The following is a 47,958-nucleotide window of genomic DNA, read 5'->3' as shown; positions in this document are numbered from 1 at the left end:
GCCCTCCGCGTGCCGCCATCTGCCGCCCCCCTCCACGCGCGTAAAACCTCCTTGCAACGTCATGATCCGCCTGCTAGAGTCCACAACTGATCAGTGCATAGTTAAAGAAAAATCGATCGAGCCGCCTGGCAGGCGAGACGACCAACGACAGGAGACACGATGGTTCCGGCACTATGGTTTGACGGGCGAGCGTACTCGGCCAACTGGATGAAAGGGGAGATCCAGCGCATTCTCGCTGGCCTGCACGATCTGCAATGCAAGGAGGGCGACACCATCGCCGCCATGCTGCGCAACAGCCCGGAGTACGTAGCGCTTGTGCTGGCCTGCCGCCAGGCGGGGCTGTACCTGGCATCGATCAACTGGCACTTCAAGGCGCTGGAAGCCAACCATATCCTGACCGACAGCGGCGCCCGCGCGCTGGTTGTCGATGCGGACCTGCTCGACCAGGTGCGTGAAGGCATCCCCACGGGCGTCGGCGTCATCCTGGTCTCGCGCGGCGCGGCGCCGCCATCCAGCCCGCAGGCGCATCACTGGGCGGATTTCGGGGCGGGCCTGCCAGCCATGCCCGCGCGCACCGGCACCTCGCACGGGGCCATCGCCTATACCTCCGGCACCACCGGCAAGCCCAAAGGCGTGCGCCGCATTCCCGGCGCGCCCGAAGAGCGCGCCGCCATGGAACAGCGGCTGCAGCGGGTCACCGACATCGTCTACGGCACAGGGGCGGACGTGACGGCCTACCTAAGCGCGCCGATCTACCACAGTGCGGCCATGGCCTATCTCTCGCACTTCTGCAACCTGGGCGCCACGCTGGTGCTGGAGCCGCGCTTCGATGCGCAGCGCGCGCTTGCGCTGCTGGCGCGCCACAAGGTCACGCATGCCTACCTGGTGCCGACCATGTACCAGCGCCTGCTGGCCTTGCCGCCTGAAGCGCGCACGGGGCATGATCTGTCCGCGCTGCGCCAGGTGGCCTCGACCGGCTCGCCCTGCCCCGTTCCCCTCAAGCAGGCCATGATCGCGTGGTTCGGGCCCATCATCACCGAGGCCTACGGATCGAGCGAGGCAGGCTACACCACGTTCGCCGACTCGGCGAACTGGCTGCGCCATCCGGGCTCGGCAGGCAGCGCGCTTCCCGATGCCGAAATCCGCATCCTGGACGAGGACGGCAACGCGTTGCCGGCGCGGGAAATCGGCCTGATTTATGTGCGCCAGCGCGCGCTGCCCGACTTCACCTACATCAACCGGCCCGAAGCCCGCGCGGCCATGGAGCGCGACGGGCTGATCACGCTGGGCGACATGGGCTACCTGGATGAAGACGGGTTCCTGCACATCTGCGACCGCAAGGCCGATATGGTCATCTCGGGCGGTGTGAATATCTATCCGGCGGAGATCGAGTCGGTGCTGCAGACCATGCCGGGCGTGGCGGACTGCGCGGTCTTCGGCATTCCCGATGCGGAGTTCGGCGAAGGCCTGGCCGCCGCGGTCCAGCCAAGCCCCGGGCACAGCCTCGATGGCGCGCAGGTGCGAGCCTTCCTGCGCGAGCGCATTGCCAACTACAAGGTGCCGCGCATCGTCGAGATCCACGCGACGCTGCCACGGGAAGACACCGGCAAGATCTTCAAGCGCCGGCTGCGCGAGCCGCACTGGCAGGACCAGGCGCGCGCCATCTGAATCCAGCGGTGCCCAGCGCATCAAACCCATCAAAAGCAGGTGGATAAAACAGATCGGAGACAGCACCCATGGCCATCGCCTTCCCCACCAACGAGCCCTATTTGTCCGGCTACTTCGCGCCGCTGCACGCCGAGTGCGACGCGCCCAACCTGCCGGTCACGGGCGAGGTGCCCGCCGGGCTGCGCGGCACCTGTTACCGCAACGGGCCGAATCCGCAGTTCGCGCCGCGCGGCAAATACCATTGGTTCTCGGGCGATGGCATGCTGCACGCGTTTCATTTCGAGAAGGGCCGCGTGTCCTACCGCAACCGCTGGATCCGCACGCCGAAATGGGTCATGGAAAACGAGAACGGCGAAGGCTTGTCAGGCTCGCTGGCAAGCCGGCACCTGACGGACCCCAGGCTGCTTGAGCTGAACTCCACCGTGGCCAATACCAACGTGGTCTGGCATGGCGGGCGCCTGCTGGCGCTGGAAGAAGCGCATATGCCGTTCGAAGTGGACCCGGTATCGCTGGCGCCGCGCGGCTATCAGACCTTCGATGAGAAATTCTCCGGGCCCATGACCGCGCACCCCAAGATCGACCCGGTCAACGGTGAAATGGTCTTCTTCGGCTACGGCGCCCGCGGCCCGTTCACGCCGGACCTGATGCTGCATGTGGCAGACAGCCAGGGCAAGCTGCTGCGCTCCGTGCATATCGTCGCGCCGTTCCCGAGCATGGTCCATGACTTCGTGGTGACGCGCACCCACATCCTGTTTCCCATCTTCCCGCTGACGGGGTCGATGGCGCGCGCCACCAACGGCCAGCCGGCCTATGCGTGGGAACCGGACAAAGGCACGCACATCGGCATCCTGCCGCGCGACGGCACCGCCGCGGACGTGCGCTGGTTCACCGGCGATCCGTGCTACGTCTTCCATCCGATGAACGCCTTCGACACGCCGCACGGCAGCATCGTCTGCGACATGATGAAGTACGACGTGCCGCCGCTGTTCCCCGGCCCGGACGGACGCCCGCTCTCCAACGGCGCACCCGTGGCCAGCCTGGTGCGCTGGACCTTCGACCTGGCGGGGAAATCCGGCGCGTATCGCGAGCAGCCGCTATGCGATACGCCGGGCGAGTTTCCGCGCCTGGACGAGCGCTTTGCCATGCTGCCCTACCGGCACGGCTACTACTGCAGTGGGGATATTTCCGCCTCCACCAAGGGCGACAGCCTGCGCAGCGGCCTGGCGCATATCGACCTGGCCACCGGGCAGGTCGCGCAGTACCAGCCACCGGCCGGCGACAAATGCGGCGAACCCGTGTTTGTCCCGCGCCATGCGGATGCCGATGAGGGCGACGGCTGGCTGCTGTCCGTGATCTGGCGCGCCGCGGAGAACCGCAGCGATATGGCTATCTTCAACGCGCAGGCGCTGGCGGCAGGGCCGGTGGCGCTGGTACACCTGTCGCATCGCGTGCCCGCCGGCTTCCATGGCAACTGGCGTCCCGCCGACTGAGGCGGATGCATGCCGGCGCATTGACTGGCCCACTGATCAAACTAGCGCGGCGTTGCCGATCCCCGCAACGCCGCCAGGCAGAACTGCACGACAACATCGGCCATCTGCTCAGCCGTGGGCTTGTGCGTGGAGGCCACAGGCAGGCGGCGGCGGTCGATGGTCAGCGTGGCCAGGCCGTGCGTGGCGGCCCACACGGAGAACGCCAGTTGCTCCTCGCTGAGCCCGCCGACGCCTGGCGCCTGCAGTACGGGCCCGATGGCGCTGCGCAGCACCTGGAACGAGGCAGCACCCGCCTCCACCAGCTCCGGATACTGCTCCCGGTCCGCAATCTCGGGCCCGAACATCAGGTGAAACCGCGCGGGATGCGCCTGGGCGAACGCCACGTAGGCGAGCATGATCGCCCGCAGCCGCCCTTGCGCATCGGCAGGGTCGATGTTCTCGACGCTCTGGCGGCGATACGCCACCAGGTCGCGAAACGCCTGGGCCGCAATGGCGGCCAGCAGCCCGTTCCGGTCCTTGAAATGATAGGCCGGCGCGCCCGGCGAGACCCCGGCCAGCTTGGCTGCCGTGCGCATGCTCATGCCCGCGATCCCCTCGGTATCGAGCAGATGGGTGCCCCACGCAATCAGCGAAGCGCGCAGGTCGCCATGGTGCCACTGCCCTTCCGGCTTGGTGGTTCCACCTTGGGACTGGCCCTGCTTTACCGGGGCGTCACCGCGTGCTGTTGCTGGTTTTTTCATGGGAGCGGAGTTTACCAAATGCCCGGGCCGCGGCATGAATGCCCTCGGCATTCTCAATAATTAGACGATTGTGCTGCCATGGCTACTGCAAACTAGCGAGAAGCGTATGCGGGCCACCGTTCCAGGATGTCATCGGCCTCTAAAAAACCCTTGCAAACGCGATTTCCCACGCGTAATCTAAAAAACAAGACAGATACCGAATAGCAAGCGATCAAAGGATATTTGCAGAGTAGTGCCTGCAGCCAGATCCATCCGGTTATTTTTTTCCCTCTACAGTCTACAAATTGAGACGCATTTCGGCTTACCTGCGGTGCCCCGCAACCCGGCGTCATGCAAAAGATCATCGACGGGCTGCAGGACTATTGCCAGGAAACCGGCACCGAGGCGCTGCGCGACCTGGTGGGCCAGGTCCGGATCGACCCGCACTTGAGCGACCGCTGGCTGCGCTTCGCGCAGCAATCCGGCTGAGCGCCATGCGCAAAAGACCGCTCGCGCCGGCGCATGCCGCTGGCGCGTCACTGCAACGATCAATAAACGTGTCATGGAAATTCTGGAACTCAAGCCGGTCGCCGAACAGCTCTTCAAGGACATGCGCGAGCTGTCGTTCGATGGTGTTGGCGTGACCCGCGACAGCTACGGCGCGGGCGAAACCGCGGCGGCCAGCTACCTGCGGGACTTCGCGCTGCGCCACGGCCTGCAAGCGCAGGCCGACCGCGCCGCCAATCTCGTCCTGCGCCTGCCGCAAGCCGACACGGGCGCGCCAGCGACGTGGGTTGGCTCCCACCTGGACTCCGTCCCGCAAGGCGGCAACTTCGACGGGCTGGCGGGGATCGTCGCTGGCCTGCTATGCCAGCTCCGGCAAAAGCGGTCCGGCCGGCACTCGCGCGTGCCGCTGCAGGTGGTGGGCTTCCGGGGCGAGGAAAGTGCCTGGTTCGGCAAGGCGTACATGGGTTCGGGCGCGCTGCTGGGCAAGCTCGGTGCCGACGACCTGGCGCTGGCGCACCGGCATACCGGCGCGTCGCTGGCGGCCTGCATGACAGCCGCCGGCGCCGATGTCGAGGCGATCCGCGCGCAGGCGCCGCTGCTCGACAAAGCCAAGGTCCATGCCTACCTGGAACTGCATATCGAGCAAGGCCCGGTGATGGTCGCGCGCGGCTTGCCGGTGGCGGTGGTGCCCGGCATCCGCGGCAATGTGCGGCACAACCGGATCCAGTGCATCGGCGAGGCCGGGCACTCCGGCGCGGTGCCACGGTGGCTGCGCAAGGACGCCATGTTTGCCGTGGCCGACCTGATCACGCGGCTGGACGAGCACTGGCGCGTGCTGCTGGAGCGCGGTATCGACCTGGCCGTCACCACGGGCGTGGTCAGCACCAGCCCGGCGGAGCATTCGATCTCCCGCATCCCCGGCATGGTGAGCTTCAGCTTCGAGGCGCGCAGCAAGAGCGTGGAAACGCTGGAAGGCTTCCATCAACTGCTGCGCACGGAATGCAAGGCCATCTCGCGCGATCGCGGCGTGCGGTTCGCGTTCGACCGCCGCATCAAATCGGCCCCGGCCACCATGGACGGCAGGCTCTGTGCGCTGCTCACGCAGGCATGCCGGCAACGTGGCCTACCGGTTGAGCAGGTGCCAAGCGGCGCCGGGCACGATGCCTCGCTGTTCGCCAACGCTGGCATCCCCACCGGCATGCTCTTCGTGCGCAACGAGAACGGCTCGCACAACCCGCACGAGGCCATGGACATCAATGATTTCCTGCTCGGCGTGCAGGTGCTGGACGACACCATCGCGAGCCTCTGAGCCACGGCCGAGCCGTTCCGGCCGGGCCAGCCCGGTCTATATCGACTGCCGCCGGCTGATCTCGTTTCCGGCGCTGCGCAAGGCACGAATCGCGTCTGACGCGGCTCCCGTGCTGCACTGCAATGTGAGCGCCGGTTCGGGATGTGCTAAAAAGACGCGCACGCCGACCGGTGCCGCGTGATCGTGGCACACAACGTAGCCGTGTCGAACTATCGAACGCCGACGCGCCTTGCAATTGGCGTGACGCATGTTGAGGAAGCTGGCATGACGCAATCATATGCGCTGCAACACGCACGACGCGTTTCATCCGTGGTCGACAATGCTTCACTCCATGAAGCGGCAGCGCAGGCTCGCCTGTTTCGCTCCTGGACCCGCTCGCTCAATACCTTTCAGCTGGATCCGGGAAATACGTCCGGCCCGCGCGTCATCAGTGCGGCGGAGCTGAAAGACAGACGCAATCATGCCGAGGCCCTGCTGCGCTTCTCGAGCCCGGTGGTGGAGCGCTTGCACGGCATCGTTGGCAAGGCGGGCTATTGCGTGCTGGTGGCCGACGCCGATGGCGCCCTGATCGATTTTCGTGGGCAGGAAGACCGGCGCAAGGAATATCGGCAGCACGGCCTGTATCACGGCCGCTATTTCACGGAGGACGCCGAGGGGACCAGCGGCGTGGCCTGCGTGCTGGCAGACAAGGAACCCATCACCGTCCACACCGAGGATCACTTCAGGGCAGCGTTCACCTGCCTGACCTGTACCGCCGCGCCCATCATCTCGCCAGCCGGCGAACTCACCGGCGTGCTGGACGTATCGGCCGTGCGAAACAGTGAAAACCGGGACTCGCAGGAACTGATCTACGCCTGGGTGTGCCAGGCGGCGGAGATGATCGAGAACGCCTACCTGCTCCACGATACCGGCCACTTGTGGACCCTGTACCTGCACCGCAGCCAGGACTACCTGAGCCTGCACCCCGAACTGCTGATTGCATTCGACGATGCCGGAAACATCGCATCGATGAACCGGCAGACGAGAAGCATGCTGAGCAGGCTATACACCGCGATTCCGTCGAACGTCCAGCATCTGTTCGATCTCAATGCCGGACAGGTCATCGACCTGAACAGCGGCCTGGAGATGTTCCCGTTGCGCCTGACCCGTGGCGGGGACCGCTTTTTCGCGAGACTTCGCCCGCCGCGCCAGGCCTTGCGCACGATATCGCTGCCGCCGGGACACCCGGCCGCCGGCCACGCCGAGCCGGCGGCCCGTGCCATCGCCAGCGATCGCCTGGTCACCGGCGACCCACAGGTCTCGTCGCATCTCGCCCGCGCGCTCCAGATCATCGACCGGCGCATTCCCGTGCTGCTGCAGGGCGAGACGGGAACAGGCAAGGAGGCATTCGCACTCGCCGTGCATCGCGGTTCGCTGCGCGCGCCGCAGCCGTTTGTCGCCGTAAACTGTGCGGCCATCCCGGATACGCTGATCGAAAGCGAGCTGTTCGGCTACGCGGAAGGCGCATTCACCGGCGCAAAGCGCAAGGGTCTCAAGGGAAAGATACTCCAGGCGCACGGCGGCACTTTGTTCCTGGACGAGATCGGCGACATGGCTTTGCCGCTGCAGACCAGGCTGCTGCGCGTGCTGGCTGAGAACGAGCTGGTGCCGCTGGGCTCCGAGCAATCGGTGCGGGTCGATATCAACCTGATCTGCGCCACCCACAGGGACCTTGCGCGCATGGTCTCCGAAGGCACTTTCCGGGAAGACCTCTACTATCGCCTGACTGGCGCCGTGTTCCGGCTGCCTCCCCTGCGCGATCGCACTGACCTCGGCGAGCTCGTCGACTTCTTCCTGGCGGATGAAGCCCAGGCGCACGGCACCCGGTCCGCGCTGTCCGAGGAGGCAATGGCATGCATCCGCCGCTATCGCTGGCCCGGCAACGTACGGCAACTGCGCATGGCATTACGGTACGCATGCGCGCTGGCCGCAGCCCAAGGCGTCATTGTCGCCGAAGATCTTCCCGACTACCTGCGCTGCCCGGCCGATGCCGCGCCAGCAGCGCCGCAGCCCGCGAACCCGCCAGTCACCGCGCAGGCATTCGACAGTGCCGGCCTGCGCCCCGGCGAGCTTCTCGAACGAGAGCACATCGCGCAGATGCTCGCCTGCCACCACTGGCGCGTCAAGGAAACCGCCAAGGCACTGGGCATGAGCCGCGCAACCATCTACCGCAAGATGGCCAGATACGGCATCGTCTACCCGGGTTCGGCATCCTTGCCTGGAGCGCCGCCCTTGTCTCAGACAGACGCTCAGACAGACGCTCAGGCGGACGAGGCGGTCTGAGGCACGGTGTCTCACCGGATCGAGCCGGGCCGTCTCACGCGGGCCGCGCCGTAGCTTGCCAGTCCATCGCCGGCGTCATGCTGTATCGCAGCACTAATCCCGCGCTGCCCACGCTTTACCCTGCCTGCGCCTGAGCCCTCCCCGCGCTGCGCCGCAGCGCACGCTGCGCCTTCGTCATCCGCCTTCGTCTGCTGTCCTCTCTGGCATGGATCATGCGATTTCCTTCCTGCACGAAGGCCACGCCACACGCTGACCCGCGCCACCCGCATGGCCCTTCGTCGATTCCCCACAACTACGATGGAGACACAACCGTGAGCAACGAAGGTTCGGTACATCAGTCCAGCATGAAGGCCGCCGTATGGCGGGGTCGCCACGATGTCCGCGTCGAGGAGGTACGCGTCCCGGACAAGCCCGCCGAAGGATGGGTGAAGATCCGCGTGCATTGGTGCGGCATCTGCGGGTCGGACCTGCATGAATATGTCGCGGGCCCGGTCTTTATCCCGGTCGACCACCCCCACCCGCTCACCGGTCTGAAGGGGCAATGCATCTTGGGCCACGAGTTCAGTGGCGAGATCGCGGAACTGGGCGCGGGCGTGACCGGTTTCAAGGTCGGCGAACGCGTCACCGCGGATGCCTGCCAGCATTGCGGAAAATGCTATTACTGCACCCATGGCCTGTACAACATCTGCGAGAGTCTCGCGTTCACCGGCCTGATGAACAACGGCGCATTCGCGGAATACGTCAACGTACCGGCGGAGCTGCTCTACAAGCTGCCGGAGAACTTCCCCACCGAGGCGGGGGCACTGATCGAACCGCTGGCGGTAGGGCTTCATGCCGTGAAGAAAGCCGGCAACATCGTCGGCCAGACGGTTGTGGTGGTTGGCGCCGGCACCATCGGCCTGTGCACGATCATGTGCGCGAAGGCGGCCGGCGCAGGCCGCATCATCGCGCTCGAAATGTCATCGGCGCGCAAGAAGAAGGCGCTGGAGGTTGGCGCCAACGTCGTCATCGATCCCAAGGAATGCGACGCGATCGCGCAGGTCAAGGCACTGACCGGCGGCTATGGCGCGGATGTGTCCTTCGAGTGCATCGGCAACAAGGCCACGGCGAAGCTTGCCATCGACGTGATCCGCAAGGCCGGGAAATGCGTGATGGTGGGCATCTTCGAAGAGCCCAGCGCATTCAATTTCTTCGAGATCGTATCGACGGAGAAGGAAATCATCGGATCGCTCGCCTATAACGGCGAATTCGCCGACGTGATCCGCTTTATCGCCGATGGCCGCATCGATGTGCAGCCGCTCATCACCGGACGGATCTCCCTCGCCGACATTGTGTCGCAAGGCTTCGAAGAGCTCGTCAACAACAAGGATGGCAACGTCAAGATCATCGTCCAGCCGGTTGCCAGCCTGGCGGCCTGACCGCTGGACAACTTGACGGCTTGACGGCCGCTCATTCCAACGCGCCGCGTTGACCAACGCGGCCACCCTCCCATCCCACCGGCATGCGGGCCTCGCGCGATGCAGCGTCGCGCAGCGGCCAGCGCGCGCTTCGCGTGCCGGGCCTTCATCGTACTGGACATGCCGGTCATGGAACCCCTCAGCCCCAATATCGAAGCTCAAGACACACCAGCGCTCGCGCCTGCCGGACTAGCGCTGCGGCCATTGGCATTCTCCGTGGCCGTCTTCCTGATCGTGCACGGCATCAGCCTTGGCGTATGGCGCCTGTTCGCCGACCCCGCCCAGGCCGTCTGGAAATACGCCCCCCAGCCATTTGGCATGTACCTCTTCTGGGGCATCCTGGTGCTGGTCTTCGTCGGCTTCAACTTCGGCATGGCGGGATTCTCAGCGCTGAAGCAGCCCGTGCGCGGCTGCGCCGCCACGGTCGTGACGCTGGCGCTCTCCTTCGCCGTGCCCGCCGCACTGGTCCATGGCTACGGCGCACTGGATCCGGCATTCAGCGCCATCAACGGCGCCGGCTACGGCGCGGCCGGCCTGATCGTGCTGATCGGCTTCTACGGCTTCGGCATACTGGCAACAGGCATGGCCGGATGGCCGTGGTCCGACAGCGGCCTGCGCCCCGCGGCTAGCGGCCTTGCTCAAATCGCCGCCGGCTGTTGCCTCACGGGCCTGGGATACTTCCTGCTGATCTATCCCAGCGTGTCGGCCACCACCGCGCCGCATGCGATCCTGCTGCCGTTGCCGGTGGCGATCGGCTGGTTCTATTCCGTCATCGTAGCGTGGCTGACGACATTCCTGATCTTCGACAACTGGCCGTGGAACAGGCTGGCCCGGAAAAGCCATATGGCGCTCGCCGCGCTGGCCGGCAACTTCTTGCTGGGCACTGCGCTCTATGCCGTGCATCTGGCGTTGCTCAGATGGGTCCTCATCCCTCCCGGCGCCGTTGAAAAAATCGGCGCGATGCTTCCAAGCTGGCCCGCGCAGCTAGGCGTATGCATTGCCTTCTGGCTGATCTTCTGGGCCAACGTTGCCGGCAACTGGCCGACACGGTTCGGTGCCGGCACGAACCGGGCCATACGCGCGGCATCGTGCTGGGGCCTTGGAGTGATCTCCTTTTTTGCCTATACGCGATGGTTTGCCGGCACCGTGCTGCATGAAGCGCAGATCATCCCCGGCTTTGGCGGCGATCCGCTCACCTGGGTCGACCTGCTCAACTACGTCATGCTGATCTACGCCGTCTATTTCGAGTTCTACGGTCTTTCGAAGAGGAACGGCTGATCTACCTGCCGCAAGGCTTGGCCGGCACTCCGCCCCCTCGCGCGCTTTGCGCTGGCCATGAGCGACAACGGATGGATCGAAATGGAGCGCTACGGCATTGTCGCACCCGACCAGCACTAAGGCTTCGGCCGTGGAAGAACCGTAAACACCTGAGTCCCGGCACGTACGGCGCGGGTGAGCGGCATCGTTCCTGTTCACCCGCGCGGCAGCAAGGCAGCGGATCGACCATAATGTCGGTCGACCCCAAAACACCCAGCCCTTGCTGCGCAACGTGCCAGACGCCGACAGTCCCCTCTCATCCGCTTCACCCGCCAACGGCAGCGCTTGCAGCGCACCGCCGGCCCTGCCCGCTTCGCACTGGCACCGCCGCGTGCTGGCGCTGGCGTGCCCGATCATCCTGGCCAACCTGACCCAGCCGATCCTGGGTGCGGTCGATACCGCCGTTGCCGGCCACCTGCCGGACCCGGCCTACCTGGGCGGCGTAGCCGCCGGCGGCCTGTTCTTCAGCTTCGTGTTCTGGGGCTTCGGGTTCCTGCGCATGGGTACCACCGGCCTCGTCGCGCAAGCGTATGGCGCCCGGGACGGCGCGGCATTGCGCGCCACGCTGGCACGCGCTCTGATGCTGGCCACCGTCATCGGGCTCGGCGTGCTGGCCGTACAGATGCCCTTGATCCACGGCGCGCTGGGCCTGATCGGCGGCAGCGACACACTCCAGCACCACGCGCGGGCCTACAGCCATGCGCGGATCTGGGCGGCGCCTTTTGCCTTGTGCAATTACGTGGTGCTCGGCTACCTGCTGGGCTGCCAGCGCGTGCGGCTGGGCCTGCTCATCCAACTCTTCATCAACGCGGTGAACATTGCCGCGGTACTGCTCTACGTTTATGTATTCGACTGGAGCATCGCGGGGATCGGCGCTGCCACCGCCACCGCCGATGCGTGCGGCTTCATGCTGGGCGCCGCCCTGCTCTGGCGGCTGCGCCCGCACGGCCTGGCGCCCCTGCGCTGGGCGGTGGTCGCCGATGCGCACGAACTGAAGCGGCTGGTCGCCCTCAACCGCGACATCTTCATCCGCACGCTGTGCCTGGTGGCCAGCTTCGGCTGGTTCGCCCATGCGGGCGCCCGGCAAGGCGACGTGATCCTGGCGGCCAACGCCCTGCTGCTCAATTTCCAGACCTTCATGGCGTATGCGCTCGATGGCTTCGCGCATGCGGCCGAGGCGCTGGTGGGCGCCGCCATCGGCACCCGGGACCGGCACGCCTTCCGCCGCGCGGTCCGCGTCACGATGATCTGGGGCGCGGTGGGCGCGCTGTGCTTCTCCCTGGTGTATGCCAGCGCCGGAGAATGGATCATCGCCTGCCTGACCGACCAGCGCACGGTCCACGACGCGGCGGTGCGCTACCTGCCGTGGGCGGTTGCCCTGCCGCTGGTTTCCGTGTGGGGCTTCCTGCTCGATGGCGTGTTCATCGGCGCCACCAGCACGCGCGACCTGATGCACTCGATGGCATTGTCGTTCGCGGCGTTCATGGTGGCGGCGCTTGCGCTGGCTGGCCCGTTCGGCAACGATGGCTTATGGGCGGCGCTGCTGCTGTTCATGGCCGCGCGCGGCGTCACGCTGGCGCGGGTGTTCCCGCGCATCGAGGCCAGCCGCCTGGCGTGATGTCGGACATCGCCGGACTTCGGTGCCTGGCATCCTGGTCGGGCTGGGGCCGGGACGAGAGGAATGGCGTCACGCTACCGGCCACGCCCGCCGGGACTGCCGGCACTCCCGCTATGCGTCGCGCAACAAGCCCAGCAACTGCGCCCGGCGCACGATCTGCTTGCGGGTGCCGGCATCCAGCTTGGCGGACAGGTTCTTCAGGTGCCACTTGACCGTCTCCTGACCGATGCCCATGGCAAGCGCGATTTCCTTGTTGGCAAGATGCCGGGCCAGCAACTCCAGGACATTGCGCTCTTTCGGCGTCAGCACCATGCTGGGCGCCGCACGCGGCCCGTCTGCGCCGGCCTCGGCAGCAAGGTGTACCGCCGCACGCGCCGGCCTGGCAGGATCAGGACGCTGCGTACCGATCGATTCCGTCTCGATATTGCGAGCCCAGTCTGCCAGCGCAGGATGGACGTCGCGCACGCCTCGCGTCACCCCGTACGCCTCCAGCAGGTTCATGGCTTCACGCAGCAAGGTAAGGCTCTTCTCCCCGCAGCGGTCAATGGCCAGCGCCCGCAGCGCCATGATTTCGATGCGCACGACCTCGCGCTTCATCGCCTCGGCCCCAGCCTCCGCTCGCATCAGTTGCTGCTGCGCCGCGCGCCAGTCTTGCTCGGCAATGCACGTGTAGGCGTGCGCCAGATCCTGGAGCAGGACCAGGTTGCGCCGCTGGATCGCAGACTCGGGCGCGGCATTGTCCGCGACGATCTCATCGACGCGCCGCAGCAGGGCCCGGCACGTCTCGGAGCGAAAACGCCCGCTATGCAGCCGCAACTGCTCTGTCAGGCTGGCCACGCACAGCCTGGGCAGGTTGCGGGCAATGCCCACCGCATACAGGGTCTCGAGCAGGTCGAGAGCGCGATGCTCAACGCCCCTGGCGGCAGCGATGCGGGCCGCCGTGCGGTAAGCGAGCAGCACCGTGTCTGGCGTGCCGCCACGCTCCAGGACATCCAGGCGATTGGCCAGGAGCGCTGCCGCTTCGTCTATCTGGTCCCGCGCATAAGTGGCGGCGGCCAGCAAGCCGGCGATCATGCAGGAAAACGGGTGGCGCCGGCCCAACTCTTCGTCGGCGCGTGCCAGCGCCGGGCGCAGCGTGCGCTCCGCCAATAACACCTGTCCCTCGAACAGGTACCCAAGCCCGATGATGTAATCGCGCCAGCGGATCACGTAGCGGTAGGCAAGACTGGCGTCGCCGCGCGGTGCGTTCTGTTCGTAACGCCGCGCCTTGGCATACTCCCCCGCCATCAGCGCACGCACGGCCAGGCGGTTGGCGTGCGCCTGCCGCAGCCATGCATCGTTGACGGGCGGTGCCTCCCCCCAGCGATCGAAGAACGCCGCAATGCGGTCCGGCTCGTCCGCGTAGTAGGCCGCGGCGCTCAGGATCAGGTCGATCTCGTAGCGCATGGCATCGTCCGGCGTCGCATGGTGCAGGATTTTCCGCACTTGCACCTCGGCCTGCTGGTGGCGCTCGCTCAGCGCCAGCGCCCATGCCGCGGCCAGGCGCAGGCGTGGATGCCGGTCGAGCTCGGACTCGGGCAGCCATTCGAGCCATTCGAGCACGGCGGGCAACTGGCCGCGCGTGGCGGCTTCATACAGGCAGCGCTGCGCCAGGTTGTAGGCAGTCTCGCGCTGGCCGCTGGCGAGCGCGTGGCGCGCGGCAGCCTCGGTCATGCCGTGATCGGCAAGCCAGTGCATCGCGCGATCGTGCATCCCGGCGAGTTCCTGTGCCGTAAGGTCCGCCAGCCGGGCGCGCAGCGCATCACGTGCCATCGCATGCAGGCGGAACCACTCGCCATGCTGGTCCGAGACGACGAACAGCGGCGTGTCACGCATCAGACGCTGCAATCGTTCCTGCGCATCCGGCAGCCCCGTCATGGCGTGGCAAAGATCCGCATGCAGCAACTCCACGATCGAGATGCGCGTCAGGAATCCAGCATCCGCATCGGAGAGCCGGGCGAGCAGCGCGGTAACGAAGTGTTCTCGCATGCCTGCGGTACTGCTGGCGAAGGCATCAATGGCGGCAACGGGATCGGGGGCATGGGTGGCTGCCGCCAGCGCAAGTTGCAAGCCAAGCGGCCAACCCTCGGTCACGTCGTGCAGCCTGGCGCAGGCGTCGGCCTCCACGCTGGCCTCAAAGTGCGCGCCGATCAGCGTGATCGTCTCGTCCAAGCGGAAACGCAGCAAAGCGGTATCAACCTTCACGCACTGGCCATACGGTCCCAGCCGCTCAACCACCGTGTCGAACCCGTCACGGGCCGCCACCACGATGCGCAGGTTGGATGGCAAATTGTTAAGCAGGTAGATCAGCGCATCGCGGCTACCGTCCGGCAGCCGCTCGGCCTCATCCAGGATGAGCACGACATCCAGTGCAAGGTGGGCAACCTCGGCCAGCCATGCCGTGAAGCCCTCCAGCGGCGCGTCGGTCACCCTTCCTCCTGCCAGCAGCCGTGCGCCGAACGCAGCGCGCCCGCAGCCGGAGCGAATCGCGCTCGTCAGGCTCATCAGCAACCGGGGGGGATCGTTGCTCTCATCCAGCGACACCCAGGCAACGGCGCTTCCGCGCATGATGTATTCGCGGTGCCACTGGATCAGCAGCGATGTCTTGCCGAAGCCGGCAGGCGCTTGCACGATCGTTACGGGCCGGTCACGAAACCGCTCGCTATCCGAGCGCAGGCGCGAGCGCGCCAGCAAGTGGCGCGGCGCACGGGGCGGACTGGTCTTGAGGAGCAGTTCCGATGCTGTGATGCCAGTGCCACTGTAGGGATTTGTCATCAAGGAATCCCGGCAGGCGATGCCGATCAAGAGGGTTGAGCGTATCCGGCTGGTCAACCGACGCGCACGGCAAATGCCGCGGATTATAGCCATGCCAGGTGCGTTTCTGGCCGCACTCAGGGATATCCCTGTGCCCAATCCCCCCCGCTGCTGGGGGGCGCCTCCAACCAGAGCGCTTCTACCATTCAATCCACATCAGGACGATCAAGCAAGGGACGCAATGCCTGTCACCGACGACCCAATCGCTACACCGGCCGGCGACGTCGTCCTAACCCGAACTAACCCGAACCGGCCCCAAACCATGCTCCGCCATCTGTTCGTCCCTGTCGACCCTCGCGACCATGACGCCAAGGCAGCGCTGCAAGCGATCGCGCTGGCCCGCAGCCACGGAGCACGCATCAGTTTCCGGCATGCGCAGGACAACGGCACGCGCGGGCAGTCGCAGGCCCGCGAGGCGCTGGTCCGGGCAGATGCGGCGGCACGTGCACAGGGGGTAGCGAGCACGTTCGCCAGTCTGATTGCAGAACATCCGGCGCGGGCCTTGCTGGCCGCGGCGGACCAGGCCGGTTGCGATGCGATTGTCCTCGCCCACGGCGCGGGGGATCTCGCCGGGCCAGCGTCACCTGCCAAGGACATACTGATGCATGCCCGCATGCCGGTGCTGTCGATCGGGGCTGCTTGCGCACCCGCGCCGATTGCGGCGATCGCTTTGCTGCACAACGCATACAGCCGCCTGGCCACATTGCTGCATGCCTGGCTGCACCTCGTCGAAACGACGCAGGCGGGGGGCGCGCCGATTGTCGCGGCTCCCATGCTCGCGGCCATCGACTATGTGCGCCAAACGCTTCATCCCCTGCAGCGGCGCAAGGAGGCCACGTTGTTTCGCCGCCTGAGCCAGCGCAGCGAGGCATTGCGCGCGGAACTGGACGAGCTGTCCCGCCAGCATTTGCGCCAGGAGAACCTGCTCGAAGACCTTGCCGTGCAGGTGGGGCAAGCTGCCGCCAGCGCGTGCGCGCTTACGGCACTGGCCCAGGTGGTCGAACTGTATGCCCACCTGGCATGGGAGTACCAGGGCCGCGAAGAAGGCGTGATATTGCCGGCGGCGCGCCACTACCTCACTCAGGCCGATTGGGATGCGCTGCATGTCGCACTGACCCAGAGCTTCGGTCATCACGCCGGGACGTCCCCCGATGCCGCCTTTGCGCAGCGACTGGCCGGGCTTGCCCCTGGCGCACCGCAGGGTGCCTGAACGCAAGCCGGCGGATCACCGCCAAACTGAATCAACCACATACTGAATATAACCAGGAGTCAACTTGCCACACGCCATTCGAATCCATGAAACCGGTGGCCCGGAAGTCTTGCAATGGGAAGAGGTCGCGGTAGGCGATCCGGCTCCTGGGCAGGCACGCTTGCGCCATGAGGCCGTCGGCCTGAATTTTGCGGACACTTACTTCCGCTCGGGCCTGTACCCGATGCCTCTGCCGGCCGGCATGGGCGTTGAAGCCGCCGGCGTCGTCGAGGCTGTCGGGGCCGGCGTCAGCCAGGTCGCGGTTGGCGATCGCGTCACCTATACGGGCTTTCTGAACACGCTCGGCGCGTACAGCACCGCACGCCTGATCCCGGCCGCGGCGCTGATCAAGCTGCCCGCCGGTATCGCCTGCGAGACAGCTGCCGCCATGACCATGCGTGGCCTGACTTCTGCCTACCTGATGCGCCGCATCTACGCGTTCAAGCCCAACGACACCATCTTGCTGCACGCCGCCGCCGGCGGGGTCGGCCTGATCGTCTCGCAATGGGCGAAGCTGCTCGGCCTCACCGTGATCGGCACGGTGTCGAGCGAGGCCAAGGCGGCAGTCGCCCGCGCCCACGGCTGTGACCACATCATCGACTACAGCCGTGAGGATGTGGCCAAGCGCGTGCGCGAACTGACCGACGGGGCCGGCGTCAACGTGGTGTTCGACAGCGTTGGCAAGGACACCTTCGAGGCTTCGCTGGATTCGCTCAAGCGCCGCGGCCTGATGGTCTGCGTGGGCACCGCCTCGGGCCCGATCCCGCCGTTCAACCCGCAATTGCTGGCAATGAAGGGGTCGCTCTACCTGACCCGCCCGGCCCTGGCCGACTACATCGCTGATCCCGCCGAAAAGAAGGAACTGGCGGACGAGCTGTTCGCCCATGTCGCGGCCGGCCGCATCCGGATCGAGATCAACCAGCGCTACGCTCTGCAGGACGCGGCACAAGCCCATCGGGACCTGGAGTCGCGCAAAACCACCGGTTCCTCGGTCTTCACGGTCTAGGAGGGCAGCATGCGTGTCGAACAACTTACCTGTGCCATCGGCGCCGAACTGGTTGGCGTAAAACTGGCGGACGCCATTCACGATGCCGGCCTGTTTGCGGAAATCCGCGCCGCGCTGCTCAAGCATCGCGTGCTGTTCCTGCGCGGCCAGGACATCACGCGCGCCGAACACGTGGCCTTTGCCCGCCTGTTTGGCGAACTCGAAGATCATCCGGTAGCCGGCAGCGACCCCGACCACCCTGGCCTGGTGCGGATCTACAAGAATCCGGAACAGCCGAACGACCGCTACGAGAACGCCTGGCACGCCGATGCCACCTGGCGCGTAGCCCCGCCCTTCGGCTGCGTCCTGCGCTGCGTGGAATGTCCGCCCGTCGGCGGCGACACCATGTGGGCCAACATGGTCCTGGCCTATGAGAACCTGCCGGACCACATCAAGAGCCAGATCGCCGGGCTGCGTGCGCGTCACAGCATCGAAGCCAGCTTCGGCGCCGCCATGCCGATCGACAAGCGTCTCGCGCTGAAGGCCCAGTTCCCGGACGCCGAGCATCCAGTCGTACGCACCCACCCGGAGACCGGCGAGAAGGTGCTGTTCGTGAATGCCTTCACCACGCACTTCACCAACTTCCACACGCCGCAGCGTGTTCGCTTCGGCCAGGACGCCAATCCGGGCGCCGGCCTGCTGCTCAGCTACCTGATCAGCCAGGCCAGCATTCCCGAGTACCAGGTGCGCTGGCGCTGGCAGCCCGATAGCGTGGCGATCTGGGACAACCGCTCGACCCAACACTACGCCGTCATGGATTACCCGCCCTGCCATCGCAAGATGGAGCGCGCCGGAATTATTGGCGACACCACGTTTTAGGCGTTCAGCTGCCTTAGCGCAGTTGAACCCACCCCAATCCGACAAGGAGTAACAAATGCAATTTCTCGACGATTCCCTGCATCCCGAAAACCAGGACAAAGTGGTCATCACCGTGGCGCCTTATGGCCCCGAGTGGATGCCGGCGGATTTCCCCGAGGACATTCCGGTGACGATGGAACAACAGGTGCAAAAGGCCGTTGACTGCTACAACGCCGGGGCCACGGTGCTGCACCTGCACGTGCGCGAACTCGATGGCAAGGGCTCCAAGCGCCTGTCCAAGTTCAACGAGCTGATCGCCGGCGTGCGCGCCGCGGTGCCGGACATGATCATCCAGGTGGGCGGCTCGATCTCGTTTGCGCCGGAAGACGACGGTCAGGCCGCCAAGTGGCTCTCGGACGATACCCGCCACATGCTGGCCGACCTGGACCCCAAGCCGGATCAGGTGACGGTAGCCATCAATACAACGCAGATGAACATCATGGAGTTGCTCTATCCAGAGTACCTGGAGGGCACCTCGCTGGCCAACCCGGCGTTCCAGGCCGCCTACAGCGAAATGACCGTGCCCGCCGGCCCCGCCTGGGTCGAGGAGCACCTGAGGCGCCTGCAAGCGTCCGGCATCCAGCCGCACTTCCAGCTCACCGGCATGCATGCGCTGGAAACGCTCGAGCGCCTGGTGCGCAAGGGCGTGTACACGGGACCGCTGAACCTGACCTGGATCGGCATTGGCGGCGGCTTCGATGGCCCGAATCCGTTCAACTTCGTCAACTTCATCCATCGCGCGCCGGATGGCTGCACGCTGACCGCCGAATCGTTGTTGAAGAACGTCCTGCCGTTCAACATGATGGCCATGGCGATGGGCCTGCATCCCCGCTGCGGCATCGAGGACACCATCATCGACCAGCACGGCAACCGCATGAGCTCGGTGCAGCAGATCGAGCAGTGCGTGCGCGTCGCCCGCGAGCTCGGCCGTGAAGTGGCCAGCGGCAAGGAAGCGCGCAAGATCTACAAGATCGGCGTGCAGTGCAAGGATGCCGACGAAACCCTGGCAATGCATGGCATGGCGCCCAACCGCAAGCCGCGCCAGGTAAACCTGCCCTTGCGCGCAGCTTGACGGCAACCCGGGCAAGCAGACAGACGGCAACGCCCATCCGCTTGCCCCGGCACGCACAATCCGCGCCGAATTCGCGGCGCAGCAGCGGCACCAGACCGCAGGAGACCTTCATGGGACAGTACCTCTCCGGGGCCGCTCGCGCGGACACGGCTCTCACCGCCAAGCCGGCACGCTCGCATGCCTACGCGTGGCTGGTATTCGCCCTCATTTTTGCGCTCCTGCTTTCCGACTATATGTCGCGGCAGGTGCTGAACGCCGTCTTTCCCCACCTGCGGCTTGAATGGAGCCTGTCTGACGCCAAGCTCGGCTCGCTCAGCGGCATCGTCGCGCTGATGGTCGGGCTGTTCACTGTCCCGTTCTCGCTGATGGCCGATCGTTGGGGCCGCGTCAGGAGCCTGGCCGTGATGGCGCTGCTCTGGAGCTGCGGCACACTGGCATGCGCGCTGTCCGCCAGCTACGGGCATATGCTTGCGGCGCGCTTCTTCGTCGGCATTGGCGAGGCCGCCTATGGCAGCGTCGGGCTGGCCGTGATCCTGAGCATCTTCCCGCCCTCCATGCGTGCCACCCTGACCGGCGCCTTCACATCAGGCGGCATGTTCGGCGCCGTGCTGGGCATGGGGCTGGGCGGTGTCGTGGCGGCCCGCTTTGGCTGGCGCGCGGCTTTCATGGCCATGGCGGTATTCGGCCTGATCGTGGTGCTGATCTACTGCGTGGCCGTTACCGAAGCCAGGCTGGCGCGGCACGCCGCCGGGTCACCGGCCACCCGCGGCCAAGCGGTGCCAGGCCGTGTCCGCCCCCCCCTGCCGGCGCTGCTGGGCGGGCTCTTCTGGGCACCGTCCCTGGTCTGCGCCTATGTTGGCAGCGGCCTGCAGTTGTTCATCGCCTATGCGATCATGGCCTGGATGCCGAGCTACCTGAACCGGTACTACGACATGCCGTCCGACAAGGCGGCACTGCTTGCCGCGGCGCTGCTGATCGTCAGCGGCATCGGCATGACCTTGTGCGGCATGCTGACGGACCGGGCAAGCCGCAACGCGCCGGCCCGCCAGCTGACACTTGCGATCCTCTTCTGTCTCGTGTCGTGCGCGCTACTGCTGGCGGGCTTCCGGCTGCCGCCGGGTACCGCGCAGTTGCTGCTGATCGGCTTGGGCATGCTGCTGGCAATGGGTACCTGGGGTCCCGCCGGTGCCATGGTGGTCGGCCTCTCCCGTCCCTCGACCCATGCCACCGCACTGGCGATGCTGACCCTGGCCAACAACATCCTTGGCGCGGCGCCGGCGCCTTACCTGACAGGCCTGCTGGCCGACAGGATCGGTTTGCTGGGGGCCCTGCAGATGGTGCCACTGATCTCCCTGGGCGCAGCAGTCGTATTCCTCATCGCCAAGCCGCGCTACCTGCGCGACCTGCGGCTTGCCGAGGCGCGCAATGAGACGGAGCGCACCCTCGCCTGACGCTTCTTTCACCCACTGAGTAGACAAGCAGATGCAACGCACTGAATTACCCCCGATCGTCATTGTCCCCGGCCTGCGCGACCATGTCGCGGATCATTGGCAAACCTTGCTGGCCGACAAGTTGCGCGCGCACGGGCGCCAGGTCAGCGTCGTACCCCCGCTGGAACACGACAGGCTTGACTGTGCCGTGCAGGTGGCTGCGCTGGAACGCACGCTGGCGAGCCTGCGTGAGCCCGCCTTGCTGGTGGCCCACAGCGCCGGCGTCTTGACGACGGTGCACCGGGCGCGCCGATGCGCGCGCGCCGTGCATGGCGCGCTGCTGGCCGCACCGCCCGATTTCGATCATCCGTTGCCTGCGGGCTATCCGGACGAAGATACGCTGCGCCTGAACGGTTGGACACCCGCACCGCGCGCAGCCTTGCGCTTCCCAAGCATCGTTGCGGCCAGCCGCAACGATCCGCTTGCCCGCTTCGAGGAAGTCGCCGCACTGGCCAGCGCCTGGGGCAGCCGCCTGGTTGACCTCGGCAACGTGGGCCACCTCAACCCCGCCGCAGGCTATGGCGAATGGTCCCGCGCGGAGCCGCTCATTCAGGAGCTTTCGGAAATGGCCGAACTGATTGGCCAGGGCGAAGAGCGGACGGCTTAAGCGTCCAACGCCCCACGGGTCACGGCAGGAAACACCGCGACGTCTGGCTGAACTCGCTGCAAGTGTCTTCCATCCCGAAGACCTCCCCCAAAGCCACCTCGCCCTCGGCCAGCAGCGCGTTCATGTGGACGGCCTTCTCACAAAGGCGACGGCCTCCCGGTGCGATAACTCCGGATGCCCCCGCGATATTCCGCGGGGTAGCGCATCTGCCGGTGCTCCCCCCCAACCCTGGCAGCTGTAAAACCAGAAAAAAAACCCCCAGCTTCAAACCGAACGGCCGAATCGACTGACGGCTGGCTCGAAGTCTTCTTCGTGTTTCTCAAGCTTGGGCTGTCGTCTTTTGGCGGCCTGCTCTGCCTCGCTATACGACCCGGTTTGGACAACAGCGCTCCGGTGGCGTTTCTCCGACAGCGCCTACCCTGCGTTACCAAAACGCCGCGCATTGCCGCGCGGTTCTTGCGCCTTACACAGGCCAGCTTGCCCGTCACCTCCGGCTTTCATTTCTCGCCCGTCGACAGGCCCTGGCCTGCAACTGAATCCGCGGCGTCCACTTCCCGCCATGTACCGAAAATCTCGCGCTATCCGGAGTATCCCGCCCCCCTGCCATTGGGGGGTGCGCAGTGCCCGATTCTTTGCATGATGACGGCGTCTGCCACAGACGTAAAAATAGACAAGAGGAGAAAAGATAGTGAAGTTATCTGGCAATCTGAGCAAGCTGAATCTTGCACTCATCGCTGTGGGCGCGATCTGCGCCGGCAGCGCACATGCGCAAAGCGGCGTGACGCTGTATGGCGTGGCGGATATGAACGTAGAGTTCGCTAATCATGTCGGCACCGTTCCCAGCGCAGCCAACAAGTTCAATGCGGGCCCGTCCAACAGCGTCTACCGCATGGACTCCGGCGGCCTGTCCGGTTCGCGTTGGGGCTTGCGCGGTACCGAGGATCTCGGCAATGGCATGAAATCCGTTTTCGTTCTGGAAAGCGGCTTCAACCTGGATACCGGCACGTCGCAGCAAAGCAGTCGCCTGTTCGGTCGCCAGGCATACGTAGGCGTGCAGAGTACGCGGTTTGGCCAGGTGACTTTCGGCCGTCAGTACACGTCGATATTCGAAGGCCTTGCGAACTTCGTGCCGGCATCCTTTGCCACACAATATGAACCGATCGTGATGCTGACCGGCGCCAACTTCCGCGAGGACAACACCATCAAGTACTCCGGCCAGTTCGGTCCGGTGTCCGCACTGGCGCACTGGTCCTTCGGTACCGGCCTGGCGTTGCCGACGACGGTGGCCAACGGCCCGCTCCTCGGTGGCAATGGCGAAGTGCCGGGCCAGTTCCGCCGCGACACCGCTTATGGCGCGGCGCTGTCCTATATTGCCGGCCCTGTCGGCGTGGCGGTTGCTTACGACCAGTTCAACCCGACCATTTCCAACCCCTTGACCGCTGCTGCCCTAGGCAGTGGCAGCTTCAAGAAGGCTACCATCGCAGGAAGCTATGCGTTCGGCCCGGCAAAGATCATGGGCGGCTACCGCTGGGGTCAGAACAAGGACCAGAATGGCAGCCTGATCGAGCGCGACGACTTCTACTGGATCGGCGCCAACTACCAGGTGACGCCGGCGCTTGGCCTGACGCTCGAATACGACTACGACCACGTCAAGCGCTTCTTCGCCAGCACGTCAACCCCGAACCCGTGGCAAGTTGCGTTCATCGCCGACTACACGCTCTCCAAGCGAACTGATGTCTACCTGACCACGGCGTACGCAAAGAACGCGGGCCTGGGACTGGATTCCGCGATGATCGGCTACGCCAACAGCCTCTCCCTTGGCAATAGCTACACGCTTGCCAGCGGCCAAAGCAACATGCTCGGCGTCGCCGTAGGTATTCGCCACAAGTTCTAAGGAAAGTCCGCTGGTATGTAACAAGGTCATGCTTGCATGGCAGTGCGGGCAGTCCTGCAGATGCGCCCGCGAGCATCCCGCCTCTCTCATGCTCTTTGTGCCACCTCGGTGGCACTTTTTTTGGCCCAGTGCTGATGCCGCGGCACCGGGTTCAACAGCGAGCGCACAACCACAGCACCTCCGAGCCTGAGCGGCCATTTCAAAAAGATCCTGGCGTCGTTGCGCGGCCTTGGCCGATCCACTTGTACTGTCTGCGGCGCGCGCCTGGCCGGGTGCGCATCCCAGGCTTGCCCGACGGAAGGTCCTTCTATCAAACCGCCATGGAGACACGCGTCGCACAGGGCGACCCTTCGCAATGGGCCGGGACGAGCCGTCGGCCGACGGCGGTTCATCGGCCTGTACGGACAACCACCAATGCAGGAAATGGGGCCGGCAGCCGAGCGGAGCGCTGACGTGTTCCGCTGCGCCAGGCTGGCAATGGATCTGGTCGGTGGGGAGATGCCGAAACTAGCCCTGGCCGGACACGCTCAACTCACTTTCGATTTGCTTGCGTAGCATCGCGAAACGCTCTTGGACGTTTTCCCCGAAGAGCGGATCGTCGCTCGCCGGAACGGCAGCGTCAACGGCTGCCCAATCCTCGCGCGTTAGTAGCTGAGCCGCGCGCGGCATGACGCGTTGCTCCTCTGTCGAAAGATGATTTCGATAGTACACAAGGTACATCGCTCCGGCGGCCTCCAGAGCCGTGCGCGAACTGATCAGATCTCCTTCAGCCTCATTGAGGCGGTCCGATAGCGTTTCGCCCACCATGGCAATCACACGATGTTCCTGCTGGATCCGACTAATCACGATCTGCATGCCGGGATCCCGCTCAATGAGCCGTGCGTATGCAACATCCTCACGGGGATGGTGAACGCGATCGCCGAAACTTCGCATGTAATAGATGATGATGCTCATCAAATTGTAATTTGGCCGCTCTCCCCGACCGAAGAGAATTACCTGCTCTTCCAAAATGTCCAGCAGTCGAGCGAAATGAATATGATCTTCGTGCCATAGCGCAAGTGGGGTGGTCACGGCGCGCTCCATGGAAACGGGTTATGCTCACATCGCCTTCGACACCATATCGAATCGAAGAGCCTTGCCTAGTACAGTATTCCTCCATCCAGAGATTGCCATGACCTAGATCAATGGATCGAAGCTAAAGCCCTGTACGGCTACGGCAGCCCGACCGGGCGCGACCCTTGCGCGACACCGGCTGCGCTGTATCGAAGGGCTGGATCGGCCGGTGAGCCGTCGTAGGCCGGCACGGCGGCGGACGGCTCTTCCCGATCCATGACTGGTTCCCGGATGCCCACACGACCGGACTGAACTGAGGCAAGGAGAACAGAAATGAGTATCTCGGCGTATTCGGCCTTCATGCCGGTCAAGCCCTGTTTCGACCTGGTGCGAACTGCCATGGGGGATCTCGTCGACGGCGAACCTTTCTTCGATTGCGCCGCCGACGACATAGTCTACGAAGTCCTCTACGATTTTCCGGGCTGGCCGAGAATCATCGAGGGCAAGGTGACCTGATGGAGCGTTTCCACGGCTACGGCAAGCACATCGTCGTCCATGCAGCAGACCACCTGATCAGGCGCCTGGCCGCGGATGGTCATGTCATCGTCATCGAGTACGAGGTGCATGGAACGATCGTGTCGACGGGCGTCCGCTACGACAACCGGTTCTGCTCGATCGTCAGTGTCGCCGCTCGGCGCATTGTTCACTGGCGAGACTACATGGACTCACTTGCCGCCTGGAACGCGCTTAGCCAGAACCGCTTCGCTTCATTTTGAAACAGCCTCTAGCGTATTTTCTCCTGTGCTATGCTTTCTGCACTCATGTGACTGGCGCATACAGATAGGCCACTATCGGGGAGCATGAGGTTGCTGGCCGCCGCGCGCCTGGGCATTACCTACTATCCTTGGAGATGGGTTATGCCTGATTTTGCACAGTTGCTCATGTTCGCTCTTGTGGCGTTAGGAATGGTTCTAACGCCGGGGCCGAACATGATTTATCTGATTTCCCGCTCAATTTGCCAAGGTAGACGCGCGGGCCTCATTTCATTGGGCGGCGTTGCGCTGGGCTTTGTGTTCTACATGCTCTGTGCGGCATTCGGAATTACGGCTTTCGTATTTGCGGTACCTTACGCATACGACACGCTTCGCATCGGCGGCGCTTTGTACCTTCTGTATCTTGCCTGGCAAGCGGTCAAACCGGGCGGACGGTCCGCGTTTGCGGTGCGCGACCTGCCGATCGATACCCCAGGAAAGCTCTTTGGCATGGGGTTTATCACTAACCTGGTGAATCCAAAAATCGCCGTCATGTATCTGTCTCTGCTTCCCCAATTTATTGCGGAAGGACATGGCAGTATTCTTACCCAGTCGCTGGCGCTCGGCAGCGTTCAGATTTCGATCAGCCTCGCTGTGAATGCACTGATCATCGTGACGGCGGGATCGATATCCACCTTCCTGTCGGGACGCCCGCAGTGGCTATCGGTGCAGCGCTGGCTGATGGGAAGCGTTCTGACAGGTCTGGCGGTGCGGATGGCATACGAATCCAAGAAATAGCGGCACCTTGCCAATACGCCGGCGAAGGTGAAAGCGCTGGCACCCAGGGCTTGGCGACGACACTGCCGGGCTGCGCAACCCCGACGCCCGGCCCCCCCGTCAAAACAACGCCTTCTGCCCCGTCACCAGCGTCTCGAACGCATCGCCCAGGAAGGGCAGGATGGCGTCGGCCACCGGCTGCAGCTGGCGCGTGAGATAGTGGTCGTAGTCGATGGGCGAGCGCCGGGTTTCCAGCGGCTCGGGGCCGGCCACCGTCATCACATAGCTGATCCAGCCGCCGTTCTGGTATTGCAGCGGACGGCCTTCCTTGCGGTTGAACTCGTCCGCGATGCGTGCCGCGCGCACATGCGGCGGCACGTTGCGCTGATAGTCTTCGAGCGTGCGGCGCAAGCGCTTGCGGTAGACCAGTTGCGCGTCGAACTCGCCGCTCATGGTGCGGCGGACATAGTCCCGCACGTATTCCCGGTACGGTTGCTTCTTGAACACGCGCTGATAGAGCGCTTGCTGGAACTGCTGGGCTAGCGGCGTCCAGTCCGTGCGTACCGTTTCCAGCCCCTTGTAGACCACCTCCTCGCTGCCGTCCGCCTTGGCGACCAGCCCCGCGTACCGCTTCTTGCTGCCCTGCTCGGCGCCGCGCACGGTGGGCATCAGGAAGCGGCGGTAGTGGGTCTCGTACTGCAGCTCCAGCGCACTCTCCAGGCCGTACTGTTGTTGCAGATGCTGCTGCCACCACTGGTTCACTTGCTGGACAAGCATGCGGCCAATCCTGTCGGCGCCTTCCTCGGCATGCGGCTGCATCAGCCAGACGAAGGTCGAATCGGTATCGCCATAGATCACCTGGTAGCCCTGCGCCTCGATCAGCTCGCGCGTGCGGTGCATGATCTCGTGGCCGCGCATGGTGATCGACGACGCCAGGCGTGGGTCGAAAAAGCGGCAGACGCTGGACCCTAGCACCCCGTAAAACGCATTCATGATGATCTTCAGCGCTTGCGACAAGGGCTTGTTGCCTTCGCGCTTGGCCGCTTCCCGGCCTTGCCAGATCTGCTTGACGATGGCTGGCAGGCAATGCCGGGTGCGCGAGAAGCGCGCGCCGCGAAATCCGGGCACCGAGCTTTCGTCGGACGGATCCTGCAGCCCTTCCACCAGCCCGAGTGGATCGATCAGGAAGGTGCGGATGATGGACGGGTACAGGCTCTTGTAGTCCAGCACCAGCACCGAATCGTACAGCCCGGGCTGCGAATCCATGACAAAGCCGCCGGGGCTGGCACCCTCCGGCACCTCGCCCAGGTTCGGGGCGACATAGCCCTGGCGATGCATCAGCGGCATGTACAGGTGCGTGAAGGCCGCCACGCTGCCGCCGCTGCGGTCCGCGGGCAAGCCGGTGACGGCGGCACGTTCCAGCAAGAAGGTCAGCAACTCGGTCTTGGCAAAGATCCGGGTCACCAGCTCGCAGTCCTTGAGGTTGTATCGAGCCAGCGCGGGCTTGTCCTGGGCAAAGCGGCGGTCGATCTCCGCCATGCGCTGATACGGGTTGTCGATGGACTTGCCCTCGCCTAGCAGCGTCTGCGCCACGTTCTCCAGGCTGAAGGATGGGAAGTTCCAGGTGGCGGAGCGCAGCGCTTCGATACCATCGATGATCAGGCGGCCGGCGGCGCAGGCAAAGAAATGGTTCTCCTTGAAGCCGTGCTCGCGCCACTCCAGCACATTGCCTGCCCGGCCAAACAGCAGCGGGACCTGATAGCGATCCGCATGCTTTTGCAGCACGCGCAGGTCGAACTGCACCACGTTCCAGCCGATGATGGCATCGGGATCATGCTGGGCTAGCCATTGGTTCAGCTTTTGCAGCATCAGCGGGTGGCTGGCGCAGTACTCCAGGTCAAAATCGAGCGCGCTGTCGTCGCCGTTGGGCGGGCCGAGCATATACACCTGGCGCTGGCCGCAGCCTTCCAGCGCGATCGAGTACAGGTCGCCGTGGGCGGTGGTCTCGATGTCCAGCGACACCAGCTTCAGCGTTGGCCGATAAGCTGGCCCCGGCTTCATCTGGCTGTTGAGCAGGGTGCCCCCGCCGTGGGCCGCGTTGGCCTCGCCGGCAAACCAGACGGGCGCGGTGATGAAGCGCTCCATCAGGTAGCGCTCCGGGGGGCGGATGTCGGCCTCGTAGACGCTGACGCCGGCTTCCTTCAGCAGCTTTTCCAGCTTGATGAGCTGACGGTAGTGCTGGCAGTACAGACCCAGCACCGGGCGGCGATGAAAATCCGCGAGCGGGAGTTCACGCAACGCCACATTGCGCTCACCGCGCAAGACCGCCTCGGCGGTCTCGCGCTGCTCCGCCGGGATAAATGCCACTGAGGGCTGATGCGCCAGGCGGATATGCCGGGGGCCGCTGTCGGTCGCCAGCCAGAACTCGACTTCCGTCCCGGCGGCCGTATCCCGCCAGTGCCGAGTCAGAAGAAAACCCTGTTGTCGTTGTGCCACCTGCCGCCTTTGAAAACCCACCCTGGCCGGCCATTTTACTGGTCCTTGGCCGGCCGGCCCCCTTCAGGCGCAGGTCAGGCGCCGGTCAGGCCGGATGGCGCGCCATGCCCTGCGCGCTCCTGATGGAGCTTGAACACGGCCACCGCCTGCACGGATGCCTGATCTTCGCTTGTCGTGGCAACCGATCGAGCGTCGGCTTCGGGAGGAAGACATCGGCAAGACTGAGTGGCTCTTTTGTCCCTCGCGCAATGGCGTTGCGCGAGTAATGATTAGCCGGCCATCTTTTTTTAAGCAACTACTGCACGTGGGGCGACGACGGATTGCGTGTCACACGAATTTCCCGGTGATGCCGCCATCCACCACGAGCTCCGTGCCGGTGACATAGGCCGCCGCATCGGAGGCGAGGAAGGCGCAGGCGTGGGCCACGTCCCATGCGCTGCCCATGCGGCACATCGGCACTTGCGCGGCGCGCGCACGCCGCGCCTCGTCCAGGCTGGTGCCGGAGAACATCTTCGCCACCGTGGTGGCGATGCGCGGCGTGTCGATCAGCCCCGGCACCACGGTGTTGGCGCGCACGCCATGTGGCGCATATTGTTGCGCCAGCATGCGCGTGAACTGCGTCACGGCGGCCTTGGTCACGCTGTAGGCCAGGTGCGGGTAGCCCACGTAGCGCATGCCGGCCACCGACGAGATGGCGATGATGGCGCCGCGCCCGCGCGCCACCATGTCGGGCAGCACCTGCTGGCTGGCCAGCAGCAGGCTGCGCACGTTGACGGCATGGATGCGGTCCAGGTCGTCCGCGGTGGTGTCCATCGGGCCACCGGTCTTGCCAATGCCCACGTTGTGATGCAGCACGTCCACCATGCCGAAGCGCTCGCGCGCCGCGGCAAAGAGCCTCACCACTTCGGCCTCCACGGACACATCGCCCGTGAAGGTCTCGGCGATGCCGCCTTCGGCCCGGATCAGCGCCGTGGTTTCCTCGGCCGAGGCCGCGTCACGGTCCACCACGCAGACCTGCGCGCCCAGGCGCGCGTAGGTCACGCTGGCCGCGCGGCCGATGCTCCAGCCCGGCCCCGCCGAGCCCGCGCCGGCGACAAAAACCGTGCGGCCCGGAAGATCGAGCGGCAACGCCGGCGGGCGTGCCGCCGGCGCGCTGTCGCCTGGGTTCGATCGGTTCGTCATGTCACGCGCCCTCCCCCGGCTGGTGCCCGCCTTCGCCCACGTAAGGAATCGCGTGCTCGATGGTGTCCCAGATAAAGCGGCCCGAGGGGCTTTGCTGCTCCTCCACGATATGCGCCACCAGCCCGGCCGCGCGCGAAATCACGGCAAAGCCGCGCATCACGGCCGTGGGCACGCCCAGCTCACCGAGCAAGGCGGCCACGGCGCCGGTGGCGTTGATGGTAATGGGCCGGCCGGCCACGGCATCCACCGCGCTGGACAGGCGCTCCAGCGCACGGATCTTGTCGCCGGCCAGGTCGGGCTCGGCGCGGCCCATGTCCAGCAGCTTGTAGGCGCGCGGGTCCACCGGCTTGTGCAGGTGGTGGCCAAAGCCGGGCACATGGCTCTTGATGGACTTGTAGTGGCGCGCGATCTCCATGGCCTCGGCATCGGGGTCGGCGGCCGCTCCGATGCGATCGAGCAGCTGCGCGCAGTTCTCCATGGTGCCCACGAAGGAGCTGCCCACGGCCAGCAGGCCGGCGGATACGGCGCCCTGCAGGTTTTCGGGCGCGCTCATGTAGATCAGCCGCGTGGCGATGGCGCTGGGCGTGAGGCCGTGCTCCATCAGCACGATCAGCACCACGTCGGTGATGCGCAGGTCCACCGGGCGCGGCGCGCGGCCCAGGATCTGCATGAGCATGACCTCGGTGAAGGTCTTTTTGCCCATCAGGTCCTCGACCAGGTCCGCGTCGCGGTAATGCAGGCTGGTAAGGGTATGGGTGCAAAGGCGTGTGACGGGCTTGGAGGAAGCGGAGGAAGTCATGATGGGTTCGCAGTGGGTTCGTTGGCAGGGGGCGGGGCCGATGGGACCGAAGGGGCTTCGGGGGCGATGGCGCGTTCGCGCACGGCGGTCTTGAGCACCTTGCCCACGGCGGAGCGCGGTAGGCTCACATGGAAGTGGACGCGCTTGGGCGTTTGCACGGGGCCCAGGCGCTCGCGCACAAAGGCAATCAGCTCGCCTTCGGTGGCATGCTGGCCGGGGCGCAGTTGCACGGCGGCCTGCACCGCCTCGCCCCATTTTTCGTCGGGCACGCCGAACACCGTGCATTCGTGCACCGCCGGGTGCTGGCCCAGCGCGTTCTCCACATCCACCGGATAGACGTTGAAGCCGCCGGTGATGACCATGTCCTTGAGCCGGTCCTTGAGGTACAGGTAGCCGCGCTCATCGATCAGGCCGCGGTCGCCCGTGTGCAGCCAGCCGTCCACCAGCGTCTCGGCGGTTTTCTCCGGCAGGCGCCAGTAGCCGCTCATCACCAGGTCGCCGCGCGCCACCACCTCGCCGACCTCGCCCGGGGGCAGCAGGCGGCCGTCCGGGGCCATGATGGCCACGTCGCTGAACCAGGTGGGCAGGCCCACGGCGGCCCAGTTGCGCTCGTCCTCGAAATCCTCGGGGCGCATCACGGTCAGGCTCTGCGGCGCCTCGGTCTGCCCGTAGGTGGTGCCCAGCACGGGGCCGAAGAACGCACGCACCTCGCGGATCTTCTCCGGCGGCATCGGCGCGCCGCCGTAGATCAGGCGGCGCAGGCAGGGGAAGTCCGCGCGCGCGGCGCCGGGCAGCGCCATCAGCATGTAGACCAGCGTTGGCGGCATGAAGCACACGGTGCCGCCGCGCTCGCGAAACGCCGTGCGCACCGCCTCGGCGCCAGCCTCGGCCAGCACCACGTGGCAGCCGCCCTGCGCCAGGATGGGCAACAGGTAGGTCGACGTGCCATGCGTGATCGGCGCGGCCACGATGTAGCGCTCGTGCTCATCAAAGCCCCAGGCCTGGATCTGGTTGGAGACGTTGGTCATCCAGGCGCGGTACGGCTGCATCACGCCCTTGGGCGCACCGGTGGTGCCGCCGGTGAACTTGATCGCCTGCGTGGCATCCTGCGGCAGCGCAAAGGCCGGGCGCGATGCGCCGGCATGCTGCGCGATCAACGCGGCCACCGAGCTCTGCCCGGGCGGCGGCGAGCCGCAATGGATGCGCGCGCCGGCCGCGCCCTCCAGCAGGCCGGCGCAGGCCGTATCGAGCACCAGGATGGAGGGCTCGGTGGCGTCGATGATGCGGCGGATCTCCGGCCGGGTGCTCTTGGGGTTCAGCGGCACCCAGACCTTGCCGCAGGCCAGCACCGCCAAGAGCGCGACGATGTGCTCGGCGCTATTCTTCGCGCAAATGCCCACGCGGCTCTGCAGGGTGTTGTCGAGCGCATTGAGCGCCGTGGCCAGTGCGGCCACCTGGGCAGCCAGCGCGTCGTAGCGGATCGCGCCTTCGGGGGCGTCGATCGCAATGTTGCCGGGCCAGCGCGCCGCGGCGCGCCAGAAGAAATCGATCGGGTACATGGTAAGCAACGCTCCTTGTTTCTTATTCGGCCTTGGCGCCGGACTGTTTCACCACGTCGTGCCAGCGCTTGGTTTCCGCCACGATCAGGCGGCGCAATTGCTCTGGCGAGCCGGGCTCGGGGGTGGCTGCCAGATCCTGCAAGCGCTGGCGCACCTCGGGCGCGGCCAGCACCTTGTCGAGGGCCGAGTTCAGGCGCTCGATCACCGGCCGCGGCGTGCCGGCGGGCGCGGCCAGGCTGAACCACGATTGCACGTCAAAGCCGGGAAAGCCCGACTCGGCAACGGTCGGCACCTCGGGCAGCAGCGGCGAGCGCTGGGCGCTGGTGATGGCAATGGCGCGCAGCCGCCCCGCCTTCACGTGCGGCAGCGCCGAGGGCGTGTTGTCGAACATCGATTGGACCTGCCCGCCCAGCAGGTCGGTCACCGCCGGCGCGCTGCCCCGATACGGGATGTGCAGCATGTTCAGCCGGGCCTGCATCTTGAACATCTCGCCCGACAGGTGGATGGACGAGCCGCTGCCCGACGAGGCAAAGGTGATGCCGTCCGGCGACGCCTTGGCAAAGCGGATGTAGTCGGCCAGGGTCTTCACCGGCAGCTTGGGGTTCACCACCAGGATGTTAGGAATCCTGGCGATCAGCCCGATGGGCTCGAAGTCCTTTTGCGGGTCGTAGCCAAGCTTGTCGTACAGCGACGCGTTGATGGTGTTGGCGATGGTGTAGACGTAGAGCGTGTAGCCATCGGGCGCGGACTTGGCCACCACTTCGGCGCCCACGTTACTGTTGGCGCCCGCCCGGTTGTCCACCACCATCGGCTGGCCCAGCTGCTCGCCCAGCTTGAGCGCGATGAGGCGCGCGATCACGTCCGTGGCGCCGCCGGCGGCGTAGCCGACCACGAGCTTGATGGGCTTGGTAGGCCAGGCGGCAGGCTGGGCATGAAGCGGCAGCGCGAGGCCGCCCGCCAGGCCAAGGGCCGCCGCGAACGCCAGCAGGCGCCGGCGCGATGCATTGTGGAAGGTCATGGTTTGTCTCCTGTTTTGGCAGTGCGATGCCGTCGCTAGCCCCCTTCTGGCCGCGCTGCGGCATACTGCGGGTGGCTTCCATCGACCGAGAAATTCTTCCCCATGCCTGCCCGCTCCGCCAATCAAAACGTCCGCCTGCCGGACGTTTCTGCCAAAGGCAAGGCAACCCTCAGCGCCCTTCCCGATGCCGCCGATGCCGCCGATGCCGCCGATACCACCGATACCACCGAGGCCGCCGAAGACGGCGGCAGCCGCACGCTGCGGCGCGGCCTGCAATTGCTGGATGCGGTGCTGGCCAGCGGCCGCGAAGGCCTGCGCGTGGTCGACCTGTGCCGCATCGCGGCGCTGGAGCGCGCCACCGTCTACCGGCTGCTGGCGACCTTGATGGAAAGCGGCTATGTGGCGCAGCGCGGGCGCTTTCGCTACGTGGCGGGGCCGCGGCTGGCGGTGCTCGCGCAGCCGCACGCCACCGACGGCCTGGCGGCGCGGCTACAGCCAGTGCTGGCGCGCGTGAGCGCCGCCTGTGGGGATGCCGCCTTCGCCGTCGTGCGCGAAGGCGCGATCTCGCACTGCATCGCGCGCCATGTAGGGACGCATCCGGTGCAGATCCTCGTGATCCAGGTCGGTACTCGCCAGCCGCTCGGCGTCGGCGCCGCCGGGCTGGCCCTGCTGGCGGCGCTGCCGCAAGACGACGTGGCGCAATGCATCACCGCCAATGCCGCGGCGCTGGGCCACTATGGCGGCATGACGCCCGAGCGCATGAACATCCTGGTGCGCGCCACGCGCGAGCGCGGCTGGTCCGTGATCGGCAATCACGCCACCAGCGGTGTGCTGGCCGTGGGCATGGCGGTGCACAGCACGGACGGCGAACCGGTGGCGGGCATCAGCGTGGCCTCCACGCTGGCCCGCATGCCGCGCGAGCGGCAGCAACTGATTGCGCGGGCCATGCGGGAATCGCTGGCGGCGTTGTTGCCCAAGGGACTGTGAAAGCGATGGGTAGCCCCCCCTACCCCCAAGACACATCCCGAAACGCCTCCACCAGGAAATCGACCAGCCTGCGCACCTTGAGCGGCAACTGCTTGCGCGTCGGATACACAGCGTAGACGCCGATCTCGGTCGCACGGAACCCGGGCATCAGTTCAACCAGGTCCCCGCGCCGCAAGTCGTCCTGGAGCATGAAGCTCGGCTGCAGCATGATGCCGCCATGCGCCAGCGCAATGGCGCGGCACGTGTCGCCATTGTTGGAGTACACCCGGGCGCGGGTGCTCACGCTGACCTTGCCGTGCGGGCCATCGAACTGCCATTCGTCGCGCCCGGACCAGTTGGTGTAGGCCAGCACGCGGTGCTCGGCCAGTTCATGCGGATGGGTTGGCGCGCCGTGCTGCGCGAGATAGCCAGGCGACGCGCATAGCACCATGCGGGTTGCGACCAGTTTGCGGCTGATCAGTGCGGAGCTTGGCATGTCGCCAATGCGCACGGCAAGGTCGTAGCCTTCGTCGACCAGGTCCACCACGCGGTCATTGAGGGTGATGTCGAGATCAACCTGTGGATACGCCGCCAAGAACGCGCTCCAGAGCGGCGCGAGGTGCAGGATGCCAAACGTGAGCGGCACGTTGATGCGGATCAGCCCGCTAGGCTCCTGCGTGCGGGACGTGATCTCGGACTCGGCGTCGTCCAGCGCCGCCAGCACTTCGCGCGCGCGCTGGTAGAAAATGCGCCCCTCCTCGGTCAGCGACAGCCGGCGCGTGGTGCGCTGCAGCAGGCGCACGCCCAGGCGCTGTTCCAGCGCATCCACATGGCGCGAGACCGCGGCCTTGGACATGCGCAGGCCCTCGACCGCGCCGACAAAGCTGCCGGCGTCGACCACGGCGGTGAATACGGTCATTTCCAGTGCGCGGTCCACGGGGTTGTCTCGGCTCCGGCTTATTGTCTCGATAATCGGGACTATATATCACACGATTGGCAGTTTATTGCCGCCACATGAATCAATAGACTAGCAAGATTCCCTATGTCGTTGCACGCCGCGGGTTTTGCCGTGGCCTCCGGAGATTCCGAGATGTCTACCGCACTTCCCGTCCTGTTTGTCTCCCATGGCGCGCCCACCTTCGCCATCGAGCCGGGCCTGGCCGGCCCGCAGCTCACCGCGCTGGGCCGCGCGCTGCCGGTGCCCGAGGCGGTGCTGGTGGTCTCGCCCCACTGGGAAACGCGCGGCGGCGTACGCGCAACGGCAAGCACGCAGCCCGAGACCATCCACGATTTCGGCGGCTTCCCGCGTGCCCTGTACGAGATCCGCTACCCGGCGGCCGGGCATCCGGCATTGGCCGAGCGCACGGTGGCGCTGCTGGCGCAGGCCGGGTTCAACGCCGGGCTGGACCCGCAGCGCGGCCTGGATCACGGCGCCTGGGTGCCGGTCCGCCACCTGTATCCCGATGCGCAGGTGCCGGTGTTCCAGGTGTCGCTGCCGCAGCCGCTGGACCCGGCCGGCGCGCTGGCGCTGGGCCGTGCGCTGGCGCCGCTGCGCGAGCAGGGCGTGCTGATCGTCGCGTCCGGCAGCATGACGCACAACCTCCATGAATTCCGCGGCCATGGCGGCGGCGACGCCCCGTACGTGGCAGCATTCACGCAGTGGGTGCGCGAGGCGGTGCGCAGCGCCATGCGCACCGGCGACCCGCAGCCGCTGATCGATTACCGCCGGCTGGCCCCGCACGCGCAGCGCGCGCACCCGACCGACGAGCACTTCCTGCCGCTGCTGGTGGCCATCGGCGCGGCCGCGGCGGGCGAGCCGATGGCGGTGATCGACGGCGGCATCACCTACGGGATCTTGTCGATGGAATCCTATGTGCTTGGCCGATTCCGGCCGCTGGCCGCGCAGCCCGTTGCGGCCTGATCCCCTGATCCCCTGATCCCCTGCCTGATCCCTTGCTCACAGCCACGCGAGACGATATGAACACCACCCCCAATGAAATCGGCCCGCTGGCCGAAGACCCCGTGACCGGCCTGCGTTATCGCTTGCGGAAGGCGTCAGCGGCTGCGGCCGCAACGCCTGCCGCGCGGCTCCTGCTGCTGCACGGCGTAGGCAGCAACGAGACCAGCCTCGCGCCGGTGGCCACGCGTATCGACCCGCGCGTGGAAGTGGTGCTGGTGCAAGGCCCGCTCACCTTCGGGCCCGGCCAGCATGGTTTTTTCGAGGTCAGCTTCGCCGGTGGCACGCCCGCCATCAACGCAGCCCAGGCCGAGCGCAGCCGCCAGCAGCTGATTGCCTTCGTCCGTGCCCGCCATGCGCAGGATGGCGCCCTGCCCGCGCGCACGGTGATCGCCGGCTTCAGCCAGGGCGGCATCCTCAGCGCCAGCGTTGGCCTGAGCGCGCCAGCCGACGTGGCCGGCTTTGCGGTGCTGAGCGGGCGCATCCTGCCGGAGATCGAGCCGCACCTCGCCCCGCGCGAGGCGCTTGCCGGGATATCGGCCTTCATCGCGCACGGCGAACTCGACAACAAGCTGCCCGTCGCGTGGGCCGAACGCGCGGACCGGTGGCTGGACGCGCTGGGCGTGCCGCATCGGTCGCAGCGCTACCCGATCGGCCATGAACTGGATGCCGACGTGGTTGCCGATTTCCAGCAATGGCTCGCCGGCGTGCTTTTTCCTGTCTAATCCTTACCCTGCACAAAACCCAAAAAACCCGATACCCCGCCCCCTGATCGCATGTACAAGAAAGGCACCGCAGTAGAGATCCAGTTTTCCCCAAAGCGATTGAACGACGGCGCAGGCGATCCGTACTGGATCGACCTGACCACGGAAGAGGCGCAGGCGCTGCTTGCCCTGTTGCAGGCGCGCCTCGCGCCCGGCGACGCTACCGCGGCGCCGCTTGTCTTCAGCCTGGACGAGCCAGAACAAGAGAAGCCCGCCGCGCAGCCAGAAGCCCCCATCGCGGCAAAGACCGCATCCGCCGCCGACGACGCGTTCAAGCAATGGGTGTGCATCATCTGCGGCTGGGTCTATGACGAAGCCGCTGGCCTTCCAGAAGACGGCATCGCGCCCGGCACCCGCTGGGAAGATATCCCCGACGACTGGCGCTGCCCGCTGTGCGACGTGGGCAAGGAAGACTTTGCGATGGTGGAATTCTGATCGGCGCCAGGCAATCTGGTTGCGCGCGGTGCTCATTTCGCTGTCCGCCGAGGGCAAGCCGCTGTTCGAGAAGATCATGCGGATCGCCGCCATACGATTTGATATACACACAATTAATAACCAAATATTAATTGACATTAAATCAAATATCTAATTTCCGACACCAGGAAAGAAACAGGCGGAGAGGGAAATCGGCGGACGCGACGAGGCGAGGCGCAATGCGCTCTCACCGTCATCAAGCCCGAAGGACTGGAGAGATCAGGCTTTCTTGGCGCGGGGCTTGCGCGGCGTGGCGGCGCCACCGGCCACTGGAATGGCGGCAAGGCCTGCACCCCGTTTCCACGCCTCGATGCCGTCCAGCGTAATGCGCAGCCCTTCCTCGAACGCGATTTCCGAGCTCAGCCGGGAGAACGATTTGCTGACAAAGCGGGCACCGGGATATTGCAGCGGCGACACGGACTCCAGCTTGTTCTCGATGAAGGCCTGGTGGTAGGCCGGCAACTGGCGGGAAGCCTCCGCCATGCTGGCAGACACAAGGTATTGCGCCAGCAGGTGATAGCCAAGCGCGACTTCGTCCGCGTTGAATCCACCTTGCATGATGGCCGACGTCATGCGGTTGAAAAACTCCATCCCGTAATCAGTCTCCCCCGGCTGCACGTCCTGAAACAGGCGGAAGCGGTTGTGCGAGGCCACATAGATGCTCACGCCGGGGTTTTCGATCGCCACCTGGAAACTCAGCCGCGCGAAAGACTCGACATCGCGGCGCCAGTCCCCGGTGAGCGACGACAGCCGGCTCAATCGCTGCCGGTAGTAGTCATTGAGCACGCCGGAAACCAGCTGATCCCGCCCGCCCAGGTAATAGTGGATAAGCCCTGGCGCCACGCCGAAATCCTTGGCCAGCTGGACCATGGAGATCTGGTCCAGCGGCATGGTCTTCGTTAATTCAATGGCGCGCTGCAGGATGGCGACACGGCTCAGCGTCGCCTGCGCGCCGATCGGCGAGTCCGTCTTGGGCGGACGGCCACGGCGGCGCGGCACGGCGGGAAGGGGTTCGGCTACGGTGGCGGTCTTCTTGGCGGCTGGCATAGGTCAGTGGCGAATCGGCACAGGTGGCGCGGCTTGATAATTGCGCCCGTGCTAATTCTACCTGTCCACGGGCCGGGTCCGGTCCCGACCCGTGCTCAGGCGCCAGCTGCGGCCGGCGTCACGGCCGACAGTTCGCCCGCGCGCCGGTACCGGCCAAGGGAAAGCGTCAGCGCGGCGGCCAGCAACAGCATGCAGGACAGCGCCAGCAGCGGCGCATCGTAGCTACCGTGGCGGTCAAACCATGCGCCAAGCCCGATCGGGCCCAGCACCGCGCCAAAGCCATAGCCGGAAAACGCGATGCCGAACAACGCGCCAAAGGAACGCAAGCCGAAGTACGAGCGTACCAGGTACGAGATCAGGTCGCCTTCCGCGCCGATGGTGAGGCCAATCAGCGTGGTGGCGAGCAGCAACGCTTGGTAGTCATGCGCCGAGCGCAGCAGGAAGATGCCCAGCGCGCCACCGCCGAAGAATACGCAGGCGACGAATGGCGCGTGGATCCGGTCGATCAATACGCCGGTCAGGATGCGCCCGATCAGCAGGCCGATGCCCACCATCGAGGCGCTGCGCGCTGCCTCCGCCGGGCCGAAGCCGCGGTCGGCAAACATGGCAGGCAGATGCGGCCCGAGCGACAGCGTAGCGGAGGACCCCAGCACGAACACCGCCCAGATGGCCCACAGGCGATAGCTGCGCAGCGCCTCGGCAAACGGCACGCCGTCAACCACCTGGCCGCGCGCGGCGCCCTGCGTCTTTTCCGCCGCCTTGCGTTCACGCAACAGCGAGCACGCCAGCAAGGACAAGACGATCGACCCGGCGCCCAGCACCACATAGGCAGTGCGCCAGCCATAGCCGGTCACCAGATACTGCGCGGTGGCGGGCATCAACACGGTGCCGGCCCCCAGGCCGCACATGGCAACGCCAAGCGCCAGCCCAAGACGGCGGTCGAACCACTGCGGCAGCACGGCGAGATAGCCGAGCACCGACGTGGCCGCGCCGAACACACCTACCACCACGGACAGGCTGACCCACATGGCCTTGCTGCCGTCCTGCAGCGCCATGCACGCCGTGGCGATGCCGAAGACCACCGCGGACACCGTGATCACGCGCCGGATGCCGTAGCGGTCCATCATGGTCCCGACCAGCGGGCTCACCACCGCCAGCCCGAACATCGAGGCCGCGTAGGACAGCGACGCCTCGGAGCGGCCCCAGCCGAACTCGGCGGCCAGCGGGCGCACGAACACGCCGGCGGTGGCATTGAACAGTGGCGCATAGCCGGCCAGCATGCCAAGCGCCGCACCCAGCACTACCGCGATGTAAGGCCAACGTCCGATCCGGGACGCGGCTCCTTGGGTTTCTTGCATCATGTCGTCTCCTCGGGCACTAGCGGCCCCTACACCAGTCCGGTCTTGCTGCCGAGATACGCGCCGGCACCCGGCGCCACCGCTTCGAGGCCCAGGCGCCGCATCATCTGCCGCGCCGTGCACACGGCCGTAGAGGTGACGGGCACGCCCAGCGCCAGTTGCGCACGCTCAATCGCCGCGAACGACGGCATCTGCACGCAGGCGGACAGCACCACCGTGTCCACGCCGGCGGTGTCCAGGCGCTTCACGTCCTCCAGCAATTGCAGCGGATCGCGCGCGCCGACCTCCAGGTTGTCGAGGATCGAGAAGTTGATCGCATCCTTGACCTCGATGCCTTCGCTTTCGATGTACTCGACCACGGTGCGCGTCAGCGCATCGCTGTAGGGCGCCATCAGCGCGATGCGCCTGGCGCCGAAGTCCTTCAGCTCCTCGACCAGCGCGCCGGCCGAGGTCATGATCGCGGGCCGGTAAGGTGCATCGGCGATGGCCGCGTTAAGGTCTTCAATCACTTGCCGGTGGTAGCCCTTGCCCATGCACATCGTGGCCACCAGGCACGCGGTGCTCATCACATCGACGCGTGCATCGGCAAGCTCCAGCGCGCAGCGGCCCATGTCGCGGTTCATGCGCTCCAGCTCTTGCGCCACCACGCGGTGCATGCGCACGCGGCTGGAATGAAAGGAGAAACGCTGCGGCAGTTGCTGCATGCGCCCGGCAAAGATGGCGGGCACTTCGCGCTCCATCGTGATGTTGGAGCTGGGGACGATCTGGCCAATTCGGTAGTTCATCTTGGGTTCGCTTGTTCGCTTGTTCGCTTGTTCTCATTCAACCTGGGACTCCGCGGCCGGCTTGCGCAGGAACGTGCCTAGCGTGGCGCGCAGGGAATCCGGGATCGGCGTGCCCACGCGCTCGTCCAGCCGCACGCAGATCGGGGAAAACACCGCATCGAACACCGGCGCCCCGTCGGGGCGCCTGGCGATGCAGCGGATGTCATAGGAGCGCGTACGGATGGCTTCGACAAAGCACTCGATATCGATCACGTCGTGCGGCCACAGCGTGCCGATGAACGCGAAGCGCATCGCCTTGCACGGCGTGCCCACGCCGTGCGCGTCGCCCAGCCGCCCCGCTGCGCCGGCCATGTGGTCGGCAAACAGGCCGACCGCGCCCAGCAGGTAGTCGGTGAAGCGGCCCGTGTACACCACGCCGGCGGGATCGCAATCGCCCCAGCGCACGGTACGGCGGACCACGAACGGCTGCTCGCTCAGCACGTATTCGGTGGCGCGCATCATGGCTGCGGCGCGGTGAGATCGGTGACGCCCGCGGCCGCCAGCTCGGCGATCAGGGTGGGATACTGTTCGCGCAGCCGGTTCACATCCACGCGGCCCGTGCGGGTCATGAAGCGATAGACGAACTCATGCGGCGTCGCCAGGTCCATCCATTCGCGGATTCGCTCGTACCAGTTGTACGAAGCCTCCGAGGCACGGATGAGCTTGGCCTTTTGCGGGCGGCGCACATCGTCGTAGCATTGCAGCGCTGCCGGCACGTCGCCAGGGAAAGCGACAATGGCCTCGGCCAGCGCAATCGCGTCTTCCATGGCGATCCGGGTGCCCGAGCCAATCGAGAAGTGCGCGCTGGTCAGCGCATCCCCGATCAGCACCTGGTTGCCGACGTGCCAGGTCTGGTTGATCACGACCGGGAACTGGCGCCAGTTCGAGTTGTTGGAGACCAGCTTGTCACCCCCCAGCTCCGTGCCGAACACCGTCTCGAACAGAGCCTGGCGTGCCTCGTTGGACATCGCATCCATACCGAAATCCTGCCAGGTCCGGTGGTCGCACTCAGCCACGAACGTGCTCATGGAGTCCGAGTACGGGTAGTAGTGCGCGACAAAATAGCCGCCCTTGTACCGCCGGAATACCAGGGCCGGATTGGGGAACGCCTTCTCCACGCCGTACCAGGCAAAGTGGTTGGTCAGGTTGCGGCGCGTGGTGCCGAAGCCCTCCTCGTTGGACGCCCGCAGCAGCGAGTTGACGCCATCGGCACCCACGACCAGATCGGCTTCGATGGTCGAAAAGTCGCTGACGCGCTTGTTGCAAGTCACGCGCACGCCGAGTTCGCGGGCACGCGCCTGCAGCACCGACAGCAGTTGGATGCGAGGAATCGCGCCGCCGCCCGCGCCGGGGCGCTTCATGGTGATCGGCGCCTCGTGGCTCACGATGGTGTGCCGGTCGCTGAAGCGCATCGCCTTGGCGAGTTCGTCGACCACCACCGGGGATGCAGCGCGCAGGTTGGACAGCCCGGTGTCGGCGAGCACCACGCCGAAGCCGAAGGTGGCGTTCTCCGGGTTTTGCTCGTAGATGTCGATCTCCACCGATGCCAGCCGCTCCTTGAGCAGGATGGAGAGAAAGAGCCCGGAGGGGCCGCCCCCGATGATGGCGACCCTCATTGCGGCGTTCGTTGCGGCGTTCATTGCGCCTGCTCCGGGGAAATCACCAGCGCATCCATATCGAACTGGACGATGCGCCCGACCAGCCCCCCAGTCAGCGCGCCGTACCAGACTGCCGGCTTGAAGCCCAGCGCCTTGCGCTGAAAGCGGATCTGTGGATTGCCGTCGATGCGCACATAGCCGTTTTTCAGCGCGGTGGTGGCATAGCCTTCGGTAGTGCGCGCCACGCTGATCAGCGCGGCAAACTCCGGCACGTCCAGCACATAGACCGATGCCTTGACAGCCGGCTCCGGTGCCGTGCCGATCCGCGCGGCCTTGCGTTGCCAGACCGGCTCGATGGACGTGAACGCCGTGGCGGCATCCGCCGCCTTCTCCAGCTGCATGGCGGCTTCGATGGTCAACGTCGCGTCAAGCGCATCGGCTTCGCTGAAGGGGCGCAGTTGCCAGGTGATCTCGATCGGATAGCCGTTGGGATCGTTGAAGTAGATCGACTCGATGACCTCGTGGCGGATCTGGTAGCGCACCGGAATGCCGACCGCTTCCACGCGCTGGCGCCATTCCAGCAGTTCCGCCTCGTCGCGCACGCGCCAGGCGGTGTGCGTGGCGCGATCCTGGTAGTGCTCGCGCACCGCCAGCCAGTCCGGCCGCTCGGTGCCGATGTAGTAAAAGAAGGCAATGGTGCTGCTGTTGCCGCTATCGAAGAAGAAGTGCAGGAAATCCGCGTGGTTGTCCGGGCCCCAGCCCTTGGCCGAGATGGCGTGGACCAGCGGCAGGCCAAGCAGGTCGCGGTAGAAATGCACGGTCTGGGCCAGCTTCCAGGTGGGACGCGCGGTATGATGCACGCCATGCAACTGCACGGACGGCACGCCGATAAGGTGTTTCGCTTCGGTCATTTCACTTCCCTTCGGTTACGGTGTTGCCGGCCGTCTCGGCCTCGAGCAACTGGATGATCTGCTGGCGCAACAGCACCTTGCTGAGCTTGCCGGATGCGGTCAGCGGGAACTCTCGGATGACTTCCAGCCGCTCTGGCCACTTGAACTTGGCCAGGCCGGCTTCCTGCAGGTATTGGGTCAGTCGCGCCAGCGTGAGGTCGCTTGCGGGGGGCTTGGGTATGACGAAGGCGCACACGCGCTCGCCATAGACGCGGTCGGGCATGCCCACTACAGCGCAGGCCAACACGCCCGGGTGCAGGTTGATGACGTTCTCCAGCTCCTCGGCATTGATCTTCTCGCCGCCGCGATCCACCACATCCTTGATGCGCCCGAAGAAGAAGTAGTACCGTTTGCCGTCCACCACGCGCGACGTCATCAGGTCGCCGGAGCGGTAGAAGCCGTCCGCGGTGAAGCGCGTCACGTCCTCTTTCTCGGATTTGTAGTAACCGCGGATGGTGTAAGGCCCGCGGAACAGGGCCTCGCCGGGTTCGCCGTCGGCCACGGGATCCTCCGTGCCCGGTGACACGAGCTTGACCTCGTCATGCGCGGACACCGGGCTGCCGACGGCGGTGTCGCGGATCTCCTGCGGGTCATCCTTGCGGGCGAACATGATCACGCCTTCGGTCATGCCGAAGATATGGTGCGTGGGCGAGCCCGTCAGGCGGGTCAGGCCCGCGGCGTTCTTCGGCGCGATGAAATTCCTGCGCGCCCGCGCGCTGGCATCCGACTGCGCCAGTTCCGGCGCAATGCGCGTGAGGATCGGCCCGGCCACGCCGAACCAGGTAGGCTGGTAGTCGCGCACCAGGCCGCGCAGGCTTTCCTCGCCAAGATCCGGCGTGACCGTCAATGTGGCGCCAGTGAGCAGGAACGGGCCGAAGAAGCATCCCATGTTGAGGTTGTGCATGTACGGCGTGGGGAAGAACAGCACGTCGTCCTTCGTGTAGCCATTGCACGCCGCCACCGCGCGCATGTTGTAGAGGTACTCGCTCTGGAAGCGCGGGATGATTTTCGGCACGCCGGTGGTGCCGCCGGAGAGCTGGAATACGGCGGCCTGGAAGGGATCCAGCTTCACGCCCGCCAGGATCTCGCGCGCGCGGGCCAGCGGCATCTCTTCGATCAGGTCGGCTAGCAGCACCGCGCTGCCGCGACGCTCGCCGCGCGCTTGCAGGATGATGGAAAAGCTCGGCACTTCGGCCTGCATTTCCTGCGCGAAGGCCACGTCGTCGAACTTCGCGTCGTCGCCCTGCACGACATGCAGGCGGGCTTCGCAGAGGTTGCCGAGGTAGCCGATTTCCAGCTTGCGGAACGCCTGAAGCGAGCAAAGCGGAATGATGCCCGCCTTCAGGCACCCCAGGAACGCCAGCAGCAGCTCGTTGCTGTTGCCGCACTGGAACACCGCGCGATCCAGGGGCCGCAAGCCCAGCGCCAGCAGCGCGGCGCCAAGGCGCTCGGTCTTCTCGTCCAGGTCGCGGTAGGTCAGCCGGCCTTCCGGGCCCACCAGCGCGAGCCGGTCCGCATGGGTTGCAAACGACGCGCGCAAGGCCCCGGTCAGTGTTTCTTGCGTCAGCACGCCGTCGGCAACATAGCGCCGTAGCCGGTCTTCGTCGGGGTACCTGACTCCCTCCAGCAGTTCCGGGGGCCGTACCGATTGGGATTGCATCATGTCTGTCTACCCTTGCTTGTCTGTTTTCCGTCAGCGCGCCACATTGGCCTGCGGCGCGCGGGATGACTTTCCTTACACCATCAGCTCGCGCAGCCACTCCACGATGTGCGCCCCGGCGATACGCTGGCCCGGCTCCTCGTCGCGGCTCAGTGCCATGCCATGGTGATTGCCGCGCACGCGGATGTGACGCTTTTCCGTGCTGCCGATCTGCGCGTAGATGGACTCGATATCGGCGGGGAACGTGCACTGGTCTCCGGTGTATTCCAGCAGCAGCGTGGGCTGGTGCACCGCGCCAATGGTCTTGTCCAGCGACGCGTTGGAAGTCAGGCCCGACCAGGTCGACAGCCAGGACTCCGGTGTCACCACGCGTGCAAAGCCAACGCTGCCCCAGTTGGAAACAAAGGGGTCCTTGCCCCACAGCGTGCCCGTCTGGCGGTCCGACGGGTCCAGGGTAATGTCCCAGGAGCGCAGGTCAGCGTCCGTGCGCCAGACGTGGAAGATGGGCGCATGCGCGGCCACACGCCGGTCAAGCTCGCTGCCGGCGCCCGCCTTGATGCGCTGGCGGGCGGCCTGCTTGCGCAGCAGCAATTGCCTCGCATGCTCGTCGATCCGCTTCACCCGCTCTTGCTGCGCGGCGCTGTAGCGCGCGACGAAGTCCGGTGCGTAGCTGCCACGTCCACTGGCGGCGTCGAAGCCGTTCGCCGCGCAGAACGGATCGAGCGACGCATCGGTTTGCATCGGGTCGTTCTCGTCGACAACGGAGGGATCGAGCCCGGTCATCAGCAGCTTGCCCTGCCCGGGATGGGGAGAGATCAGGATCAGGGCGTCAACCGTGGGCATCTGCAACTCGGCCAGGTTGGTCGGGCGGCCGCCCGGGGTCCGCGCGATGCGCTGCGCGGCCGGCGCGAGCGCCTGCTGGTTGTAGAGGGTGTACAGCGAAGCACCGCCGGAATTGCCCAGCAGCACGATGCGCGCAAAACCCAGCTCGCGCAGGTGCGTCATGCCTGCCGCCACGTCGAACAACGCGATCTCATGCTCCAGCCGCAGGTCGTTGCCGATCGACCGCGGGCCCTGCACCCAGCAGGCGCAGCCGGCGTCGAGAATGAACGGCACGAGATAGTGCGTGATCGCCATCTCGCGGGGGTGCATGATGGAGACGACAGTCTTTTCCTTGCCAGTCGCCGTGAAGAGAAAGCCGAGCGTGCGCTGGCCGTCCGCGGTCCCCAGCGCATAGGGGACCATCTGGTATGGGCGCGTCATCAGTCGTGCATCCCACGACGCGCCACGCATGCCCGCAGTTACCTGTACCTTGTTCTGCTCCGCCACTGCGTCTCCTTTGATTAAATGTGACCATCTCAATAATTTAGGCACTATTTGAGTGACTGTCAATTAATGGTTAACCTTGCCCGCCACAACGCAGCCGCCACGCGCCATGCGCAAAAAAGCGGCTGCACCGCCATATCGACGGGCAGCCGTGAAGTGCCGGCGTTAGCCGCACAGGAAAGTGCCGGATGTGCCCGGTGACAAGCGCGCCAGGCGCCGCCGCTCAAAAGCTGTGCCGCAGGCCCACCACCGTGCCAAGCTGGTTGGCGCCAGGGACGATCGAGCCGTCGTAACCGTTGGCGCTGAGCGCAGAGCCGCCGCTGTTCTTTGTGTAGGAGGCCGTCAGGTAGGCATCGGTACGTTTGGAGAACCGGTAGTCGACCGACAGCACAAAGGAGACCGGGTCCTTGGCCGAGGTGCGGTCATTGGTCTTGTACACGGCGCCGGTCAGCGCAACGGCCGGCGTCAGGTTCCAGTTCACGCCGGTCCACATCAGGTCCGTGCGCGGCATCGACGCCAGCAACTGGCTCGCCAGCCTGCGGTAGCCCACATAGACGCTGAACGCCTTCAGATCCACCGCGGCCGTCCCGACATAGCGCCGCTCGGTCTTGCCGGCCGTCGCCGCGCTGTTGCCGTTGAGCTGGTCATAAACGCCGCCCACGCGAAAGCGGCCGGACTGGTAGGTGAATCCGGCGCTCATGTCGCGCCCCGCGCGGCTGTTGCCCGGTACCTCCGAGCCGTTGGCCACCGTGGAGTCCACCCCGAAGCTATACAGCGCCGCTACGGTCAGCCCGCCAAACTTGCCGGTGTACTTGGCCGCGTTGTCCACGCGCCCCGCCAGCCAGCTGTCGTGGCTGAACGACGAGTACTTCGGCGCGAAGAACATGGGGTCGAACGAGATGATCAGGTCAAACATCAGGTTGTGATGCCGGCCCAGCGTGAACTGGCCATACGTGCTGCTGTCGAGGCCGACATAGGCCCTGCGTCCAAAGATCCGGCCGCCCTGCGAGGACGCTCCGGTATCGAGCACCATGCCGCCTTCCAGCACAAAGACACCCTGCAGGCCGCCACCGAGATCCTCCACGCCGCGCATGCCCCAGCGGCTGCCGGCAATGTTGCCGGAGGTCATGCGCAGCAGGTTGTCCCCCTGCTTTGCCGCGTTCGGCACCCGGTTCAGGTATTCGACGCCCGCGTCCACCACGCCATACATCGTGACGGACGACTGGGCGTGCGCCTGCCCGTGGGTCAGTGCCGCGAGCGTGCCCGCGGCCATGGCCAGTGCTTTCTTCATTGCTCCTCCTTGATCAGGTCTGGTCTGCGAGCTGCGATCGGCTCGCTGGTTATCGTGCCGTCGCCTGACGGGCAGCTTCGACAACGGATGCCCACCCAATCAATTGATATACACTCAATAAATATTATTGTTTTTTGATTGCATATCAAATAATGGTTTTCCCGATGCCGGGACACCTCGGGCCAGACGCACCTCAAGTCCCCTGCGAACCCGCGTCTTCTTGCTCGAACGCCCGCTTTGCCAGGCGCCGCAGGCATACTCGCCATGTGGGTTAGCGCACGTGCGCGCGCCGGGCACTGGCTCAAGCTCAGCGCGTCAGCCGTGCCGGCGTTGCCGGCCTTGATCGAGGACAGACGCCATGACCCTGTACCTGCTCGCGCTTTTTATCGGCATCGTGGCTGGCCTGCGCGCCATGACGGCACCTGCCGCCGTCAGCTGGGCGGTCCAGGCGGGCTTGCTCGACCTGTCGGGCAGCTGGCTTGCCTTCATGGGCTATCGGTTCACGCCCTGGGTGTTCAGCGTGCTGGCAGCGGTGGAGCTCATCACCGACAAGCTGCCCGGCACGCCCAGCCGCAAGGTGCCGCAACAGTTCGGCGCGCGCATTCTCTCGGGGGCGCTGTGCGGGGCCACGA

40 protein-coding genes, 1 pseudogene and 1 riboswitch are annotated in these 47,958 nt (G+C 65.8%); of the genes and pseudogenes, 23 read left to right on the top strand and 18 right to left on the bottom strand.

Annotated features, from left to right (window positions below):
* Positions 1–159: 159 nt before the first annotated feature.
* Complete coding sequence (locus AC1RWI_RS25945) at positions 160–1,668, top strand: AMP-binding protein (protein ID WP_492869683.1); 1,509 nt, start codon at positions 160–162, stop codon at positions 1,666–1,668.
* 68 nt (positions 1,669–1,736) lie between these two features.
* Positions 1,737–3,158 carry a carotenoid oxygenase family protein gene (locus tag AC1RWI_RS25940; RefSeq protein ID WP_492869681.1) on the top strand — a complete coding sequence of 474 codons (1,422 nt, stop codon included), beginning with the start codon at positions 1,737–1,739 and terminating at the stop codon, positions 3,156–3,158.
* Positions 3,159–3,199: 41 nt separating this feature from the next.
* Here AC1RWI_RS25940 and AC1RWI_RS25935 read toward each other — a convergent pair whose 3' ends face one another.
* Positions 3,200–3,898 carry a TetR/AcrR family transcriptional regulator gene (locus AC1RWI_RS25935; RefSeq protein WP_492869679.1) on the bottom strand — a complete coding sequence of 233 codons (699 nt, stop codon included), beginning with the start codon at positions 3,896–3,898 and terminating at the stop codon, positions 3,200–3,202.
* A 330-nt stretch (positions 3,899–4,228) separates the two neighbouring features.
* On the opposite strand from AC1RWI_RS25935, the gene AC1RWI_RS25930 reads away from it, so the two are divergent.
* From AC1RWI_RS25930 to AC1RWI_RS25905, 6 genes are all read left to right on the top strand, one after another.
* On the top strand, positions 4,229–4,366 hold the full coding sequence (locus AC1RWI_RS25930) for a hypothetical protein (protein WP_492869677.1): 138 nt from the start codon (positions 4,229–4,231) through the stop codon (positions 4,364–4,366).
* Positions 4,367–4,439: 73 nt separating this feature from the next.
* Positions 4,440–5,693: a hydantoinase/carbamoylase family amidase gene (locus tag AC1RWI_RS25925; protein WP_492869675.1), complete on the top strand. Its 1,254-nt coding sequence runs from the start codon at positions 4,440–4,442 to the stop codon at positions 5,691–5,693.
* 183 nt (positions 5,694–5,876) lie between these two features.
* Entirely contained in the window at positions 5,877–8,015 is a 2,139-nt protein-coding gene (locus AC1RWI_RS25920; protein ID WP_492869673.1) for a sigma-54-dependent Fis family transcriptional regulator, read from the top strand.
* A gap of 344 nt (positions 8,016–8,359) precedes the next feature.
* The gene (locus AC1RWI_RS25915; RefSeq protein WP_043351735.1) at positions 8,360–9,433 is read left to right on the top strand and encodes a 2,3-butanediol dehydrogenase; all 1,074 of its coding nucleotides are present in this window, start codon (positions 8,360–8,362) and stop codon (positions 9,431–9,433) included.
* Between the two features lie 168 nt (positions 9,434–9,601).
* Positions 9,602–10,750 (top strand): hypothetical protein, encoded by a 1,149-nt coding sequence (locus tag AC1RWI_RS25910; RefSeq protein WP_043351733.1) that lies wholly within the window; start codon positions 9,602–9,604, stop codon positions 10,748–10,750.
* Positions 10,751–11,093: 343 nt separating this feature from the next.
* The gene (locus tag AC1RWI_RS25905; protein WP_492869691.1) at positions 11,094–12,407 is read left to right on the top strand and encodes an MATE family efflux transporter; all 1,314 of its coding nucleotides are present in this window, start codon (positions 11,094–11,096) and stop codon (positions 12,405–12,407) included.
* A 111-nt stretch (positions 12,408–12,518) separates the two neighbouring features.
* On the opposite strand, the gene AC1RWI_RS25900 is transcribed toward AC1RWI_RS25905, so the two are convergent.
* On the bottom strand, positions 12,519–15,221 hold the full coding sequence (locus AC1RWI_RS25900) for a winged helix-turn-helix domain-containing protein (RefSeq protein ID WP_492869670.1): 2,703 nt from the start codon (positions 15,219–15,221) through the stop codon (positions 12,519–12,521).
* A 220-nt stretch (positions 15,222–15,441) separates the two neighbouring features.
* On the opposite strand from AC1RWI_RS25900, the gene AC1RWI_RS25895 reads away from it, so the two are divergent.
* From AC1RWI_RS25895 to AC1RWI_RS25865, 7 genes are all read left to right on the top strand, one after another.
* On the top strand, positions 15,442–16,470 hold the full coding sequence (locus tag AC1RWI_RS25895) for a universal stress protein (RefSeq protein ID WP_492869668.1): 1,029 nt from the start codon (positions 15,442–15,444) through the stop codon (positions 16,468–16,470).
* Positions 16,471–16,534: 64 nt separating this feature from the next.
* The gene (locus AC1RWI_RS25890; protein WP_492869666.1) at positions 16,535–17,515 is read left to right on the top strand and encodes a quinone oxidoreductase family protein; all 981 of its coding nucleotides are present in this window, start codon (positions 16,535–16,537) and stop codon (positions 17,513–17,515) included.
* A 9-nt stretch (positions 17,516–17,524) separates the two neighbouring features.
* The gene (locus AC1RWI_RS25885) at positions 17,525–18,373 is read left to right on the top strand and encodes a TauD/TfdA dioxygenase family protein (RefSeq protein WP_043346023.1); all 849 of its coding nucleotides are present in this window, start codon (positions 17,525–17,527) and stop codon (positions 18,371–18,373) included.
* A 55-nt stretch (positions 18,374–18,428) separates the two neighbouring features.
* Positions 18,429–19,484, top strand: coding sequence for a beta-keto acid cleavage family enzyme (locus AC1RWI_RS25880; RefSeq protein ID WP_492869664.1), 1,056 nt, complete (start codon positions 18,429–18,431; stop codon positions 19,482–19,484).
* A gap of 110 nt (positions 19,485–19,594) precedes the next feature.
* The gene (locus AC1RWI_RS25875) at positions 19,595–20,935 is read left to right on the top strand and encodes an MFS transporter (RefSeq protein WP_492869662.1); all 1,341 of its coding nucleotides are present in this window, start codon (positions 19,595–19,597) and stop codon (positions 20,933–20,935) included.
* A gap of 31 nt (positions 20,936–20,966) precedes the next feature.
* Positions 20,967–21,581, top strand: a complete 615-nt coding sequence (locus AC1RWI_RS25870) for an RBBP9/YdeN family alpha/beta hydrolase (RefSeq protein WP_492869660.1) — start codon at positions 20,967–20,969, stop codon at positions 21,579–21,581.
* A gap of 688 nt (positions 21,582–22,269) precedes the next feature.
* Positions 22,270–23,475, top strand: a complete 1,206-nt coding sequence (locus AC1RWI_RS25865) for a porin (protein WP_492869658.1) — start codon at positions 22,270–22,272, stop codon at positions 23,473–23,475.
* A 507-nt stretch (positions 23,476–23,982) separates the two neighbouring features.
* Here the strand turns inward: AC1RWI_RS25865 and AC1RWI_RS25860 are convergent.
* Positions 23,983–24,546 carry a hemerythrin domain-containing protein gene (locus AC1RWI_RS25860; protein WP_144409798.1) on the bottom strand — a complete coding sequence of 188 codons (564 nt, stop codon included), beginning with the start codon at positions 24,544–24,546 and terminating at the stop codon, positions 23,983–23,985.
* Positions 24,547–24,861: 315 nt separating this feature from the next.
* Between AC1RWI_RS25860 and AC1RWI_RS25855 the strand changes: the two genes are divergently transcribed.
* The 3 genes from AC1RWI_RS25855 (at position 24,862) to AC1RWI_RS25845 (ending at position 26,078) form a co-directional block, all read left to right on the top strand.
* Entirely contained in the window at positions 24,862–25,044 is a 183-nt protein-coding gene (locus AC1RWI_RS25855; protein ID WP_492869656.1) for a hypothetical protein, read from the top strand.
* The gene (locus AC1RWI_RS25850) at positions 25,044–25,304 is read left to right on the top strand and encodes a nuclear transport factor 2 family protein (protein ID WP_492869654.1); all 261 of its coding nucleotides are present in this window, start codon (positions 25,044–25,046) and stop codon (positions 25,302–25,304) included. Before AC1RWI_RS25855 ends, AC1RWI_RS25850 begins: the two co-directional genes overlap by 1 nt.
* A gap of 37 nt (positions 25,305–25,341) precedes the next feature.
* Positions 25,342–25,425: riboswitch (ZMP/ZTP riboswitch) on the top strand.
* A 20-nt stretch (positions 25,426–25,445) separates the two neighbouring features.
* Positions 25,446–26,078: a LysE family translocator gene (locus AC1RWI_RS25845; RefSeq protein WP_492869652.1), complete on the top strand. Its 633-nt coding sequence runs from the start codon at positions 25,446–25,448 to the stop codon at positions 26,076–26,078.
* Positions 26,079–26,177: 99 nt separating this feature from the next.
* Here AC1RWI_RS25845 and AC1RWI_RS25840 read toward each other — a convergent pair whose 3' ends face one another.
* The 5 genes from AC1RWI_RS25840 to AC1RWI_RS25820 form a co-directional block, all read right to left on the bottom strand.
* Positions 26,178–28,553 carry a DNA polymerase II gene (locus AC1RWI_RS25840; protein ID WP_492869650.1) on the bottom strand — a complete coding sequence of 792 codons (2,376 nt, stop codon included), beginning with the start codon at positions 28,551–28,553 and terminating at the stop codon, positions 26,178–26,180.
* Between the two features lie 327 nt (positions 28,554–28,880).
* Entirely contained in the window at positions 28,881–29,735 is an 855-nt protein-coding gene (locus AC1RWI_RS25835) for an SDR family NAD(P)-dependent oxidoreductase (RefSeq protein WP_492869648.1), read from the bottom strand.
* Position 29,736: 1 nt separating this feature from the next.
* On the bottom strand, positions 29,737–30,534 hold the full coding sequence (locus AC1RWI_RS25830) for a citryl-CoA lyase (RefSeq protein WP_043346008.1): 798 nt from the start codon (positions 30,532–30,534) through the stop codon (positions 29,737–29,739).
* Entirely contained in the window at positions 30,531–32,093 is a 1,563-nt protein-coding gene (locus AC1RWI_RS25825; RefSeq protein WP_492869646.1) for a class I adenylate-forming enzyme family protein, read from the bottom strand. The genes AC1RWI_RS25830 and AC1RWI_RS25825 overlap by 4 nt, the downstream gene beginning before the upstream one ends.
* A 22-nt stretch (positions 32,094–32,115) precedes the next feature.
* Positions 32,116–33,111: a tripartite tricarboxylate transporter substrate binding protein gene (locus AC1RWI_RS25820; protein ID WP_492869644.1), complete on the bottom strand. Its 996-nt coding sequence runs from the start codon at positions 33,109–33,111 to the stop codon at positions 32,116–32,118.
* 102 nt (positions 33,112–33,213) lie between these two features.
* Between AC1RWI_RS25820 and AC1RWI_RS25815 the strand changes: the two genes are divergently transcribed.
* Positions 33,214–34,098 (top strand): IclR family transcriptional regulator, encoded by an 885-nt coding sequence (locus AC1RWI_RS25815; protein WP_492869642.1) that lies wholly within the window; start codon positions 33,214–33,216, stop codon positions 34,096–34,098.
* A 19-nt stretch (positions 34,099–34,117) separates the two neighbouring features.
* Here AC1RWI_RS25815 and AC1RWI_RS25810 read toward each other — a convergent pair whose 3' ends face one another.
* The gene (locus AC1RWI_RS25810) at positions 34,118–35,014 is read right to left on the bottom strand and encodes a LysR family transcriptional regulator (RefSeq protein ID WP_492869640.1); all 897 of its coding nucleotides are present in this window, start codon (positions 35,012–35,014) and stop codon (positions 34,118–34,120) included.
* A 153-nt stretch (positions 35,015–35,167) separates the two neighbouring features.
* Between AC1RWI_RS25810 and AC1RWI_RS25805 the strand changes: the two genes are divergently transcribed.
* The 3 genes from AC1RWI_RS25805 to AC1RWI_RS25795 are packed head-to-tail and all read left to right on the top strand — an operon-like array spanning position 35,168 to position 37,233.
* Positions 35,168–35,998, top strand: a complete 831-nt coding sequence (locus AC1RWI_RS25805; protein WP_492869638.1) for a dioxygenase family protein — start codon at positions 35,168–35,170, stop codon at positions 35,996–35,998.
* Between the two features lie 56 nt (positions 35,999–36,054).
* A complete protein-coding gene (locus AC1RWI_RS25800) occupies positions 36,055–36,759 on the top strand; it encodes an alpha/beta hydrolase (protein ID WP_043345998.1) in 705 nt (234 codons plus the stop codon).
* 51 nt (positions 36,760–36,810) lie between these two features.
* A complete protein-coding gene (locus AC1RWI_RS25795; protein ID WP_082054841.1) occupies positions 36,811–37,233 on the top strand; it encodes a rubredoxin in 423 nt (140 codons plus the stop codon).
* Positions 37,234–37,491: 258 nt separating this feature from the next.
* On the opposite strand, the gene AC1RWI_RS25790 is transcribed toward AC1RWI_RS25795, so the two are convergent.
* The 9 genes from AC1RWI_RS25790 to AC1RWI_RS25750 form a co-directional block, all read right to left on the bottom strand.
* A complete protein-coding gene (locus tag AC1RWI_RS25790) occupies positions 37,492–38,319 on the bottom strand; it encodes a TetR/AcrR family transcriptional regulator (RefSeq protein ID WP_492869635.1) in 828 nt (275 codons plus the stop codon).
* Between the two features lie 95 nt (positions 38,320–38,414).
* Positions 38,415–39,677: an MFS transporter gene (locus AC1RWI_RS25785; protein ID WP_492869689.1), complete on the bottom strand. Its 1,263-nt coding sequence runs from the start codon at positions 39,675–39,677 to the stop codon at positions 38,415–38,417.
* A gap of 29 nt (positions 39,678–39,706) precedes the next feature.
* Positions 39,707–40,462: a maleate cis-trans isomerase family protein gene (locus AC1RWI_RS25780; protein WP_492869633.1), complete on the bottom strand. Its 756-nt coding sequence runs from the start codon at positions 40,460–40,462 to the stop codon at positions 39,707–39,709.
* 33 nt (positions 40,463–40,495) lie between these two features.
* A complete protein-coding gene (locus AC1RWI_RS25775; protein ID WP_492869631.1) occupies positions 40,496–40,963 on the bottom strand; it encodes a thioesterase family protein in 468 nt (155 codons plus the stop codon).
* The gene (locus AC1RWI_RS25770) at positions 40,960–42,117 is read right to left on the bottom strand and encodes an FAD-dependent monooxygenase (protein WP_492869687.1); all 1,158 of its coding nucleotides are present in this window, start codon (positions 42,115–42,117) and stop codon (positions 40,960–40,962) included. Before AC1RWI_RS25770 ends, AC1RWI_RS25775 begins: the two co-directional genes overlap by 4 nt.
* Before the next feature lie 20 nt (positions 42,118–42,137).
* Positions 42,138–43,010 carry a VOC family protein gene (locus AC1RWI_RS25765; RefSeq protein ID WP_492869629.1) on the bottom strand — a complete coding sequence of 291 codons (873 nt, stop codon included), beginning with the start codon at positions 43,008–43,010 and terminating at the stop codon, positions 42,138–42,140.
* A gap of 1 nt (position 43,011) precedes the next feature.
* Positions 43,012–44,712: an AMP-binding protein gene (locus AC1RWI_RS25760; RefSeq protein WP_492869627.1), complete on the bottom strand. Its 1,701-nt coding sequence runs from the start codon at positions 44,710–44,712 to the stop codon at positions 43,012–43,014.
* A gap of 72 nt (positions 44,713–44,784) precedes the next feature.
* Positions 44,785–45,972 carry an alpha/beta fold hydrolase gene (locus tag AC1RWI_RS25755; RefSeq protein WP_492869685.1) on the bottom strand — a complete coding sequence of 396 codons (1,188 nt, stop codon included), beginning with the start codon at positions 45,970–45,972 and terminating at the stop codon, positions 44,785–44,787.
* A 286-nt stretch (positions 45,973–46,258) separates the two neighbouring features.
* Entirely contained in the window at positions 46,259–47,326 is a 1,068-nt protein-coding gene (locus tag AC1RWI_RS25750) for a porin (RefSeq protein WP_492869625.1), read from the bottom strand.
* 358 nt (positions 47,327–47,684) lie between these two features.
* Between AC1RWI_RS25750 and AC1RWI_RS25745 the strand changes: the two are divergent.
* Positions 47,685–47,958 (top strand): annotated as a pseudogene (locus AC1RWI_RS25745) (DUF4126 domain-containing protein); the annotation flags it as partial.

This window comes from Cupriavidus sp. MPR-AND1C (assembly GCF_058809705.1).
This window is presented reverse-complemented; position numbering and strand designations above follow the sequence as displayed.

Coding starts and splice junctions, on each gene's coding strand:
- AC1RWI_RS25945 (WP_492869683.1), top strand. CDS start 160: ATGGTTCCGGCACTATGGTTTGACGGGCGAGCGTACTCGGCCAACTGG.
- AC1RWI_RS25940 (WP_492869681.1), top strand. CDS start 1,737: ATGGCCATCGCCTTCCCCACCAACGAGCCCTATTTGTCCGGCTACTTC.
- AC1RWI_RS25935 (WP_492869679.1), bottom strand. CDS start 3,898: ATGAAAAAACCAGCAACAGCACGCGGTGACGCCCCGGTAAAGCAGGGC.
- AC1RWI_RS25930 (WP_492869677.1), top strand. CDS start 4,229: ATGCAAAAGATCATCGACGGGCTGCAGGACTATTGCCAGGAAACCGGC.
- AC1RWI_RS25925 (WP_492869675.1), top strand. CDS start 4,440: ATGGAAATTCTGGAACTCAAGCCGGTCGCCGAACAGCTCTTCAAGGAC.
- AC1RWI_RS25915 (WP_043351735.1), top strand. CDS start 8,360: ATGAAGGCCGCCGTATGGCGGGGTCGCCACGATGTCCGCGTCGAGGAG.
- AC1RWI_RS25910 (WP_043351733.1), top strand. CDS start 9,602: ATGGAACCCCTCAGCCCCAATATCGAAGCTCAAGACACACCAGCGCTC.
- AC1RWI_RS25900 (WP_492869670.1), bottom strand. CDS start 15,221: ATGACAAATCCCTACAGTGGCACTGGCATCACAGCATCGGAACTGCTC.
- AC1RWI_RS25895 (WP_492869668.1), top strand. CDS start 15,442: ATGCCTGTCACCGACGACCCAATCGCTACACCGGCCGGCGACGTCGTC.
- AC1RWI_RS25885 (WP_043346023.1), top strand. CDS start 17,525: ATGCGTGTCGAACAACTTACCTGTGCCATCGGCGCCGAACTGGTTGGC.
- AC1RWI_RS25880 (WP_492869664.1), top strand. CDS start 18,429: ATGCAATTTCTCGACGATTCCCTGCATCCCGAAAACCAGGACAAAGTG.
- AC1RWI_RS25875 (WP_492869662.1), top strand. CDS start 19,595: ATGGGACAGTACCTCTCCGGGGCCGCTCGCGCGGACACGGCTCTCACC.
- AC1RWI_RS25870 (WP_492869660.1), top strand. CDS start 20,967: ATGCAACGCACTGAATTACCCCCGATCGTCATTGTCCCCGGCCTGCGC.
- AC1RWI_RS25855 (WP_492869656.1), top strand. CDS start 24,862: ATGAGTATCTCGGCGTATTCGGCCTTCATGCCGGTCAAGCCCTGTTTC.
- AC1RWI_RS25850 (WP_492869654.1), top strand. CDS start 25,044: ATGGAGCGTTTCCACGGCTACGGCAAGCACATCGTCGTCCATGCAGCA.
- AC1RWI_RS25845 (WP_492869652.1), top strand. CDS start 25,446: ATGCCTGATTTTGCACAGTTGCTCATGTTCGCTCTTGTGGCGTTAGGA.
- AC1RWI_RS25835 (WP_492869648.1), bottom strand. CDS start 29,735: ATGACGAACCGATCGAACCCAGGCGACAGCGCGCCGGCGGCACGCCCG.
- AC1RWI_RS25830 (WP_043346008.1), bottom strand. CDS start 30,534: ATGACTTCCTCCGCTTCCTCCAAGCCCGTCACACGCCTTTGCACCCAT.
- AC1RWI_RS25825 (WP_492869646.1), bottom strand. CDS start 32,093: ATGTACCCGATCGATTTCTTCTGGCGCGCCGCGGCGCGCTGGCCCGGC.
- AC1RWI_RS25820 (WP_492869644.1), bottom strand. CDS start 33,111: ATGACCTTCCACAATGCATCGCGCCGGCGCCTGCTGGCGTTCGCGGCG.
- AC1RWI_RS25815 (WP_492869642.1), top strand. CDS start 33,214: ATGCCTGCCCGCTCCGCCAATCAAAACGTCCGCCTGCCGGACGTTTCT.
- AC1RWI_RS25805 (WP_492869638.1), top strand. CDS start 35,168: ATGTCTACCGCACTTCCCGTCCTGTTTGTCTCCCATGGCGCGCCCACC.
- AC1RWI_RS25800 (WP_043345998.1), top strand. CDS start 36,055: ATGAACACCACCCCCAATGAAATCGGCCCGCTGGCCGAAGACCCCGTG.
- AC1RWI_RS25795 (WP_082054841.1), top strand. CDS start 36,811: ATGTACAAGAAAGGCACCGCAGTAGAGATCCAGTTTTCCCCAAAGCGA.
- AC1RWI_RS25790 (WP_492869635.1), bottom strand. CDS start 38,319: ATGCCAGCCGCCAAGAAGACCGCCACCGTAGCCGAACCCCTTCCCGCC.
- AC1RWI_RS25785 (WP_492869689.1), bottom strand. CDS start 39,677: ATGCAAGAAACCCAAGGAGCCGCGTCCCGGATCGGACGTTGGCCTTAC.
- AC1RWI_RS25780 (WP_492869633.1), bottom strand. CDS start 40,462: ATGAACTACCGAATTGGCCAGATCGTCCCCAGCTCCAACATCACGATG.
- AC1RWI_RS25775 (WP_492869631.1), bottom strand. CDS start 40,963: ATGATGCGCGCCACCGAATACGTGCTGAGCGAGCAGCCGTTCGTGGTC.
- AC1RWI_RS25770 (WP_492869687.1), bottom strand. CDS start 42,117: ATGAGGGTCGCCATCATCGGGGGCGGCCCCTCCGGGCTCTTTCTCTCC.
- AC1RWI_RS25765 (WP_492869629.1), bottom strand. CDS start 43,010: ATGACCGAAGCGAAACACCTTATCGGCGTGCCGTCCGTGCAGTTGCAT.
- AC1RWI_RS25760 (WP_492869627.1), bottom strand. CDS start 44,712: ATGATGCAATCCCAATCGGTACGGCCCCCGGAACTGCTGGAGGGAGTC.
- AC1RWI_RS25755 (WP_492869685.1), bottom strand. CDS start 45,972: ATGACGCGCCCATACCAGATGGTCCCCTATGCGCTGGGGACCGCGGAC.
- AC1RWI_RS25750 (WP_492869625.1), bottom strand. CDS start 47,326: ATGAAGAAAGCACTGGCCATGGCCGCGGGCACGCTCGCGGCACTGACC.